The organism is Pseudomonas sp. GW821-FHT01E05 (assembly GCF_059422425.1).
This window is the reverse complement of sequence record NZ_JBWKWW010000017.1, coordinates 57,672-104,424: the sequence shown is the minus strand read 5'-3', so window position 1 is coordinate 104,424 and position 46,753 is coordinate 57,672. Positions and strand designations below refer to the sequence as shown.

The following is a 46,753-nucleotide window of genomic DNA, read 5'->3' as shown; positions in this document are numbered from 1 at the left end:
TAACGCGGGAAGCCAGATGCACCTCAGCGCTCTCAAGTTTTTCGCGAGCAATCGAGCGTCGACCGGCTGCTCCTACAAGGGTGTTGTGTACGGAAATAGAGCGATAAATACTTCGGAACAGCTATGACACGGGGTAATACCAGTATATCCCATGCTAAAAATGCAAATCTTTAATTTTAATTATCGCGTGATATAGTACGTATATATGTAGTACATACCACAGTACGAAATCGTAGGAGAACACATGGCTCGTGGCGGCGTTAATAAAGCGGTAGTGCAAACGGCACGCCTGGCGATCCTCGCCCGCGGCGAGCATCCAAGCATCGATGCGGTACGTATCGAGATGGGCAACACCGGATCCAAGACCACCATCCATCGCTATCTGAAGGAGCTGGACGACAGCGACGAACGCCTGAGCGCGCCGCACGAGCAGATTGACGATGAGCTGACGGGTTTGGTTGCGCGCCTGGCGCAGCGCCTTAAAGAACAGGCTCAAGAACCGATCGATCGCGCCGAGGCACGATTCGAGTCGCAAAGAAACGCGCTGGAAGCGCAACTGACTGAAGCCATCGACGCTCAGGCTCGGCTCAAGCAACAACTTGAGATTCAGCACCTGGCGCTCGCCGACGAGACCGCTACATTGCAGAGCACCCGCTCGATGCTGCAGACCGAGCAAACCCGCAACGCCGGATTGAATCAGGCACTGAGCGACTTCGAATTACGCTTGAAAGACAAGGATGAGCAGATACGCTCACTGGAAGAAAAGCACCTGCATGCCCGCGATGCCCTGGAACATTACCGCAATGCCATCAAGGAACAGCGCGAGCAAGAACAACGCCGCCACGAAGGACAACTGCAGCAGGTTCAAATGGAGCTGCGTCAGGCACAGCAGAGTGCACTGGTGCGTCAGGACGAGATCACCCAGCTGCACCGCGACAACGAACGCCTGTTGACCGAGAACCGCGGCACACTTCGGGAGCTGAGCCTGATCCAGGAGCAGCTCAAGCAGGTCAACAACCGCTACCAACAGTTACTGGAGCACTCAAACCACGTCGACAGTGATCGCACCCTCCTCCAGGAACGCTTGCGCGTCGCCTTGCTGGAAAGCCACTCACTCAAACAAACCGTCAACGAGCAGACTCAAACCAACAAGGAACTGGAGCTTTCACTGGCAAAAGCCGAAGCAAGCCTGCAAGCCCTGCACCTGGCGTCCGTGACGACCACAGAGCCAGATACGCAAGGTGCCTCAGAGCCCGCTAAAGACGATTAACCCGCCACCGGCGTGCGCATGGTGACGAACTCTTCAGCGGCCGTAGGATGCACGCCGATGGTTTCATCGAAATCGCGCTTGGTCGCGCCCGCCTTCAAGGCAATGGCCAGCCCCTGAACGATCTCACCGGCTTCCGGCCCGACCATATGGCAACCCAGAACCTTGTCGGTCTTGGCGTCTACCACCAGCTTCATCAGCGTGCGCTCCTGGCACTCAGTCAGCGTCAGCTTCATTGGCCGGAAACGGCTTTCGAAAATCTGCACGGTGTAGCCGTCTTCTCTGGCCTGCTCTTCAGTCAGGCCGACAGTGCCGATATTCGGCAAGCTGAACACCGCCGTCGGGATCATCCTGTAATCCACCAGGCGGTATTGCTCTGGCTTGAACAAGCGTCGCGCCACGGCCATGCCTTCCGCCAAGGCGACTGGCGTCAGTTGAACGCGACCAATCACATCTCCGATTGCCAGAATAGAGGGCTCGCTGGTTTGGTATTGCTCATCGACTTCGACGAAACCGCGCTTGTCGAGTTTCACCGAGGTGTTTTCCAGGCCTAGATTGTCCAGCATCGGACGGCGACCCGTGGCGTAGAACACACAATCAGCTTCCAGTTCGCGACCATCCTTGAGCGTCACTTTCAAACTGCCGTCGCCTTGCTTGTCGATACGTTCAATATCCGCGCTGAACTGCAGATCCATCCCGCGCTTGGTCAACTCTTCCTGCAAATGGGTGCGCACCGCACCATCGAAGCCACGCAAGAACAGATTGCCGCGATACAGCAGTGTGGTTTTTGCACCCAGACCATGGAAGATCCCGGCGAACTCGACCGCGATATAACCACCGCCCACCACCAGAATGCGCTTGGGCAACTCTTTCAGGAAGAAGGCCTGGTTGGAACTGATGGCGTGCTCGTGACCCGGGATATCCGGGATCTGCGGCCAGCCACCTGTAGCAATCAGAATGTGCTCTGCCGTGAAGCGCTGGCCATTGATTTCCACCTGATGCGGATCGATCAGCCTGGCGTGACCTTCATGAAGCGTTACACCGCTGTTGACCAGCAGATTTCGATAGATACCGTTCAATCGGTTGATTTCGCGGTCCTTGTTGGCAATCAGCGTCGGCCAATCGAATTCGGCCTCGCCCGGCGACCAACCAAAGCCCTTGGCCTGTTCAAAGTCTTCAGCGAAGTGGGCGCCATACACCAACAGCTTTTTCGGCACGCACCCCACATTGACGCAGGTACCGCCCAAATATCGGCTCTCGGCAATGGCCACTTTCGCACCAAAGCCGGCAGCGAAACGCGCAGCACGAACACCGCCGGAACCGGCACCAATCACATAAAGGTCAAAATCGTAGGCCATTTCAATCTCCTCGGCAGGCCACAAGCATAACCGCTGCGGCCTTTTTGGGCAGCGCTGCGAGCTACATGGGGCCGGAAAAAGAAAAAGCCACCCGAAGGTGGCTTTTTAGAACAGAACGGTGAAGCGCTATCAGTAAGCCTTGCCCGTTTTGTAGAAGTGTTCGAAGCAGAAGTTGGTTGCTTCAATGTAGCCTTCAGCACCACCGCAGTCGAAACGTGTGCCTTTGAACTTATAGGCAATCACACAACCGTCCTGCGCCTGCTTCATCAGGGCGTCGGTGATCTGGATCTCGCCACCTTTGCCCGGATCGGTTGCTTCGATCAACTTGAAGATGTCCGGGGTCAGGATGTAACGACCGATGATCGCCAGGTTGGACGGGGCATCTTCAGGTTTTGGCTTCTCGACCATGTTACGCACGCGATACAGGTCATCACCGATCAAATCGCCGGCGATCACGCCGTATTTGTGGGTTTCCTGCGGGTCGACTTCCTGGATTGCCACGATTGTGCAACGGTACTGTTTGTACAGTTTGACCATCTGGGTCAGCACACCATCGCCTTCCAGGTTGACGCACAAGTCGTCCGCCAGCACTACGGCAAAGGGTTCGTCGCCGATCAATGGACGGCCGGTCAGAATAGCGTGACCCAGGCCTTTCATTTCGGTTTGACGGGTGTAGGAGAACGAGCACTCGTCGAGCAGCTTGCGGATGCCGACCAGGTACTTCTCTTTGTCAGTACCTTTAATCTGGTTTTCCAGCTCGTAGCTGATGTCGAAGTGGTCTTCCAGGGCACGTTTGCCACGACCGGTAACAATGGAGATTTCTGTCAAGCCAGCGTCCAGTGCTTCTTCAACGCCGTACTGGATCAGTGGCTTGTTCACCACCGGCAGCATTTCTTTAGGCATGGCCTTGGTCGCTGGCAGGAAGCGAGTACCGTAACCGGCTGCTGGGAACAAGCATTTCTTGATCATATGAGTCCTTGAAAGGGCTGTACGTACGAATTTCGGCGCAGTCTAATCAGGCGGCGAGCACCTTACAATGCCCTGCGCGGGCTAACCGACGCCATCATAGAGAAATATCAGGAGCAATAGTTCCGCAGCATCTTACATATCGAGCCTGCCGTAAATCACCTTCTTGTCGTCAGACCCCGCTTTTAAAGGGGGGATGCGTACTTCTTCAGACGGTACTGTCCTGAGCGTCGACAAACCGCCAACTGCCCTTTCACCCCGCTTTTGACGCTATGATTGCGCGCTTTACCCAGCCAACGAGGCAGATCGATGTCGGCAGCAAAAAGCGTGAACGGTTACCTGATCAATCAGGCAAAAGATGGCCAATGGTGGGTAGACAGTGCCAGCGGCGAAAATGTTGCCGGGCCTTTCCCCACACAGGCGTTGGCCATTGAGGTTGCAGAGGTGCTGCAGGACCAGCCGGCGCCCCCTGCCCGGCGACGCAGCACCAAGCCCTAAAAGCCCGCGCTATTCAGGCCCTGCCTTTGCGCAGGGCTTGCGGGTGTTTGTCTGTACCCAAATGGCCTTTCGCTATAATCTTTCGCCAAGCCCGGCTGTACGCGCTCTGTTTCAACACTTTGATGACGATAAATAACATGAAGAAGGTTTTGGTAATCAGCGCGATACTGGCGGCTCTCAGTGGCTGTGCCAGCGCAGAAAAGACTTATCTGAACGACGGCCAACAAGGGCTGACCATTGACTGCTCCGGAGAGGTCAACTCATGGGCCGCCTGCTATGAAAAAGCAGATGCTTCATGTGCCGGTACCGGCTACAGCATCATTGGCACCGACGGTACACCTTCACCCAAGGAAAGCGACAAAACGCTGGGCGTCGACGTCGGCAACTTCAAGAGCCGCAGCGTGGTGGTGGTCTGCAAGTAAGCCTGCAACCAGCCCCGTCGTGATCACATATGAATTTCAGCAAATTTGATCCCGAGCCCGCGCACCGTCTCGATCAGATCATCCAGTCGCGCGAATGACTCGACTTCATCGCTGTCATCCACCAGGAAAAAGCTGCGCCCTGCACTTTTCTTGAAAAACACAATCCACTCGCCCGAATTGGCCGGATTTTGAATCACATGGGTCGCCGAGATATGCCCCTCGGCATGCCGCTCTCTTACCTGTTCACGCTTCATCACTGCCCCCCAAAAAAATAACAATGCCGCCCAAGCGCCAGCCTCGACGGCATCTGTATCGATTCACGACAGTTTATCGGATGCCTTGGCCAATAGGTGCTCGACCTTGCCATCAGCAGGCCACTCCCTGCCAACCATATTGCCGAAACCAAAAAGCCTGAAGTGCCACAAACACTACGTGTTCATGCCTCTTCAGGCTTTAAATGTAAAAGCTCGCAATCAGCCGGAAATACACTCCGAGGCCGCATTACGCACATCCCAGGGTCGCAGCGGCATGTTGGACATTCGCTCAAAAAGTTTGATGCTGCTGCCATTGGATCGGTCTTCAATCTCAAACACCGCGGCCGGTCCCGAGGAAAATTTTTGCGGGACGATAACCCTCACGCCGTCCTTGTGCGGCTCGATCTGCGAGGCACCACGGCTACTCGACAGTTTGTCGGTCACACACCTGGCATAGTCCTGCGGACTTTTTCCCGAGATTACAACCATGGTTGGCGGCGTCTGCCTGATGTCCGCTACCGTCGCGCAACCACTTATAGCCAAGGCCAGAACCCACACCGCCCGCTTCATACAAAACCTCCGATAAAGACGGTCCGACAGCGCAAATGCTGTTTTTCTCCGAGACGCAGGCTTGTATCTCTCATAAAATCCCAAATAACTGTTCCTGATTGTCCAACCCGCCCTCGTCAGTCCGATAATAAACCGTTTGGACTGATAAACTGGGCCACTGCTCATCTATCGTTTTGATTTTGTAGAAAAAGCCCTTCTGGAGGCGCCCATGAAATTTATCCACCAGCGCGAGCACCTCAATGAAGACGATATCGTCGTCATCGAATGCTCCCAGGTTTGCAACATCCGGCTGATGAACGACGCCAATTTTCGCAGCTTCAAAAATGGCGGTCGCCATACTTACCACGGCGGCGCGTTCGACAAGTTTCCGGCCAAGATCACTGCACCCAGCACCGGTTTCTGGAATATCACCATCGACACCGTCAGCAGCCGGGCAATCAGCGTAACCCGCAAACCGAACCTGACCCATTCGATCAAGATCATCCGCCGTTCCAGCTCGAAACTGCGCTGAAACCCGCCCCGCACTGCCCCTCGATCAACAGGAACAGGTACGACCGTGACCCAAACGATCAAGTACGTCATCAAATACAAACTCAATGGCGAGCGTCGTTTCGAATTCGCTCAGCTTGTGTCAGGCACAGTGGAAGAAGCCAAAGCCGCACTGGAGGCCATTCATGGCCAGACCGACGACATCATCAGCGAAGTCAACGTGAGCAAGGCGCTCTAAAGCCGCGCAAATGCACCGGAGCAACATGGACGTCACGCTCCCCCGCGCCTTGATTGGCCACTCCCGCGCTTCCCCCCCCGAAATTCGACCGCAAGCGCCGGAGTGTCAGCGCGATGATCGTTTTCTAGACTGGCAGACCTCAACCTCTGGTTCAGGAATCAGACCATGTCCCTTGCATACACCACCTCAACGAATCACCTCTCGACTGTTCGCCGTGAGGCACAGCGATGAGCGAGCACGATCTCTCCCGACGTCTTGCCGCTCTGGACTGGCCCGCGATCGAACAAAGTCTTGACCAGAACGGCAGCGCCACTATCACCGGACTTCTCGGTGCAACCGACTGCGACCGCCTGAGCGCCTTATATGACAATCAAGCGCTGTTCCGCTCTCATGTGCTGATGGCCCGACACGGTTTCGGTCGCGGCGAATACAAATATTTCAGGTACCCGCTGCCCGACATGGTTGCCCATTTGCGTGGCGCGTTGTATCCAGAGCTCGTTGAGTTGGCCAACCGCTGGAATGAGCAAATGAATCTGCCAACGCGCTATCCGATACAGCACGAGGACTTCCTCCAGCGCTGCCATGAAGCCGGACAGCAGCGGCCGACGCCTTTACTGCTGCAATATGGGCCAGAGGACTACAACTGTTTGCACCAGGATCTGTATGGCGAGCACGTCTTCCCATTGCAGGTGGCGATTTTGCTATCCGAACCAGGCGAAGACTTCACCGGCGGCGAGTTCGTCATCACGGAACAACGCCCGCGCATGCAGTCGCGTCCACAGGTCATAGGCCTGAAGAAAGGCGACGCAGTGATTTTTGCCGTACACCACCGACCGGTACACGGCGTTCGCGGCTACTACGAAGTCACGTTACGCCACGGTGTAAGTCGCCTGCACACGGGTAAGCGGCATACGCTTGGAGTCATATTTCACGATGCGCAGTGATGACATGAACTCGACAATCGTTGACCTGTTTGCTGACGCCGACGTTCAACAACCGGCCAAAACCGAACAGATAGGCGAACAATCTTTCGTCCTCAGGGGCTTTGCCCTGCCATGGGAAGATCGGTTGTTACCCGCACTGGAAAGGGTTCTGCTGGCTGCGCCGTTTCGCCAAATGGTCACGCCCGGCGGCTTTACCATGTCAGTGGGTTTGAGCAGTTGCGGCGCACTGGGCTGGACCACTGATCGAACCGGCTACCGCTACACCCCCGTCGATCCGCAAACGGGCCAGCCATGGCCCGATATGCCAGCCGTGTTCCTGGCGCTGGCTCAGGCGGCGGCACTGGAAGCAGGATTTCACGACTTCCAGCCGGACTCCTGCCTGATCAACCACTATGTGCCGGGAGCCAGGATGTCCTTGCACCAAGACAAGAACGAACGCTCCTACAGCGCACCGATCGTTTCGGTGTCCCTCGGGTTACCGGCCATATTCTTGTTTGGTGGTCATAAACGCAGTGATAAAAGCCAACGAGTGCCGCTGTTTCATGGAGACATCGTGGTTTGGGGCGGTGTCGATCGCTTGCGCTATCACGGCATCCTGCCACTCAAGGATGGCCTGCACTCGCTGCTCGGCGCCCAACGTATCAACTTCACCTTTCGTACCGCCGACTGATGAAACCTCCAGAGTGGAATTTGACCGCAAGGCCCGGAGTGCTCTCGCCCTCCTTGCTCGATAATCTGACCTGAACCTGTAAACGAGTAGGACAACATGACATCGGCCCCCGCAAAAACCACGACAGAGAACGACCCACGCTGGTCAGCGGTGCTGGCACGAGATCCGCGCGCGGACGGTCAGTTTGTCTACGCGGTAAAAACCACAGGAATCTATTGCCGGCCGAGCAGCCTGGCGCGCCTGCCCAAACCTGAAAACGTCGAATTCTTCGACACTGCCGAACAAGCGCAAGCCGCCGGCTATCGTCCGAGCAAACGCGCCGCGGCAGACCAGACGCATGTCGCGGCGCAACACTGCGCGCTGGTCGCAACAGCCTGTCGGCAGATTGAATCCGCCGAGACCCTGCCCAGCCTGAAAGAATTGGCGCAGATGGCGGGCATGAGCGCCTTTCACTTTCACCGGGTCTTCAAAGCCGTTACCGGTCTGACGCCCAAGGGCTATGCCACGGGTCACCGTTCGCGCAAAGTCCGTGAGCGGCTCGATCATGGCAACTCCGTAACGGACGCACTGTATGACGCCGGCTTCAATTCCAACAGTCGCTTCTACGAGTCAGCCGATAACCTGCTCGGCATGAAACCCAGCGACTACCGCGCCGGTGGACTGAACGCCGACATCCGTTTTGCCGTTGGTCAATGTTCATTGGGCGCAATATTGGTCGCACAAAGCAATCGCGGGGTCTGCGCGATTCTGTTGGGGGACGATCCCGATGCCCTCGTCCATGACCTGCAGGATAAATTCCCGCAGGCCAATCTGATTGGCGCCGACCATGACTTTGAGCAATTGATCGCCAAAGTCGTCGGTTTTATCGAGATGCCGGCCATTGGCCTGGATTTACCCCTGGATCTGCGCGGCACAGCGTTTCAAGAGCGCGTATGGATGGCGCTACGGGAGATTCCGGCGGGCAGCACCGCCAGCTACGCCGAAATCGCCCAGCGCATCGGCGCACCGAAATCATTCCGCGCCGTAGCTCAAGCCTGCGGCGCCAACAGTCTGGCGGTGGCGATCCCCTGCCACCGGGTGGTGCGCAGCGACGGCAACCTCTCGGGCTATCGCTGGGGCGTGGAGCGCAAACGCCAGCTGCTGGAGCGTGAGACTCAGGCTTAGAAAACCCCGATATGGACCGCCACGCTATCGGGGCCGGTACGAACCTGCGCCGGGTTTGCGGCTGTTGGTTGACTGGCTGTTTGACCGACCTAGACCCAATGCCGGTCAGTTAAGAAGTTTCTGGCCCCGCACATTCCCCCGTAGCAGCTGCCGAAGGCTGCGTTCGACTGCCCAGCAGCCGTAAAATCAAGCGCTGCGGTATTCCAGACAAACCGTGGCAGCAGGGTTTACGGCTGCTGCGCAGCCGGACGCAGGCTTCGCCAGCTGCTACGGACCGCGTAAAGGCTTAACTGACGGGCATTGGCTCTAGACCCATAAAGCCCTGTTTAACGATTCACATCCACCACAACCCGACCACGCAATTGACCGGCGAGTAACCGCGGCGCAGCCTCTATGGCTTCACTCAAGCCAATTTCATGACTGATCAGCGCCAGCAAAGCGAAGTCCAGATCCTTGGCCAGGCGATCCCAGGCAACGATACGATTGGCCTTGAGTTGGGTCACGCTATTGATCCCGGCCAATGTAACGCCACGTAAAATGAAGGGTGCCACAGACGCAGGAAAGTCCATACCTTGCGCCAGACCACAGGCCGCCACGGTTCCATTGGCTCGGGTGCTGGCGCAGGCATTGGCCAGGGTGTGACTGCCGACTGAGTCAATTACCGCCGCCCAGCGTTCTTTGGCCAACGGTTTGCCGGGTTCGGACAGACTGGCCCGGTCGATGATTTCGCTGGCCCCCAACTGGTGCAAATAGGCGTGCTCTGAGGTGCGACCTGTGGACGCCACCACTCGATAACCGAGCCTGGCCAACAAGGCGATGGCAAAACTGCCGACCCCGCCGTTAGCGCCAGTCACCAGCACCTCGCCCTGATCCGGTCTCACGCCATTACGCTCCAGCGCGAGGATACTGAGCATCGCCGTGTAACCCGCGGTGCCGATCGCCATGGCCTGGGCCGGAGTAAACGCCGCAGGCAACGGAATCAGCCAATCGCCGTCAAGTCGTGCCTTTTGCGCCAGACCGCCCCAATGACCTTCGCCTACGCCCCAGCCATTGAGCAGGACTTTGTCTCCGGCCTTGTAGTCTGGATGGCTGCTGACTTCGACAGTCCCGGCCAGATCAATCCCCGGCACCATGGGAAATTTACGCACTACCGGGCTGCTGCCAGTGATGGCCAGGCCGTCCTTGAAGTTCAAGGTGCTATACGCCACACGGACGGTGACATTTCCCTCCGGCAACTGGTCTTCGCTGATTTGAGTCAGATTGGCCCGATAACCACTTTCATCTTTCTCGATCAAAATACCATTGAACATAGCGCCTCCCGGTAGAGCGTTGGTGGGTAATGAACGTGTGAGCTGAGGTGGCGTTCATCGTCATGACAAGGACATTAGCCTTCTCGTCTCTCAAGTCAATCAGCCAAAGGTAGAACCCAGCTGAAAGTCGACTGGCCCTGCGCCAGTCACTCCTGATACAAACGTCCCGTAGCCGTCCTTATCTTTTTTGACGTCGGAGAAGAACCCAAAATGAGCCAATGGCCTGATACCCGCATTCTTGACCTGCTTGGCATCGAACTGCCGATCATTCAAGCGCCCATGGCCGGTGCGACCACTTCAGCCATGGTCATCGCCGCCAGCAATGCCGGAGGTCTGGGCTCCTTGCCTGCCGCCATGTTGAGCATCGAGCAGTTGCGCGAGGAGTTGAAGGTTTTCCGCCAACACAGTCAGCGCCCGCTGAACGTGAACTTTTTCTGTCATCAACCACCAGCCGCCGATGCGGGTCGCGACCGCGACTGGAAGAATCTGCTGGAGCCGTATTACCGCGAACTCGGCGCTGATTTCGAGGCACCCACACCTGTATCCAACCGCGCACCGTTCGATAACGCCGCCTGCGAAGTGGTCGAAGAATTTCGCCCGGAGGTCGTCAGCTTTCATTTCGGCCTGCCTGAAAAATCTCTGCTGGATCGCGTCAAAGCGAGCGGCGCGAAAATCCTTTCCTCGGCGACCACCGTCGATGAAGCCATCTGGCTGGAACAGCACGGTTGCGATGCGATCATCGCCATGGGCTATGAAGCCGGCGGACATCGTGGGATGTTTCTCAGCGATGACCTCAATAGCCAGGTCGGCACCATGGCCCTGGTGCCGCAAATCGTCGATGCCGTCAGCGTCCCGGTCATCGCAGCGGGCGGGATTGGCGACGCCCGAGGAATCGCCGCGGCTTTCCTCCTCGGCGCTTCAGCGGTTCAGTTGGGTACGGCCTATTTGTTCACGCCAGAAGCGAAAGTCACGGCGTCTCATCACAAGGCCCTACGCACCGCCAAAGAGAGCGAGACTGCATTGACCAATGTCTTCACGGGCCGTCCGGCTCGGGGGATTCTCAACCGGGTCATGCGCGAACTCGGCCCGATCAGCCCTGCGGCACCGGCCTTCCCTTTCGCTGGCGGTGCCTTGATGCCGCTGCGTGCCAAAGATGAGGCTGACTTCAGCACCCTCTGGTCCGGACAGGCAATACGACTGGGCGTCGAACTGTCGACCGCTGAGCTGACCACACGTTTAGCCGCACAGGCTCTGGCTAAATTGACCGCGCATTAACACGCACAGGGCCGCGATCCAGATCGCGGCCTTCTCCAGTTGATCCCCGCTAAAATATCCCTGCGCCAATGCCTCCAGTTCCGTTCGCTGCCGATTCGCTATATATTCAACTATATAGCGTTTAACCCCCCAAGCGCTGATCCGATGCAGGAGCGAGGCTTGCCCGCGAAGCAAACGCCGCGGTTTTTCAGGCATTGCGCGTTGTCGTTCTTCGCGGGCAAGCCTCGCTCCTACAGACAAACTGCCCACCACACTCAGCCCACGGAGCTGCTACATGACTATTCGTGTCTCACGTTACGCCCCCACCTGCCTGGCCTCACTGCTCGCGGTCTGCGCTTTCGGATCAGCTCAGGCCGATGAAGTCCAGGTGGCGGTAGCGGCCAACTTCACCGCACCGATTCAGGCAATCGCTGCCGACTTCGAAAAGGACACCGGCCACAAGCTGGTCGCCGCCTATGGCGCCACTGGCCAGTTCTATACCCAGATCAAGAATGGCGCGCCTTTCGAAGTGTTCCTGTCCGCCGATGACAGCACGCCACAGAAACTCGAAACCGAAGGCGACGCCGTCAAGGGTTCGCGCTTTACCTACGCGATCGGCACCCTTGCGCTGTGGTCGGCCAAGGACGGTTACATCGACGCCAAGGGCAAAGTGCTCAGCGATAACCAGTTTCAGCATCTGTCCATCGCCAACCCTGAAGCAGCGCCTTATGGCCTGGCCGCTACACAGGTTTTGGCCAAACTGGGCCTGACAGACAAGGTCAAAGGCAAGATCGTCGAAGGCCAGAACATCACCCAGGCCTATCAGTTCGTGTCCACCGGTAACGCCGAATTGGGCTTCGTCGCCTTGTCGCAGATCTATAAAGACGGCAAAGTCTCCAGCGGCTCGGCCTGGATCGTTCCGGCTGCCATGCACGACCCGATCAAACAAGACGCGGTGATCCTCAACAAAGGTAAAGACAACCCGGCCGCCAAGGCACTGGTTGACTACCTGAAAGGTCCGAAAGCCGCTGCCGTCATCAAATCCTACGGTTACCAACTCTAAATGCCGCTATCGAGTGCCGATTTTTCCGCCATTTGGCTGACCCTGAAACTGGCGTCCCTGGTTACGGTGATCCTGCTGATCATCGGCACTCCGATTGCGCTATGGCTCTCGCGCACCCGCTCTTGGCTGCGCGGCCCGATCGGCGCGATCGTCGCCCTGCCCTTGGTGCTGCCACCGACGGTGATCGGCTTTTACCTGCTGCTGGCCCTCGGCCCTCACGGGTTTATCGGTCAGTTCACCCAGTCACTTGGGCTGGGCACGTTGACCTTCAGCTTCAGCGGCCTGGTGATCGGCTCGGTAATCTATTCAATGCCCTTTGTCGTACAACCGTTGCAGAACGCATTTTCAGCCATCGGTACCCGCCCACTGGAAGTCGCCGCAACGTTGCGCGCCAATCCTTGGGACACCTTCTTCAGTGTCATCTTGCCGTTGGCCAGGCCCGGCGTTATCACTGCAGCGATTCTCGGCTTCGCCCATACCGTCGGCGAATTCGGCGTGGTGCTGATGATCGGCGGCAATATTCCCGAGAAGACCCGCGTGGTGTCGGTACAGATCTACGACCACGTCGAAGCCATGAATTATCTACAGGCCCATTGGTTGGCGGGTGCCATGCTGGTGTTCTCGTTCCTGATACTGCTCGCGCTCTACTCGAGCCGCAAAACCAAAACCGGCTGGAGCTGATTGATGACCGCGTTGATTCATGCTCGCCTGCAACTAAGCTACCCCGACTTCACGCTGGACCTGGACCTGCGCCTGCCGGGTCGCGGCGTCACCGCGCTGTACGGCCATTCCGGCTCGGGCAAGACCACGTGTTTGCGCTGTATCGCCGGCCTTGAAAAAGCCGATCAAGGCTTTATCCAGATCAACGATGAGGTCTGGCAAGACAGCAGCAAAAAACTCTTCCTTGCCCCCCATAGACGGGCACTGGGCTACGTCTTTCAAGAGGCCAGTCTGTTCCCCCATTTGTCGGTGCTGGCCAACCTCGAATTCGGACTGCGGCGTATCCCGCGTCAGCAGCGTCGAGTCGATATGGCCCATGCCACCGAACTGCTGGGGATCGGCCATTTACTCGATCGCCATCCACAGAACCTGTCGGGGGGTGAGCGTCAACGTGTCGGCATCGCTCGCGCCTTGTTGACCAGCCCCAGGCTATTGCTGATGGATGAGCCATTGGCGGCGCTGGACAACCAGCGCAAGAACGAAATCCTGCCCTACCTTGAACGCCTGCATGACGAGCTGGAAATCCCGGTGCTGTACGTCAGCCACTCGCAGGATGAAGTCGCGCGTCTGGCCGATCACATCGTCCTGCTCAGCGAGGGCAAAGCCCTGGCCAGCGGCCCCATCGGCGAAACCCTGGCTCGCCTCGACCTGCCGATGGCATTGGGAGACGATGCCGGCGTGGTGATCGAAGGCAAGGTCAGCGCCTACGACGCCCACTACCAGCTTCTGACCCTGCAACTGCCGGGCACTCTACTGAGCGTACGAGTCGCACATTCGCTCCTGGCAAATGGAAAGGCCCTACGCTTCAAGGTTCAGGCTCGCGACGTCAGCCTCAGCCTGCAGATCGCCGGACACAGCAGCATCCTCAATCGCTTGCCGGTCACGGTGATCAGCGAAATCCCCGCTGATAACGCTGCCCATGTACTGGTACGCCTTGATGCCGCGGGCACTGCGTTGCTGGCGCGGATCACGCGTTACTCTCGGGATCAGTTGAATCTGCGCCCCGGCCAGCAACTCTGGGCACAGATCAAAGCAGTGGCCGTACTGGCTTGAACATCGGGCAGACCGCGTGACGGGACCAATTGGCAGGAAGAACACCGAACGCCTGAAGATTGAGGGTTCATGACTCATCAGGTCTTTTTCGATGTTTCAGGCGCATGACCGCTTGGCGCAGGTTTTTGCACGATTCAAACTTGCTTCTATAGTTGTTCTGACACGAATCAGACCGGTGACGCCATGGAAGACTTTTTCGTTGTGCAGCGCTGCAACAAGATCATCAGCCAGGGCCGCAGAGCGGGAGAGTCTTCTCTGCTCGCTCCTGTAGCCGACTGGTACCGGATTGCCGATACCCGCACGGGTGGCTTTATCGGGGATGGCTTTGATCACGAAGAAGAAGCCGATCGTGAATGCCAGCGGCTTAACGCCAGAAGCAGGCACGTGTCATCTCGTTAGAGTCGGGCGATCCACATCCATTACCGGGTCTATACTGATTTCAGCTGAAGGATCAGCCTCATCGGCAGAAAGCTCGCTCCTCGCGGGCTTTTTTGCTTCGTCCCGTCAGATTCCTCTCTCAACGGAGGTATTGCAAATGTCCGAAAAAGAGTCCATCACCACATTGTTGACACTCCTCGACTCCCGTCAGGTCCGCCTGGCCGCAGCCTGCAAAGAAATCGCAGACTGGGTCGACCACCAAGGTGGCCATCCCACAGCACTCAGAATACGAGATCGTCTCAAAGAGATAGAGACCGAAACTCCACTCATTAGAAGTGCCCTGACATCTTTGAAACCTATCGACCCCCCTCTTCCCAGATTCAGGTAGCCAGGTATCTACCTGGTGCGCCCCTGACTTCATTCAGGTGCCGTTACCATGCCAATGGCAATATGAGGGAGGTTTGCATTCTCGGTGATGGGCCAAGCATGAGACAGAAGGAATCAACGTGACGCAGACAAAATTGACCGCTTGTGACAAACACGAAAGGCTTGAGTGAAACACTTCACCCAAGCCTTTCGTTTTAGGGGTTACAGGCAGGTTGCCAGCGCGGCAAGCCTGCGCTTGGCGACCCAAGTATCCGATGCCGCGTAATAGTTGGTGGTGGTACCTGATGCAGCGCTCTGCACGTCGACAAAGTACTGCGCTCCGGTCGTGTAGACCGTATAGCCGCCGGACTTGCCCGGCTGGAGAAATGCCCCGGCATCAACACCAAACACCGACTCATCCTGCCACGCAAACTGGACACACTGGGCCACGACTTTTTCCGGTTTATTCGACGAAAGCGTCTTGTATGGGCTTTTTGACCGAGCCTCGTTCATCGCGGGCGTCGTGCACCCTGCCAACAGAACCATCGCAAGAGCCCCTGACAAAATCCGCATAGCCTTCCCTCATTCTGAAAAGGCGACTGTATCACTGAGCCGACGCAGATTAGTGATACGCAGAAAACTTCGGTGTTCTTGAGTGACGTCAGACATTGGAACGCGCAAATGAAAAGCCCCGCACATGGCGAGGCGTGGCTACATCTCAACTACTTCTTCGACGGGTGAATCGCTTTGGGGAGGAACTTCGTCCTGCTCCTCCCTCGCGAAACCGTCGATTTTGTCTTGCCTGACGAGTCGTCGATTGCCGCACCTTCGAAATCAACCCTATAAGGAATCTGGCCGCAGCGTACGAGGTTATTTATCGGATACTCAGCCCCATCGTCTTCAATGTAAGAATCTCTCATCTACTGCCTCCCTTCTGACAGCTGATCAATACCAGCAAGCGCCCGTTGCCTGGGAAATACTGATCATCAACGCGTTGGAGCCTAGCCGGAAATTTGAAGCTTTGGAGCCGAAAAGAAAAAGCCCGACCAATGACCGCAATGTTGTTCAGTTAAGGAAGTTGTAGGAGCGAGCTCGCTCCTACAGTGGACCACATTCGCTTAACTGAACGGCATTAGGCACAATGACCGGGCATGGAATCCGGGACCTGGGCTCTTACCTCACTGGAGTGCGAGGGTGTAGCTGTAATGCACCTCTCCGGTATCCGGCTTCACTAGCCAGTAGTCATCGTTGTCTTTTTTGAGCCGATAACATTCGGTTGGGTCCTTGGGCATAATGCAACAGATCACTCCATCCTTGACTGTCCAGTGCTCTAGTTGCGCCTCAGAGCCGGCCATCTGGAAAGTCTCGGTACCGTCGGCATTAAAGCTCAATGATTTGCTCAATGAACGCATCAGGGCGCCAGTGGTCACTCTTCATCCAGCCTGCGCCGCCGATAGTGCCTGACACGGCACTGCTCCTCATGCTTGACGCTTAATGGCCGTAAGCGTGTAGCACATAGGTAGCTGCACTTGCTGATTTTCGTAGAGATCGTACATCTCCTCGCGATTGGAGTGCGGATACTCCTTCAAGTGTGTGATCTGAAGCCCGGCCTCTATTGAACCCGTGACGATGTCACCCATCTGATGGACAAACCAATAGAACGGAGAGATCTTCGCCTCGACTTTTCCCTCATAGACAATCGCGTTGTCTTCGACAATGGGCTCCACACGGAAATAGGAGCTGTGTACACGCAAGGGATCGGTCGACTCCGGATCGAACATCTCGAGGAAGGGATGGGTCTCATAAATCACCAAGGTGCCGCCCACTTTGAGGGTCTTCGCGACATGAGACAGGAAGTCCGCAATATCGGGCATCCAGTTCAATACACCAATCGTAATCAACGCAACATCGAAACGACCGTGGAGTGCGGGCGACAAGCAATGGATGTCGGCTTCTATGAACTCGGGATCATGGGGAGAGAGAGACGCCAGCTCCCGCGCCTGATCGAGAAAAGCACTGGATTGATCAACTCCAACCACGGAACGAGCGCCAAGGGCAAAAAGCGAAAGGCTCTCTCGACCATTATTACAGCCGAGCTGCACCACATCTTTGCCATCGACCCCCACACGCAGAAGCAAGGATGTGATGGTCTGGTCCAGGCATGAAAAATCCGCGCGGCTAACCGAACTTAAACGCGCCTGCCATTGATCGGTATTTTTATGATGTTTGGCAGAGTCATTCCACGCATCCCGGTTGCTGGCTATGGCACTTTTATTTTTTTGCATTTCCATTGCATTCTCCGATCCTGACTGGACATGGCGTTCACTGAGTATTGGCTGCGAGTGACGAGACTCGACTCCTGCGCCTGAAAAAACCGGCCTGAGTATACCCATCGGCCACAGGCCGTTGCACCGCGATGGCGCTCACAGGGGGGCATCGAATGTACAGTATTTGCAGGAAGAAAAAGAAGGGGATCAATGAGCCCTATGCACAGGTGCGCGAGCAGTTGGCCAGATGCGCAGCGATTTACCCGAAGGTCGGCAATCAGACTCATTGATCGTTGCCCAGCTCAATGTTGGGCGGTTTCCATTTAGATAAATGGAGGTTCATCGGCACGCTCACACCTCAACCTGTTTCCTTCAAGGCAGGAGCCGTGCAATTACTTTTTTAACAAAGCCCGCCCTGCGGGTCTAATAACTTTTTGTCCCGGCGTTATGGTCTCTGGAGATAAGCGCCCCTGGCTGATCTGAATCAGCGCAGTCGACCAAGCCATTGATTGGCTATAGCAATACCGAATCGCAAGGCCTCACCATAGGTACACCACTCGCCCATTTCCTCGCCGAGCTTGACCCAGTCTTTTCCAGCCTTGAGCCAAATAGTAATTCCGATAGGCGACATGCTTTTCGGATCACCCCAGATGAAGTCGATCTTTGCTTGTTCTCCGTTTGGATGGATGTAATCCACGGGATAAGGCCTTTCCACAACCAAATGCATGGAAATCTCCCTGATCCGGCCCCGTGCCGGGATAAATAGAAATAGACCACGCACTCAAGTCATGCCAGTTGCAGACCGCCTCGCCTTTACGCCCCCCCGGAAATGACAAAGCCCGGCGCGGGGCCGGACTTTGTCGACTCCAACAACAAATGCGCACTACCCCTTCGGTAGCGTTAGTTGATGACTACCATCACTGAATAAAGGCGGTTACTCCATAGAGCACACCGATGCACAAGCATATACCCGGCTCGGAATTAGCACGGTCTTACAGACTCATGCATTGTTCCGAGAGCAGGCTACCAATCAGCTGCTAGTGTTAAACGTACGCGCAAGGTCCCCAATACCAGACTTGCTTGTGCGTCCTCTCTCACGTCCACAGGCGGAACACCATGAGATACAACCTGTTCGAGAATCAGAGAAACGAGATCATCCTGCTCGCCCGTATCCTTCTGATGATCCTTTTCATCATGTCCGGCTGGGGCAAGCTGACAAACTTCGGCGGTACCGTTGCTTACATAGGCTCACTTGGCGCGCCCATGCCCATGGTCGCCGCGGGGGTTGCAGTCGTCATGGAGTTCTTTGTGGCGATAGCGGTCATCCTGGGCTTCTACACCCGCCCACTCGCCTTTCTCTTCGTCTTGTTCGTACTCGGCACCGCGCTGATTGGGCATCACTTCTGGACAATGGTTGACCCGGAACGCGGGGCCAACATGATCCAGTATTTCAAGAACATCAGCATCATGGGCGGCTTGCTGCTGCTGGGCATTACAGGTCCGGGCAAATACTCGATTGATGGCAGATAGCGGTGCGCGCGGCTCGGGAGCCCCCTCACCGGGATCTCTTGCGCTGCACGATCGTAGCCCCCTCACGATAGCCGGTGATCTGCTGGTGCTGGCAATTAAAAAGCCCCGGCATGGCCGAGGCTGGAGAAGTGATTCAAAGGTCGAGCTATCGGGTATCGGCCGACTTTTTCGACCTGACTTTGTAAGACGGCAAAATGGCCGCATAAGCCATGGCTTCTTCCCGGGTGCCGAAGGATCCGAGCCGGTCACCTTGCGTGCACACTTTCCAGGGGCCGTTGTTTACACTGATCAATTCATAACCGTTGATTTGCATCTTGCTAAGCATTGGAGCGCTCATAGTCACCTCCATTCAGGCAAAGATAATCCAGGGGTGCCGAGATCACCTTATACGCTGCTTACCCCTGATGACGATGCTCAAGCTCCATAAAATCAGATAATCGGCACGCCGGGTCCTGATGCATGGGCCGTCGAGTCGGCAAGGGAAGCCGCCTGACCCGCCCTCGCCCTTTTCACCGAACACCTCGGGAGAACGACAGGCCTACAGTCGGTCGGCCTCCTTGATCATATTGGCAGCGAGCTTAATGCCCTGGCTTTTTGCATCTTCGAAGCTTTTATAAATCGCTTTTTCATGAAGATTCTGAATATTGTCCTCAGAGTACTTCACGGTAATACGAAGGCCTTTGGGGATTGGATCACCTGGATCCCCCCATTCGAAATCAATCATCGCCTCTCTGCCGTTTGAGTGGACGTAATTAAAGGGGGACGGCCTGTCTACTGGTGCCATTTCGTTCTCCCGGATATCCAGTGATTGCCCAGTCTTAAGCATTAGTCCACAACCAACCATCACGCCACTCTGACGAGGATTCTTGTCGCCACAGCAAAACAGAACAAACCCGTTCGCCTCGGCATGACGGTCGTGAAACCAGGTCAGCGGACGCACCAACGGCGTCACCAGTTCATTATCATCGGTAAACCAGGCCTGAAATCGTATGTCTGGCCGCTGACCTCACCGTCGAAACCGAGAATCAGCATGTGCTCAGCGCCATAACAAATTTCAAATCCTTCCATCTGATTTGCGCAGATTGCAGCTGTAGAAAAGTTTTCAACCTCGGGGGTCATGATGCGAACTGACGTGATCTCGCGTAAACCTTGCGGATGCTCTAGAGGCTGCGCTCTCTCGATTGGCAGCTGGTCGGGGCGCTTGGCAAAAGAGAGGAAAAACCACATGGGCTCCGAGATTGGCGCACTCCCGACATCCACCTTCAACCCCGCCGGCAGGTAAGCAGGACGATACTCCCACGAGGCAAAGCCTGGCTTGCTTTCGACGCCCGAGGGCCTGAAACAGACTCCAAAGGGGGACGCAATGCCATCTCTAGACGTCAGGCGATCAAAGAGTCGGGTTGGGGCGCTTAGATGGCTTTGAGCTTCCAGGGCATTGTGAAGATACAAAAACTCAATGAATGTGTTTTGAAAGAAAAACCTGCGATTTGCAGTACCCTGGCCTGGATGTGTATTCGGGGAGCCCTCAACAAGTCCAAAATTTGTTAATGCGTCAGCTTCTTGCCCGTTGCCGTCTACGCAAATAAATAGGTGATCGACTTCCATTAAAAATCCCTTTTAGTGCTCATGATCGACTGATTCCAATTACGCGGTAACCATTCAGCAATATCATGTGCCGGATCATCGTCGCGGTACGGAGGCTCTGCGCCAGGAACAGCAACAGGTAGCGGCACTTCTGGCGCGTGATCACCAAGCTGCCCGCCCAGCGATCCCGGAAGCCGACCATGACAGCCACCCTGTTCACCTTGTATATCCACTACTGCACCGCCCAAGGTAGCGAAACCAGGCCGCTCAGCCAGTGGCGCACGCTCGAAGAGTGCATGGCCCAGATCGCGATGTACCACGCCGTGGTGCCCGGTAATTACTCCATGGAGTGCAAGTGATGCAAATCGTCCTGACTCAAACCTGAACTACGCGCCCTCGCCAGTACTGCCGTTGAAGAGACCAGGACCTTTCGGTGGCTACGGTCGCCTCACCGATTACCCACTACCTCGACTTACTGCTGTACCGGTGTGCAGAGTTCTACCAGCGTCCCGTCAGGGCATCGAACGTAGGATACGGTTTGCCCCCAGGGCTTGGTGCTTGGGGCAGAAATTTCAGTGGCGCCCGCGTTCAGCGCTCTGGCATGAGCGGCCGGAACGTCCTCGGTAACCAGGCCGACTTCGATTCCGAGCGGTTTGGGGGAAGAGTGTGCCGGGACATGGCCGGTGCTGAAGTTCATCGCGGCGAGTTCATCGGCAGCGAATGCCAGCGCCGTTTCTCCTGTTTCGAGTTCGCCATAGGTGGCGGACTCATGGAGGAACCGAACGTTAAGCCCGAAGGCGGACGAAAAGAACTGGAGTGAGGCAGCAACGTCGGGGACATAGATGATCATGTAGCCGAACTTCATGGACGAACATTCCTTGTCATGCCAATTGAGCGGCGAATCTAGCATATTGAAGCCAGGTGCTTCATCAGGCTTTCGTCCATCCCATTGCTTTCGACCCAATACCGCCTGTGACGACTTGTGGGAGCGGCCAGCGCCGCTGCTTCGAGCGTGCCCAAAAAATGAGGGGCGACTGCGCCTGGCGTTCGCGAGAATTCCTTTAAGCGTGCTGGAGCCGAACTGAATTGTCTGGAAACTCCAGATAGAGGGGCTTCTTCTTGTAGATAACCTCAAAGTCAAACCCATAGATGTTGCGGCCTATTTCATAATCAGGGCCCTTGCTCTCTATGTTGTGCGTTGCGATTGTCAGCGCCGTTCCGATACCGATAACCGCCCCAATGCCTGAACCGATGGTCGGGGTAACTGCGCCGATACGGCCGACTGTGTAGACCCAGCATTTGAAACCAGCCGACTTTATCAACTTCTCGGTGTACTCAACGGCCGACTGGTAGGCACTGAACGGAACCTTGCTGATCTTGAAGCTTTCTTTATTGCGAATTTTTTGCAAAATTTCTTCAGTCGAAATTTCGTGGTAGTTGCAAACGTTAGCATCCATAGTGACACCCTACCGAAAAATGTGGCTGGCATTCCAAACTATCGGCTGATTTATCAATGACTTTAGCGATTGGATCCTAAATCCTCAAATAGCCTGTTTCAGCGGGGGCAGTTGCGACGTCGGCCAGAAATCGAAGACGTGCACGCTTGAACAGGTTGGGCTGACTTGGGCAGCAACCGCTCTCGTAAATGTCGTAGCTCAATGGGTAGGTCTGACAGGCTGCCGCCAAAATCGGCAGGCAAAAAAAAGCTGCCTTAAATGGCAGCAAAAAAAAAGAGCACGCGTTGTGTTGCCTGATTATAGCGACCGGACTGTTACAAAATGATGACGAGCTTTTTGCTGGTGGAGAGCCCCGGAGTACGGTCCATGCCTCCCAAATTCAATGAAGTGTTGGGTTGATCGGTGGCATGCATTCGAGCGTTGCCAGGTTGAGCAGCGTGAAGTGGCCATCCAGCCAGCCGGCGGTATCTATGTGATAAACGTTTCCGAGCACTGCCACCTGGCGCAACGGGGTATGCCCGGCAACAACCGCGCGAACGCCTGCAACCACTGACCGGTCCTCATACTGAAGGCGATGGCGCGACCATTGGCAGATTGCGCTCAAGTGATCTGCCTCGCTATTGCCAAGCTCGATCGCATTAACCAGTTCTGACCAGCTACTGCACGGGCAATCAGCGTGAACCAGCCCCACCAGCCCGGCAGCAGTCTCGACCTCGATCAGTAGCGGCAAATCGCTGAAAATGCTTGCGTAACAGCCTTGCTCGACGCCGGAAAGGGCGTAAAACCATGCGCCACCATTGATGTAGTGAAGGGCGCACTGACTGCTGCCCTTACCGGCTTCGTACGATTCGATCGCCATCTGCTCATGATTGCCGCGAATGGCATGAAACCACGGTTTGCGCAGTAGCCAATCATCCACTTCGAGCGATTCAGGCCCGCGGTCGACCAGATCACCAACGCTGAACAGCCGGTCCACGGCAGGATCGAAGCCAGCGGCATCCACAGCGGCCTGTAACCGGGTGAAGTGACCGTGAATGTCGCCAACGGCAAAGTCGCGACCCGTGGTGTTGATTTCAAAACGCTTGATCTTGCTCATATCGCCACCCCTACTCCTCCAGTAGACCTTTTTCCAGCCAGATCATTTGCGACTGGAGCAACGATTGCAGGTAGTCAACTGCCGAGACTTCCCAACGCTTAATGTGGTTCGAGTGCGCCCCTCTGGCAAGCGTCCCGCTATATGATTGGCAACCAGCAAAAAACAGCGCATCGAAGCGCTGTCACCGGGCCAGGTGAACGTCCAATGATCGCCGCGCCTTCCAGGAGGATAACAGTGAGCCGCACCAGCCATGTCTGCCTTATGGCAACCTATAACGAGTGGATGAACGCCAAGATCTATGCGGCGGCCAGACGCCTGTCCGATGAAGAACTCTCAGCCGACAGGAAAGCATTCTTTGGTTCTATTCTCGGAACGCTGAACCACGTGACGGCCGCAGACACGATCTGGCTAAAGCGATTTGCCAGGCACCCAGCGAACTACTTGGCACTGGAACCGGTACGGCAGCTTCCTGACCCGAAAAACCTCGACCAGTTACTGTTCGCAAATATCCGGGAACTCTCAAAGCATCGAGCGTGGCTCGATCGAGTAATAATCCAATGGGCTCGCTCGATTACAGAGCCCGATTTAGATCACACCCTTCATTACTCAAGCATGAAAGGGGTTGCGGCAGACAAGGGCTTTTACAGCCTGGTCATGCATTTCTTCAATCATCAGACCCATCACCGAGGCCAGGTTACGACCCTGCTTTCACAAGCGGGTGTCGACGCAGGTGATACGGATCTGGTCGCCCTCATCCCATCTGAGCCCGATGCGTAACGACAAAGCCCGGCGCTGGACCGGTCTTTGTCGTGTCAACGCAAAGGGCGACCCGCAAACACAAACACCACTACAAACAGTCACGCAGTGACTTCTTCAGAGCGTTTGACTTGGCCCATGGCGGGCCTTGGTAGAGCGATACCCGACTCCCGTTCTTCGACTTCACGATATCGAGAATCTCATCGGCCGTTACAACGCTTGGCGCCGTGATCCGGTATCCATTCGTAATGTCGGACTGAGTGGTTTTAGGGACCTCGTGCTGCCAGGCAGGCAGCACGCACATGGCGTAGTCTTTCGGTGCCTTGGTCGTGAACTCACTGACATTTGGCTCGCCCGGCACCAAGGATGCGGGCAACGAACACCCGGCCAACATCACCATCGCCAGCGCCCCAATCAAAATCCGCATAGTGCTTCCTCGTTCTGAAAGTGGCGGACTGTATCACTGCTTCCGCGCACTTGAGAAAACCCGCTGCAGGAACGACAAAGCCCAGCGCGGGGCCGGGCTTGCTCATCACGTCGAACTTAGTGTTTCGGAGCTGCCTTGAGGCTATCCAATCGACCGCTCTCCAGCAAAGCCTTGTACTTCAATGCATCTGCTTCACTGTGATAGACGCCTACCAGAACATCTCCTTGATATACATCCCACATTCTGACTCCCTCTCTACTTGAGTCATGAGACATGTGATGCTCATCGCGTTCTTTGACAGTAATGACCATTTGCGCATCCCCCGGATTGAGGTGGGTAAGGTATTTTTTACTCCAGTAATCTCCAGGATTCCATACCGAAAATCTGTAACCGTCTGCCCAGCATCGTTTTGCCTTTCAGACCTTGATCCCCCAGTCCAAAGCCTGCGAGCCCAAGGACCTGCACCTCCTACTAAAATAGTTTTGGTACGACCAAAGAAGGTGCAGTGCCTTGCTGTCGAGGCTCGACCTTTCAATTGGCATGAATGCCGGCCAGAAACCTCATTAACAGGGGGAAATGGAATGAACAAAAAATCATCACCAAAAAACAAGTCCTTGGTTTTTATATCAATTTTTTCTATCTGCCTTTCGTTTATTGCAGGATGTGCACATAAACAGACTGAGGGGCTCGCTACAACTCCAACCGGGGGCTCCAGCTGCTACGCAAAAGCAATGCCCACTGTTGGAGAGGGGGGCCTGGCATGGGGTTCCAATCTGCAGCAGGTACGCACCTCTTCAATGGACAATTGCAGACGCTATGCAGGTCGATCAGGTGGAACTCCGAATACCTGCAAGGTAGTGCAAGCCCGCTGCAATAATTGATCTTCCGCTCTATTGGTTTCACTGCAGACGGCAGGTCCAATGAGTCACAGGCATGCGCTCACTGCAGCTAAGCTAAAAGATAGGCTGGAGGACTTGCCATGTGCGGAAGGCTTTCACAATATCGGGGCATCCACGACTTCGTTGCCGCGCTGAGTATGCCCAATGCGCTGGTCAACACTGTGGGCGACCAGCCAATCGAACGGTACAACGTCGCGCCCACTACCCAGGTTGTACTTCTGCATCTGGAAGGCGAAGCACTGCATGCCGACCTTGTTCGCTGGGGATGGCGCCCGCACTGGGCAATCGACAAGCCGCCACCGATTAATGCCAGGGTCGAAAAGGTCGCGCACGGCCATTTCTTCCGGGCGATCTGGCCACACCGTGCCATTACCCCAATCGACAACTGGTTCGAGTGGATCTATGAAGGTGGCTCGAAGAAACAGCCCTACCTCATCCGGCGCCGTGACCGCGCACCGATACTCTGTGCGGCCATCGGGCAGTATCCCGCCGGCGGCCGTGAACCGAGGGAGGACGATGGCTTCGTGATCATCACTGCAGAAAGCGTCGGAGGATTGGTCGATACCCAAGACCGGCGGCCGGTCGTTCTGACACCGGAGCTGGCCCGGGAATGGCTCAACCATTCAACACCAAAGGAACGTGCCGAACAGATACTCCTCAAGCAAGGCGAGCCACCTGATACCTTCGAATGGTTCAAGGTCGACATGGCTGTGGGCAATGTGAGAAACCAGGGGGCAAAACTGATCAAGCGGGTGTCTTGATTTCTCTGAGCGGTCAAAAGATGGCTTATCCAACTGCACTCGGCAGTTCAAGCAGGCGTCGCTACCGGGCTTGCGGCAGTCGGGCCATGCATGATTGGGCCTCTCTGGTTTCGCGAAATAGCCGATCGTCTCCATCAGCTTTTTTGTGCCTGCGATTCAGGCGCTATAGGTGTCCGGCGCTTCCATGGTAGCTTTTTATTTCCACACGAAAAGGCCCCGGAGGCCGGACATGACTGATAAATCTGCCGAGTACGCTCGGGACACGCTTAATGCGCTCATCGCTGGTGGATACGCCCAAGGGTTGATTCAGAATCGCCCCGGAGAGACCGGCCTTCGGCTTGATATGGAGATCCTTCGCAGCCTTGAAGCCCAGCTTCGCGAGTACTACTCGACCGGGCCTTATCAGCCGTCGCAGATGGCGACATCGCTCGACATTCGGATGTGAAGTAGTGAGATACAAAGACGTATGCGGAGGCAAAGGCTTCTGCATACGCTTTGGCCCCTCCCTATCTACAGCCGACATGGATCTGTTTCATGTGTCGGTAGCGACAAGACGCCTGTAACCAGTCGTAGTCTCTCAAATGGAGGCTCGCCGGTGCTGGCACCAATCCCGGCACATTCGACTAGTGGTACTTGAGCGTGAAATCCCACCTTCCTACGATATATTTACGCAGTTGCTTAAATGCTCCTGCAACTGCGTGGGTGGTGAGTGACCTGAACGCCTACCAAGCTCGCCACTCGCTTCATGCGCATCTTGAGCCTCAATGGCTCTACTTCCTCCCCATCAAAGAGCTTTGAGGCTCTTTTTTGTCCTGTACAAAACCCCGAAACGACAAAGCCCGGCACCAGACTGCAATGCTGTTCAGTTAAGGAATTTCTGGCTCCGCACATTCCCCGTAGCAGCTGCCGAAGGCTGCGTTCGGCTGCGTAGCGGTCGTAAAATCAGGCACTGTGGTGTTACAGGTTGACCGTGGTTGCATGATTTGCGACTGCTGCGCAGCCGAACGCAGGCTTCGCCAGCTGCTACGGATCGCGTCGTCGCCTTAACTGAGCAGCATTGCAGCACCAGACTGAGTTTTTTTTGTAACCGTACAGGACGACCTGCATACAGAGGCGCCGCTACAAACAGTCACGCAGTGACTTGTTCAGAGCGCCTGACTTGGCCCATGGCGGGCCTTGGTAGAGCGATACCCGACTCCCGTTCTTCCACTTCACGATATCAAGAATCTCATCGGCCGTTACAACGCTTGGCGCGGTGATCCGGTATCCATTCGTAATCCCGGATTGAGTGGTTTTAGGGACCTCATGCTGCCAGGCAGGCAGAACGCACATGGCATAGTCTTTTGGTACCTTGGTCGTGACCTCACTGACACTTGGCTCACCCGGCACCAAGGATGCGGGCAACGAGCACCCGGTCAGCACCATTCCTGCCAACACCCCGATCAAAACCCTCATGGTTATTCCTCGTCCTGAATATGGGAACAGTGGTAATCGTCTTTATCCGGATCGGACCACGATCGTCGATGCGAGCACGTCGCCAAGTCGTTTCCGTGAGCCGAAGAAAATGAATATCCAGTCAAAAATATTCAGGAACGGCGTCGTGATGTTGCGCATGCAAGATGGATAGAGACTGCAATCGACTACCCAGACTGGCCAGGTTTTTGGGCGTCTGGTACCCGCTTTGGGTATTGCTGACTTCCATGCTTCGTCACTCCGTTGATACATAGATATGGAGTTATCGGCACGGCCTTGGCAATATTTAATGTCGTGATCGTCTGTATAGCGACAGAAGTCTGAACATCTCTGGATATCAGGTGTGTCCAGCCATGCAACAGGCCGCCCCCTTGCGCCTGTACAAATCGCCAGTAACCCGAAAACAAAGGCACCAAAGGTTGGGTTTACTGAGTGGCCGACGGCGAAGGTCGAGCAGGCGGCTTGAAGCCGCCTGCTGCGGATGGCGTGGAATCCGCACGCGGAGGTCTGCCGGAATTGAAAAAGCACTATTTGATATGCGCGATCTTCGAGCCAAGGCCGCTACCGACAGAGAAGCGTCAACCGGGAGCATCAGGGCGCGCGCGACCAGCTCGTGCATACCACGATTGGCATGACCGAGCAGTACATCAGGATGCGCAAAGGGATGAAGGTCCCTCCAACAAACCGGGCAATGGCTAAAGCTACTTCGCGGCATATTTCGTGCCGTGCGGATCGTCAAGCTTTGCCTGCAACAGCCCCCACTCGCGCTGAATGATCGAGTAAGGGATAAAGACACTGATCCTCTCAGCGCTCTTTACGTCCAGCTGCACGCTCACATTGTTCAACGTGGTGGAGTAGAAACCGACATTGATGCCGACAACACTGCCGTCACTGGCGATAACTGGCCCGCCTGACATCCCCTGGATCAGCGGGGCATCATGGATGGCATAGAGATCACCGCTGTGTTCAGCGGTATTGGAGAAAGGCGTTTGATACACCTTGCCTTTCCCGGTGGCGGTCGCCAGGTACGGGCTTGCCCCCACGGCAGTTATGGACTCGCCCACACGCGGTGCGCGCCATGATGGGTAGCGGCCGTTGGCCTTGTGCTGAATGAAGACGAGGTCGCAGCCTGTGCTGCAGCTGTATTTCACGTTGGAGATGAACGGGGTGTGGCGAGTGGTGACGGCGTAGTCCTCGTTCCATTGCACGGCAGAAGCCATGTATAGATACGGAAAAGGAAAGCCTGAAAAGACTAAAAAGTATGAATTGTTAGTAGGCCCCGAAAAGTCGGGTTCTACCATACCGTTGCATCCTGCAGTTACAACTCCTATTAAAAAGCAGGCAATGATCTTGATCATTATGTATCACCAACTTACAGGGAGAATGTGACTGTTTTTTGTTGTCAATTTTTTGTCTTTTGTCGAACCCTAGTTCTCCTTACTGCTTGTCCTAGTTAAGCGCTTTGTAATTTATGGCTGAGTTTTAATGGCGCGTATGAATGAATCGTGCTAAGGCCAATCGCTTTACGATCCATCCAGATGAACAAATATTTGGCGCCTGAAAAATGGCAGAAACTTGAAGTAAAAATAGTAGCCTCTATGGGCTCCCTGATAAATAACGACGGACATCGACTTCGCCATACTTGCACGCTAAAGCACTGATTATTCTGGGCTTTTCGGTTCCATTGTTTGGGGGTTTGAACTCTGTAAATCGACAGACTTCATAACTATCATGAACGCATCCCACGACCATCTTGGAAGTGATCCAAAACCATTATGGAAGTTCTCCATTACTACTACCGAAGTGCTCAACCACTATTACGGAAGTGTTCCATAACCAGCCGCCCCCTCCTCCGGGGTCCTGCCGACCAAACATCATCAATCAAATCGGTGTTCTTGTTTCTGTGTTTCCCGGAATTCCGTGAAGAACCAAAAAAGCCCGCACTTGGCGGGCATCGATAAGCGTTCAGCTATCAGCAGTCTATCGACTCGATGAATTCGGGCAAGGCCATGGGCTTGCCTCGTTCATGGGGTGTTTTCGTAGAGCGTTTTATTCAGCGTCGCTCGAACGACATTCGAAGTCTCACAGCAGGTTATCTGCCAGTACCAGCCCATCATCGGTGATCGATGATTCTGGTGAAGAGCCAGTCAGCGACATCAGGGGCTGGCGCGAAGCTAATCGGGTAGCCGTCGCCCTCATTGAAGAGGCCAAGGCCGGTCGATTAGTCTCATATCCGTTCACCGTTTTTCGATTTCAGACAGGACTAGTACTAAGAAAGACCGCCCTCAATTTGATTTTTGAACGCGCCCAAGGCCGAGACGATTTGCTGACTGATCTCCGAGCTCGCAGCGATGTCCGACTCATCCATTCCTTTCGCCAGCAGATTTACTGTTATCGAGGCAGGCTCGACAATAATCGCGGACATTGTTTCCAGTACCAACCTAAGCGCCGCCTGGGCGTGACTCGCTCGAGGTGATGCGTTGAAAAGTGCTACCGGCTTACCGGGAAAGTCCTGGCTGGCTACGAGCCAATCCAGTGCATTTTTGAACGACCCCGGTATTCCGCGAGCGTACTCAGGGCACGAAATGAGAATGCCGTCTGCCCTGGCAATAATCCCGCGCAGCTCTGCGACGATCTGCGGAGGATCGTCCGCCAGATCCGGATCGAAGTGAGGTAATTGACCCACCTCCAGGTAGTGCTTGATCGACATCCCTTCAGGGCTAAGCATCTCAGCAGCACGCAGTAGCGCGGAGTTTGAAGAGGCTGCACGGAGGCTTCCAGAGACCGCAAGCAATTGCACCATGTATAACGTTCCATGACTTAGTGGGCTGGTGAATTGTCGCATACACGAGCCAAAGCCATCTTAAGCGTGACAGCATTGCCGATCGGTAGGCGCGTTCGATTGCCTCCAGTCGGGTTGCCTGGCTGTCATGGCATTTCTCGGGGCTAAAGTTAGTGGTGGATTGTCGGCATCAGTGATGCTTCATCTTTCGAGGACAGAACCATGCGCACGACTGAAGATGCGATAATTGCGGCAGCAAGACAGCGCGCTGCAAGCCGGGGAGAAAACGAGGTCATGGCTGCGGCCTCAGCACTCGAACTCGTGGCAGCTCTGAAAAAGTCTTTAACGGGAGACAAGTACCAGGAGGCGCTCGAAAAACTGTATCTCGAGTACACAGCCCCCTGATCTACCCGTACCGCACTCATCTGCGGCACACCTATTGGTCTACCGACAGCATCACATCAATCAGCTTCTGCTCGCCCAATCGGAACAGGGCAAGCGATTGCATGTCCTCGGTCTTCGGGCCAACGCCGTACACCTCGATACGCCCCCTCTCTGAACGCAATGCCAGCACGCCGACCGAACACGGCTCAAGCTCACCCGACTCAAGGTCGTCAGCAATCTTGCGCAGCGTGCTGACGGCATCTGGCCAGCGTTTCGACGATATCCATGCTCACCGGCAGTACGTGGCGGATGCGCAGTACGTTGCCCATGAATGACTCCGCACCACCATTCGTCGCTTATGAAAACGTGGCGCGGTATACGCGACCATGCCTGGCTTAAGGATTGCTAAGTACGCCCGTAGCGGCCCCGGAACGACGTAATTCTGACGCGGCGGCAATCAAAATTAACCTTTAAGGACCCCAGCGATACGCTTGGTCAGTCACCGGAGATGTAACGTGTCAACCCTCAATGAAATCGCAGCGAACCACGCGAGAATGGCTAAGGCAAAGGAAGAAGAGTCGACCGGGCTGAGTGAGCGAAACCTTCAAATAGTAGGTAGCTTCGAAATCCCATCCATTGATGCGCAACAGCACATTCCACTGCACCTCATCGCCGGAGTGCAGGACAACCACCTCGGACAAGCAACTGGTTACTTGCTCTGACTGCGCTTGATCTCAGTATCGATTGGGTTAGTCGCCGGCTTGTCGCATGCCATGCAGTGCTCATAGTTCAGCGTGCGGCAGAGCCAGGCTTTCATCCGATGCCAGTACGTGCCACCGAGACAGAAGCAGGGTTTAAAGGACGAATGGTCGAGAGCGTCTAGCACGGGGAATAGCCAGCCTTTACACGCAGCTCTGGCAAAGCCGGACAGGGGGCGTTCGTCGGGGTGGGGTGAACTTCATCCTCATCGACGGTCACATGAAGTCCATGTAAGCGAACCCCAGCAGAGGAACAGCCTTATGCAAATGGCCTCAGTTGTCAGTGCGGTGATTTCCAGTCTCGCACCAAGTGTATTCGCCCAGAGCGGCCAGCAAGACCCCGGTGCGAGCATCTCCGCCGTGGACTACCACTACGGGATGGAAATCGATGTGCAGAAGGTGCTGCAACGCACCGACACGTCCCAGAAGACAGGCGTAGTACCGGTGACCCTGGTCTACGAGGACAGCGAGGGCGAGGTGCACAAGATCCGTTTCCTCGAATGGGGCGGGAGTGCAGCGAGCAACACCAGCATTACCTGATCAGCCCTGTCGATAGGGGTACAGGCCACGCGCCTCCTCGGTGCAGGCAAGTACCCCCGACTCGCTCCTGTCGCAGGAACTCGTCCACCGCCGCGCACAGCCCGAGTTGGTCCAGCCAATGCCCGGACAGGGCCTGAGGCTTGCGCCCCGATCTTTGCCGTATCACGACGCAGAATCACGATTAGCCAAAAACTGTCGCGTCAGCTCGAAGATACCGCGCGCCAAGAAGCGCTCAAGCCCATCAAAGAACACCCCCTTACTTGTCGCATCCGGTCACGGAGGGCGGCGCCTACTGGAGATTCACTATGAAAAAGATCGTTGAGGTCAAGGATGGCTTGGCGCAAGCGCTGGCCGATGCTCACCTGCAGATGGTTGAGCAAGATTGCCAGGGCTTCGACTACAAGATCGGCGAGTTTCGCCGGTTGAAGGTTTGCATCGTGGCGTAGCAGGAAGGGCTCGGTGTGATGGATACACTGGATATCGACGGTGAACTGAATTTCACAGCGTTCTGCGAAGCCTGACCCACCCTCACCTATTGCGCTGAATGCTGTCAGTTCATGCGTTTTTGATCAGGTCGTCAATCAGACGCCTGGCCTCCTTGATTGCGAACACCTTGGCATCTTCGTAATTTGACCAGAGATTGTCATAAGTCACTGGCGCAAGAGCAGTTTGGCCCTGTAACACTTGTAGCTTCGTTGTGATTCCGTTTTGGCGTCGATAGAAATCAATCACGAACTGATGGTCGCGATAATCAGTGGTGAACATCGGCAATAACTCTGACATACCACCTCCTTGATCCGGCCTTATGCCGGGCCATCAACCAATAGCCCACAAACTCACATCACGCCTGCCTGAAAGCCTGATGCCTGGTCGATGGCACGATTACTCATCTTCATCTAATCGGAACCTGCTCAAGACAGGGGATCCCGGCAGCTTGCTGGTCTCCACCTCAACATGCCTCCCGCCACAGTGCTCGCAATTGAAGACCTGGCCGTCGATATCCTCGTCAAAGCAAAGCTCTACGGACGTATCTTGTTTGCATTTCTGGCAGATGAGCTTTCTCGTCATGGCTGTAACCCCTGAGAATTTGACCGCCATGAGCTTAGCCAACTTTTCCTATGACCACCGAGACACATCCTCATGCCCACAGAAAAAAAACTCACTCTGAAGCAGCAGCGCGCCGAACACCTCAACCAGGCGATCCGGATCATTGCCGACCACGGCCGCCGCTTCTTCTACAGTCAGGCCAGCAATCGCTACGCCAGCATGTACGTCGATCAGCTCGGCAACGTCTGGCTCATCGACGACTACAGCGGCAAGCGCATCTTCTCGCATGAAACGGTGCGGGGCGGTCGGTGGCGCGGATTCACCCACGGCGGGACGCTGCGCCGGCTGGTCGAGGAGTTCCGCGATTACATCCGTACCGACGAGCCGCTGAGCCCGTTCTAGCTGGGCCCCGAGAGGTCGTTCGATGACAGCAACATCTGGGGTTACGACACTGAGGGAATGCGTGCCGTACGTGAGCAGGCCGGCGCCCTTCCCGTCTTCAGCCAGCTCGAGCAGGTGGCGGCATGACGGTTGTGAATGCCTATGATCTGCGCTCAACTACAGGACGAAGATGGATGCGCAGCATATCCGGGCGGATCATTTGTGGGTTCAGCAAGGTAAGACAGGCGCTAAGCGGGGCATACAACCGTCATGATGACGGAGCACTAAATCAGGAAGCGAAAAGGCATGAAAGTCACCCCTACGAAATGACCAGCGGCACCGAATTGCGGAGCAGATATGTTTTTTTGCGGAGCAAACAAGAAGGGCCTGCATGAGGTATCTCATGCAAGCCCTTGATATGTATGGTGCCCGAAGCCGGAATCGAACCGGCACGCCCTTACGAGCGGGGGATTTTAAGTCCCATGCGTCTACCAGTTTCGCCATTCGGGCGGTAGCGCGGTGAAGCGGCCGAGAACAGGTTAATAACGATTACGCAGTCCTGGCGCTTGTGCAGCAAGGGAGGAAATATATACATCCCTTCCCCTTGAAGCAAGGTCGCTGACGTCAAATGCAAGACAAAATCCTGCTTTGAAGCTCAAATAAAAAAGATCCGTAAATCATTGATCTACGGAGCCTATTTATAGTGGAGGTCGAGGTCAGAATCGAACCAGCGTAGGTGGATTTGCAATCCATCTACGAAAAAACAAGCTATTTCAATAGGTTAGCATGAGCATCGTTCCGCAACCAACTGATTTTCAAGGGTTTGTTCGCGTAAAAGATCGCAGACTCATCTCGGGTGATGCGTTCTGCAATGAAGTCGTACGATTCCTGAATATTGGAGGGCTGCCCATAAAATCCTCTGTAGACATCGAAGAGTTTCGCGATTTTATCGACACAATCTACGTCAGCGCGTACGACTTGAACGTCCATGACTTCCACTCCCTGTTACCTGGATTAATAAAGTCGAAGGATTGTATCTGCCCTATCCACGGCTGTAGCAAGCCCGGATTCATACCCGCAAGCGACTGGCCAGCGAGGGTCGAATCCGCTCGCGACACGACAGAACGAGCGCTGGCAGCTTGATCTATACCAACGCGGCAAGGCATTACGCTGGAGCCTACAGGCATTCAACCTGCCGACGCCCGGCAGATCGATGGACTCCACCTCACAGCAGATCCCGCTCTTGTGCTACACGCGGTGACAGCATCGTGGTCTGTTAGTCCGTGGAAGTCCTCGATCTGCATTGCGCCCCGCTCCCCCCCAACCAGGAGCGCGGCGCTGGCAAGGTCGTCATCGTCACTTGTCGTCCGTCTTTGCTGACGATTGTGGCCGACTCTCAGTGCTCTCTTCGGCGTTGGGAGCTTCTGGAAAACTCCCTGGCGTGAACACGTGGGTCTGCAAGTCGCTGGCATCGACTTCGGCGACACCATGAACCGAACGGGCCAGACCTATGGCCTGCTCACACTGCCTATGGGTGTTGACACGGCCGCTCAACGCCACCGTGCCCGCATGGGTTTTGACATTGACATGCAGACCAAGGGCCGGCTCGGAAAGCGCCAGGGCCGATTTCACCTTGGCGGTAATCCATGCGTCGTGAACGGCCATTTCCAGACCATGAGAGTAATGCTGGAAGGAGTGAATTTTCATGACAGGACCCTCTCTTGCGTAATCGAACGTACTTTGCGTCCCATTTACTGTGCTGCCCTGTGCTTGTCAGACGAGCGCTATGGAAACCTGATTCGTTCTGGAGTGCTCGCCACACAAACAAGGACACAGACTAATTATAGTGCGGCCGCTACGCTGTGCCCGTGAATGTCCGCCTTGGTCGCTCTGTACCAGGCGCAATACCTGCAAAGCGCCCGTCGCTGCCGATCCCGGCCGACAGAAAACGCCCAGCCATTGGCGAACACTCGATCGATCCATCCCTTGAGAAGCGCCGGCATCGACCACCAGTAGACGGGATAGACCAGCACAAGGGCATCGGCGCGATCGATCCTCTCCTGCTCGGCGACCACATCGGCGGGGGGCGGCGCCTCCTTGTGATGGACAGCCAGATCAGCCGCGGTGAACCGCGGATCGAACGCTTGCGCCGAGAGGTCCGCGATTTCAAAGGAGTTGCCGGGATCGGCCAGGGTTAAGCCATCAGCGACTTGCGCAGCGAGGCTACGGGTAAGGGACCGGGGATCGTGATGAGCAACAACGATGAGTGCGTGCTCCTCCAGGGCAACGAGATACCCGGCGTGATCGCGGCGCCGGCCAGTTCACCGGAGCTCGAAAAGATCAAGCGCGAGTACGAAGCGGTCTTCATGAACAAGTGTCGGATTGCCCTCTCCCCCTTCACCAGAGAAGGTGCTATCGCGCCCGCGGGTCTTCGGGCGATGCTCGGTGCGGCCGAGGCCCTGTCCCATGCCGCCGCAAACGGAGAAATCACACCCGCGCAGGCGCAGGACGAACTCTTCGAGACGATCATCGCAATGGTCGATAGAAGCGCGCGCGGCACCCATGGCGTCGCAGAGGCCAGCAGGCTGGGCGACCAGGCTCTGTACGGCCCCCCCTTGAAATGCCTGAGCGATACGACCTCACCGACCCATCTCGGGAAATGATCAAGGATCCAATCACTCAGGATCGGAGAACGGGTCACCGACGAGACAACGACCGATTGCGGAACACTTCACTTTCCGGCAGGCAATAAAAAACCCCGTAGATCATTGATCTACGGGGTTTTCAAGAGTGGAGGCCGAGGTCGGAATCGAACCGGCGTAGGCGGATTTGCAATCCGCTGCATAACCATTTTGCTACTCGGCCTCAAACGCTCGATGCCATACAACGACATCAACCGTATACAAACTGGAGCGGATACGGAAGCCAAGCTAACGACCCAAACCTTCATCCTGCAAGCCGCTTGTAGCCAAGCGCCTGAGCGATGGGCGGCATTATGGAGAAGAAGACAGGACTTGGCAACCCCCTGAATTCTAAAAGATTTAACTCTCCTCTCAATTCATCGATTCGCTGTCCGATGCAGGCAAAAACAATGGCCTCACCCTCCTCCATAAAGCGCCGTGACTATTGCGACAGCACCTGCTGGAATGAGGTATCGATAACCGGGATTGGCTTTCTTCGCCCAGAGGTCGGCATAGTCAGCTGCATCGAGCGCATGTGATCCAGCACCATCCTGGCAACCGCTCGGTGTTGTGCTTGTCGCAACCTGCCGAGGAGTCTTTTTAAAGCGCCGAGTTTGGCGACACCCCTGGCACGTGCCTTACAAGAGAGATTTGTCGCTTGAATCCGGCGGCTTGCGGTTCAGGTGAAAGCGGCAGACCTCGCCCCCGCGCACCATGCATTCGAGGTGTTCCACCTCGCCGCCGCCCAGCGCGCCGATGAGCGCCAGATCAAGCTGGCAGACTTCAGGGTGGGCTTTGGCCAAATGATGGAACACACAGTTGTGGGCGACTATTTCCTTCTCGCCAGAGGAACGGAAAAACACCTGCGATTCATATCCAACCTGATTCATGTGGCTGACGATCCGCTCTTCGTCTACGACCGCTTGCTCCATTCCCGCGGCCATTTTCTGACCGAGGCTGCGCATCAATCTGACCAGATTGTCGTGGCCAATGATTTCGGCGACCTCGCCAATCAACAGATCGGCCAGCATCTGGTATTGCCGTGGAAACAACTCCCGGCCGGAGCTCGAGAGCAGAAACAACTGCTGAGGGCGTCGGCCAGTAGGTCGGGTTTCGCCACGCAGGATCAGACCGTCCCGCTCCAGCGCGGTCAGGTGTTGTCGAATGGCGGTACGCGTCACCTGGAGGTGGCTCGCCAGATCATCAATACTCATACCCGCCGGCTGATACAGCAGTGCTGACAAAAGATCCTGCTGTGTACGACCCATCCCCTGCAGCATTGTGCAACCTCACCGCTTTTGCCAAAAAAAAAAAGGGCGCTTGCGCGCCCCGTCCAACGTCAGAATTTGTCCGGAAACTGTTTGACCAGTGCTGCACCCAAAGTGTCTGCAAGGACCTGCATATGTTGCCGCATCGCCGCCCAGGTTCGGGCTTCAGCGGCATAGTCCTTTTTGCCCAACTGATCAATTTGCGCGATGTGATGCCCGCCGTGAGTGCTGAGCATGGCGACCAATGTCCCCTCCGGCAAGTTGGGGTTGGCCGAGGCCAGGAAATGCGCCAGGGCTTTGGCGTTACTGGTCAGTTCTTCAACGGCGGCATTTTTCCCCTTGGTGTCCTTGGCTACAGAGGCATCGCTGTAATGTTTCACCGCCCCCCAATGCCCGGCGAGCAGCTTCAACAGCTGATCGGCTGCAGGCTGGCCGTACAAGGGTGCAAGGCTATTGGCTATCGAGGTGGCGTTGGTCACCACTTGAGCCACCGCTGTATCCGCCTGCGCGCGATTGCCTTGCTGGCTGGCGACAACGTAGTTTCTGATCCAGAAAATGTGCTCCACCCACAGATCCCGCAGTGCCAGTCGAGTCGTGAGCGCCGCTTCTGGCGCCCCCGCGACAGGCGCCGGGCTTTGAGCGGCGTAACTCCAGACCGGTTGAGCGCAAAGTGCAAAAAGCAAGAAACCCAGAGCTTTGATGTTCATGGCGGGAGACTCGAATTGATGGTTTGTTCAATAACGGTAGTTTCGACATATATATATGTCAATATTGAAAAATGACCTTCCGTCGAGACATTGCCCTGCGTGACAGGATCAAACTCACCAGCCATGCAGTGCAGTCGAACGCAAATGAGCAGATTGACGCTATGGCAGGGTTTCGCTGGCAGCCCAGCGCATGAAGGCTTCAGCGACCTGTGACGGGCGCATTGCGCTGGATTGGGCGAGCACTACGCGCTGCGGCTTGACGGCTTCGCGCAGCGGACAACAGACAATCGGTTTACCGTCGTAACTCTGATCACCTGCCGGACGGGTGCAAGACAATGCCACGCCATAACCATGGGCAACCAGGCCGCGCTGCATCTCGAAGGTCTGGGTGTATTGCTGCGCCATTGGATGCAGATCGTGCGACCAGAATAGCGAGAGGAAGTACTCTCGCGTCTGCGCAATGTCTTCGAGAATCAGACATTCGCGCGCCAGATCAAAGAGCGATACGTCCTCCTGCGCTGCCAACGGGTGATCGGCTGGCAGCAAGGCATAGGGTGAGAGTTGAGCGAGCACTTGCCGCTCGGTCAGCGGATCGAGCCCCAACTCATAGGTCAATGCCAGCTCCGCCTTGCCTGCGTTCAAGGTGCGATGCACACCCGCCAGATCGGTTTCGAACAGCGTGATCAACACTTCTGGGTGCTGCGCACGAAAGCCGGCCAGTAATCGAGGTGCGAAATAAGGTCCCAGGTCCTGAAAGCAGACCAGCGTCAGCTGTCCACGTAGCGTTTGCCGGTCACTATGTTCCTCGGTCATCGCCGCCGCCAGATTGAGAATGTCCCGCGCGCCCCCCAAGAGGCGCTGCCCTGCCGGCGTCAGCTCCAGCCCGCGACTGACCTGGCGCCGAAACAGGCGCTCACCCAGCACCTCTTCCAGCTGAGAAATGGCCAGGGACACCGAGGGTTGCGATACATGTCGCGCCCTTGCCCCGGCACTGATGCTTCCATGCTCGGCGGCGGCAACGAAGTACTCCAGCTGGCGGAACGAAAAACCTATCATCTTTTCCTATACTCAAGAATAAGAAATATATAGTTTTCCTATTCAGGCTTAAAAGCAATACTCCTCGCACACCGCTAACACCAGAGGAGCAAGTCTGATGATGTCCGATGTCGAGGTATTTCAGCGAGATGGCGCTGTCGTCCTGCGCGGTGTCTTCACCGACTGGATCGAACGCCTGCGTGAAGGATTCGAACAGAACCTCGCGCAACCCAGCCAGTTTGCGATAGAGAACGTGGGCAGCGGCGAAAACGGTCGCTTTTTCGAAGACTACTGCAACTGGCAACGTATCCCGGCCTTTACCGACTTTGTCATGAACTCACCGGCAGCGGGGATCGCGGGCCACATCATGCAGTCACACCAGGTGCAGGTCTTCCACGATCACATCCTGGTCAAAGAGCCCGGCACCTCCAAACCAACGCCCTGGCATCAGGATCTGCCGTACTACTGCGTGGATGGATTGCAGACTGCCAGCTATTGGATTCCGCTTGATCCGGTGACCAGACTCAACACCCTGAGCGTGGTACTCGGCTCACATCTGTGGCCTAAACCGGTACGACCGAAAAGCTGGGCCAGCAATACGAACTTCTATGGCGAGACCCATTCGACAACCGGGGAAAGTGTCTTTATGGACATGCCGGATGTGGATAACGGCGACTTCAGAATCCTCTCGCCGGAATTGCAACCGGGCGATGCCGTGGTGTTTGACTTTCGCACTGTGCATGGTGCCGCGGGCAACCAGGGAACCGGGCGCAGAAGAGCGTTCTCGACCCGCTTCATCGGCGACGATGTGCGTTACATCGCGCGCCCCGGGCGCACATCTCCGCCCTTCCCGGGGATCAACCTGAAAACCGGCGACCGTATGCGCGAAGACTGGTTTCCGGTTGTCTGGCGCAAAGACGACTGAGACGACTGCACACGCCTGCCCCCTACCTTCATCGCTCGCCTCCCCGGGAATCAGGGAGAAGGAGTTGCACACCATAGATACACGGTTCCGAGATTGAGAGCTTTTGCTCAGCAAAATAAAAATAAAATTCCCAATCGGAGACACACCCATGCAACGTTCACTACTCAAAATCAGCGCTCTTGCATTGCTCCTCGGCACTGCCGGCCTGGCTCAGGCCGGTAGCAGTTGCCTGGCGGACGTCAAAGCCTCAGGCGTGCTGCGATCCGGTAACGGCCTGATGGGCACGAAACCTTTTATTTGGCAAAACGAAGATGGCAGCTACGGCGGCTTCGAAGCCGAGCTGTTCAAGGAGATCGGTAAACGTATCGGCGTCCCCAAGACCGAGTATGTCGTTACCGAATGGTCGACCCTGATTCCCGGCATGAAATCCAGGCGCTGGGACATTATTCTCTCCGCCATGTCGGCGACCCAGGAACGGGTAAAGAACGCCGGGATCCTCTTCAGCAATCCTTACTTCCTGAGCTACAACTACGTCATCGTGAAGACCGACTCACCGATCAAAACGATGGACGACCTCAAAGGCAAGAAGCTCGCCAGCGTGATGGGGACCGACGATTCGCTCAACGCACACCGGCTGGCTGACGCCGGCGTGGTGGGCGAAGTCATGGACTTCAACGGTTTCGGCGAGCCCTTCCAGGCCCTGCAGAACAATCAGGCCGATGCCGTCCTGCTCGATCAGGGCACCCTGATTGGCCAGAAGGAAACCATGAAGAACCTGCGCGTCGTCGGCGAGCCAATCCTTTATCAACCGAAACCGGAATGGGCTGCTGCCGAAGCCAAGGCGCCGTACATCTACGGTACGCAAGCGATCGCCGTGCGTGACGAATGTGGGGATTTACGCGAAGCCATCAACGGCGCACTCGACTCGATGATCGCCGATGGTACTCACCAGACCATCCTCGAAAAATACGGCGTATGGGACTCCATGCAAACCAGGCTGATCAAGCACTGACCCTTAAGCAAACAGAGGGATACCCGCCATGTACGACTTCTTGTTTGTCCTCATCCCCCAGTACTTCCCATTCCTGCTCAAGGGCGCGGTAGTGACACTGGAACTGTCAGTGTTGAGCATGACCCTGGGCATACTGATCGGCATTGCCGTCGCTCTCGGTCGACTGGCACGCCGGCCTTGGCTGGACTGGCCACTACGCAGCTATGTGGAACTCTGGCGAGGCGTGCCGCTGGTCGTACAGTTGCTGGTGATCTACTTCACCCTGCCGCAAATCGGTCTGACACTTTCCGGCTTCTGGGCCGGGGTGCTGGGCCTTAGCCTCAACCTCGGCGCCTACCTGTCCGAGGTCTTTCGTGCCGCCATCCTCTCGCTGGACAAGGGCCAGCGGGAGGCGGGTCTATCGATTGGCATGTCGCGCACCAGGATTTATCTGCGAGTGATCCTGCCTCAGGCACTGAAAATTGCGATCCCGACAGTGGGCGGCTATTTCATCTCACTGCTCAAGGACTCCTCGCTGGTTTCCTTCATTGCCGTCAATGAGCTACTGCGTCACGGCAGCATCGTTATCGCCAATACCTTCCTCAGCATGCAGGTCTATCTGATGGTAGCGATCATCTATTTCGTCCTGAGCTTCATTGCTGCACGCGGGGTGCACTGGATCGAGCAACGCCTGACACCGGCCCACCTGCGCGCAGGCACCCGTACCGATACGAGTCCAATATCCTCCAGGCTGACAGAGGCCAAATCATGAATGCCGATCCCATCCTGCAGATCAGCGGCCTGCATAAGGCCTACGGAAACACCAAAATCCTGCGCGGCGTTGACCTCACCGTAAAGCGTGGCGAAGTCATCTTTCTTATCGGCCCTAGCGGCGGCGGCAAGTCGACGCTGCTGCGCTGCATCAACTTTCTTGAAACGCCCTGCGCCGGTGAGATCACCTTTACCGGGGAGCGGCTGTGCCATCAGGACAACCAGACCTACCAACAGGTGGACGAATCCCGATTGCGCATGGCGCGCAGCAAAATGCCAATGGTGTTCCAGCAGTTCAACCTGTTCAGCAATCGTACTGTTCTGGAGAACGTCATCGAAGGACCGGTGCATGTGCTACGCCGCCCCAAACACGAGGCAATCGCCGAAGCCCGGGCCATTCTCGACAAGGTCGGCCTGTCGGCACGCCTCGACTACTACCCTGACCAACTCTCCGGCGGGCAGCGTCAGCGAGTCGCTATCGCGCGAGCCCTGGCCATGAAACCGGAACTGATCCTGTTCGACGAGCCTACCTCGGCCCTTGACCCGGAGCTGGTGTCCGGGGTGCTCGACACCATCCGCCAACTCGCCCAGGAAGGCATGACGATGATCATCGTCACCCATGAAATGAACTTTGCACGCAAACTGGCCGACCGCATCTGCTTTGTCGCTGACGGTGGCATTCTTGAATCCGGTTGCCCGGAGCAGCTACTCGCCTCTCCCAACAACAGCCGCATCGCCAGTTTTATCCAGTCGATGCAGCACTGACCAGCGCCTCCTCATGTCAGGCTCTTCACTGAATCCGGCATGGGGAACCCCCTCCCCCATAGGTGACATCAGATCACCCGTTCGTTGAAAAAGCATCCTTTGTAAACCCCTTCAGCGCTGGCGCTTAATCCGCCGCACCGTGAGGTATGCGGGTTAACGCGCTCAATAAAATAATAAGGGGTTGTCATGCAAGAAAATGCGGGCCTATTACTGATACTACTGGCAGCGATCGTGATGATCATTGTGCTGGTGGTCAAATTCAGAGTTCATTCCTTCCTGGCCTTGATGCTGGCCAGTTTTGTCGTCGGCGCCGGGGCCGGTATGCCCTTGCCGAGCATTGCCGAATCCTTTGAAAAAGGCATGGGCGGCACTCTGGGCTTTCTCGCAGCGATCATCGGCCTGGGCAGTATTCTCGGCAAAATGCTCGAAGAGTCAGGTGGCGCCGAGCGCATCGCTCAGGCATTGCTCAATGCCCTGGGCGAACAGCGCGCCGCATGGGCGATGATGCTGGTTGGCTTCGTCGTAGGCATCCCGGTGTTCTTCGAGGTGGGGTTTGTCTTGCTGATCCCGCTGATTTACGTCGTCGCCAAGGAAACCCGCCTCAATATCCTGTATGTCGGAATACCGCTGGCCATTTCGCTGATGACCGTGCACTGCATGCTGCCGCCCCATCCTGCCGCCATGGCGATTACCAAGATGCTCGGCGCCGATGTCGGCACCGTCATCCTCTACGGTTTGATCGTCGGCTTGCCGACCGCCATCATCGCCGGCCCTGTCTGGGTCAACCTGGTCTGCTCGCGCACTGCGCCCGCTAGCCAACAGGCTTTCCTGGATGAGCGCTGCGTCCTGAGTCCGCACCGAGAGCTGCCAGGCCTGGGACTGACCCTGTTTACCATCCTGTTGCCGCTGCTGTTGATGGTCGGCAAGACGTTGGCTGTCATGAGCCTGCCTCAAGGCACCAGCCTGTACAGCCTGATGACCTTCCTCGGCAACCCCCTGACCGCCCTGGCGATCGCAGTGATCTTTGCCTACTGGGCGCTGGGACTGCGCCGTGGCTTGCAGATGGCGCAACTGCAGGTCTTGACCCAGAGCTGCTTCACCCCGCTGGCGAACATTTTGCTGATCATCGGCGCCGGTGGCGCGTTCAATGGCGTGCTGATTGACAGCGGCGTCGGCAAAGTCCTCGCCAGCACCCTGGGGCACTGGGACATCAATCCGATCCTCCTGGCCTGGCTCGTCGCCGGCCTGATGCACCTGGCCGTGGGCTCGGCAACCGTGGCAATGGTCAGTGCTGCTGGCATGATTCTGCCAATCCTGGACGCCATGCCAGGGCAAAACCGCGAACTCATGGTGATCGCCATCGGTGCCGGCGCTATCGGCTGGACCACCGTGACTGACTCGGCTTTCTGGGTGGTCAAGGAATACCTGGGCGTCTCCCTGAGTGATGCGCTGAAAAAATTTACCGCCGGTACCGTGCTCGCCTCAGTCATCGCCTTGGGGATGACACTACTGTTGTCGCATTGGGTGTGAGCCCGTCCGTCTGCAATTAAAAGTCTGGAGTAACAAGATGACCCTGGATAAATCCATCGAATCATGGTGCGAAAGCCATCCCTTGATCACCGAACTGGTGAACCTGAAGGAAACCACCTGGTTCAACCCTGCCCTCGCCCCTGCCGCACAGGCGTTGAGCGACGTGGCCTTGACCGCCGCCGATATCGCTGATGCCAGCGCCCGGCTTGAGCGTTTTGCACCATTTATCATGTCGGTTTTTCCTCAGACCAGCGCCAGTCACGGCATCATCGAGTCCGAGATTTTGCCCCTGACTAAATTGCAGGCGGCTTTGGCTAGCCAATACCCGCAGGCATCGCAGGGCGCCTTGTGGCTCAAGGCCGACAACCTGCTGCCGATTTCCGGCTCGATCAAGGCCCGCGGCGGGATTTACGAAGTACTCAAGCATGCCGAAGACCTGGCTCTCGCCTCGGGCCTGATTCAACCCGGCGACAGCTACGCGAAACTGGACAGCGAAGAAGCCCGCAAATTTTTCGCTCAGTACAGTATTGCCGTCGGCTCCACCGGCAATCTTGGGCTGTCCATCGGCATCATGAGTGCCCGTCTGGGCTTTCAGGCCACCGTGCACATGTCCGCCGACGCGCGGCAATGGAAGAAAGACAAGTTGCGCTCTTGCGGGGTCACCGTGATGGAGTACGAGTCCGATTACAGCGTGGCCGTCGAGCAAGGCCGTAAACAATCGGAGTCCGATCCGCACTGCCATTTTGTCGACGATGAAAACTCGGTCAACCTGTTCCTCGGCTATGCCGTGGCCGCTGAGCGCTTGCAGCGACAGCTGACGGCGGCGGGCATCACCGTTGATCAAGAACATCCCCTGTTCGTTTACCTGCCGTGCGGCGTAGGCGGTGGCCCTGGCGGCGTTGCCTTTGGCCTCAAGCACATTTATGGCGACGCAGTGCATTGCATCTTCGCCGAGCCGACTCACTCGCCTTGCATGCTGCTGGGGGTCTATACCGGTCTGCATGATGCGGTCTCTGTCTATGACTTCGGCATCGACAACAGCACCGCGGCCGATGGCTTGGCGGTGGGTCGACCGTCCGGTTTCGTCGGTCGTTCGATGCAACGCTTGCTCGACGGTTACTACACGATCAGCGATGAGGAAATGTACCGCCTGCTGGCCCTGATGGAATCGACCGAAGGCATTAAACTGGAACCCTCCGCGCTGGCAGGCGTTCCTGGCCTGATCAGGGTTGTACAGGAGCAACAGGGTTATCGAGAGCGCCTGAACCTGACCGAGTCGCGCCTGGCCAACGCCACCCATCTGGTGTGGGGCACTGGAGGCAGCATGGTGCCCGACGAAGAAATGGACGCCTACCTGACTAAAGGACGGGTGCTTCTGGCACTGCAATAAACCTTGATCGTCGGTCCGTGCCCGTGCTCAATGCAGGGGCACGGATCCATCGATTTTCGCCAGCGGAGTACCTATTGATGCTGAACCTTCCCCCCCGACCTGGGGCCCAAATCAATAGCACGCAGTTTGCCAACCTGCATACTTTTCTGGTGGCGGCTCGACACCTGAGCTTCTCCCTGGCCGCACAAGAGCTGTGCCTGACGCCGAGTGCCGTGAGCCATCGCATTGGCAAACTCGAACGCGCCCTGTCACTGCGCCTGTTCGAGCGCCTGACACGGCAAGTCCGGCTGACCGTCGAAGGCGAACGCGTGTTCATGATTCTGCAAGGCGTCATGGACGAGTTGACGGAGGCGCTGCAACCATCTCCTGACTCGGAAATATCCGGCTCAGTCGCGCTCTACTCCCGCCCCTCGGCCGCTCAATGCTGGCTGGTGCCACGCCTGGCCGATTTTCACGAACGCTACCCTCAAATCTCATTGGATATCCGCGTCGGAAACGACAACATCGACTTCCGCACCCAAAATATCGACCTGGCCCTGCTGTATGCCAACGGTGAATTCCCTGGCCTGGTCAGCCATAAACTGATGAGCGAAACCATCGCCCCCGTTTGCACTCCTCAATACGCTCATCGACATGGTTTGCTGGAGAACCCCGAAAACCTGCGCACCTGCACCCTTCTGCACGACGCTCTGGCCTGGGAAAACGCCGTTTACGATGCAGAGTGGCAGCTGTGGGCCGGGCATCAAGGCATGCAAGCGTGGCTACCGAAAAAAAGCCTGACCTTTGATCGTTCCGACTTATGCGTTACCGCGGCAATCAATAATGTCGGTATAGCAATCGGTCGCCAGCGCCTGGTGCAACGACGAATAGATCAAGGTGAATTGATCCTGCCCTTTGGCGGTTTTACCCAGCCCGGGCGTTACGACTATTTCCTGGTCCACCCTCAGCGCACCCCCATGCCAAAGCGCGTCCAGGTATTGATTGACTGGCTGCACGAATGTACGTAACCACCGACGAAAAAATTTCGCCGGCGCCATACCTGCTTATCAGTCTTATTCCGAATTGCTTTTCCAAAACCAGTTCCAGAACCCTGGCAAACGGACAGGTTCGGAACTATCGCTGACCGTGCGGGCCATGACGGCACGCTGCAACGCCGATCGGTCATCGTAAAAAGGCTTGGCTGCGGTTGCCACGCCCGTCTCGCGCGCGCTGTCGAGCAGGATCTGCAGGTATTCCTGCATATGCCGGGACGTGTAGCGATTGAGGTCGTGAAAGGTCACCACCACCGGAATGGCGCCATCGACCGTCGGCAACTCTCCAGCGGCGATCCGCTCGCGCACCTCGGACATTTGCCTGAGCAGGTTGGAGCGTCTGCGCAGACTGAAATTGTAGCCCCAGATTTTGCCGTCATTGGCGCTCAGATCGGTCAGCAAAACATGCATGCCATGGCGCTGATACGCGGCGAAGGTACGTTTATCGTAATTCCAGAATGGCGGGCGCACGAAAATCGGAGCCGCGCCTGTGATTGCAGCAATGTCCGCGCTGCCATCGGTGAGCGACTGCT

The 46,753-nt window shown here is 56.3% G+C and carries 57 protein-coding genes, 2 tRNA genes and 3 pseudogenes (1 of these 62 running past the window's edge); 33 read left to right on the top strand and 29 right to left on the bottom strand.

Annotated elements, in window-relative coordinates; all coding sequences use genetic code 11:
• Window positions 1–244: 244 nt before the first annotated feature.
• Window positions 245–1,270 carry a DNA-binding protein gene (locus tag AC07W5_RS27700; protein WP_495024690.1) on the top strand — a complete coding sequence of 342 codons (1,026 nt, stop codon included), beginning with the start codon at window positions 245–247 and terminating at the stop codon, window positions 1,268–1,270.
• On the opposite strand, the gene gorA is transcribed toward AC07W5_RS27700, so the two are convergent.
• Window positions 1,267–2,625: a glutathione-disulfide reductase gene (gene gorA, locus AC07W5_RS27695; RefSeq protein ID WP_495024689.1), complete on the bottom strand. Its 1,359-nt coding sequence runs from the start codon at window positions 2,623–2,625 to the stop codon at window positions 1,267–1,269. The two genes, AC07W5_RS27700 and gorA, sit on opposite strands and share 4 nt — an antisense overlap.
• Window positions 2,626–2,754: 129 nt before the next feature.
• The gene (gene galU, locus AC07W5_RS27690; RefSeq protein ID WP_494991298.1) at window positions 2,755–3,594 is read right to left on the bottom strand and encodes a UTP--glucose-1-phosphate uridylyltransferase GalU; all 840 of its coding nucleotides are present in this window, start codon (window positions 3,592–3,594) and stop codon (window positions 2,755–2,757) included.
• A 306-nt stretch (window positions 3,595–3,900) separates the two neighbouring features.
• Between galU and AC07W5_RS27685 the strand changes: the two genes are divergently transcribed.
• Together AC07W5_RS27685 and AC07W5_RS27680 are read left to right on the top strand one after the other, a co-directional pair.
• Entirely contained in the window at window positions 3,901–4,089 is a 189-nt protein-coding gene (locus AC07W5_RS27685) for a hypothetical protein (protein WP_494991297.1), read from the top strand.
• A gap of 137 nt (window positions 4,090–4,226) precedes the next feature.
• Window positions 4,227–4,511 (top strand): hypothetical protein, encoded by a 285-nt coding sequence (locus AC07W5_RS27680; RefSeq protein WP_494991296.1) that lies wholly within the window; start codon window positions 4,227–4,229, stop codon window positions 4,509–4,511.
• A 23-nt stretch (window positions 4,512–4,534) separates the two neighbouring features.
• On the opposite strand, the gene AC07W5_RS27675 is transcribed toward AC07W5_RS27680, so the two are convergent.
• Window positions 4,535–4,765 carry a hypothetical protein gene (locus AC07W5_RS27675; RefSeq protein WP_494991295.1) on the bottom strand — a complete coding sequence of 77 codons (231 nt, stop codon included), beginning with the start codon at window positions 4,763–4,765 and terminating at the stop codon, window positions 4,535–4,537.
• A 219-nt stretch (window positions 4,766–4,984) separates the two neighbouring features.
• A complete protein-coding gene (locus AC07W5_RS27670; RefSeq protein WP_495013506.1) occupies window positions 4,985–5,335 on the bottom strand; it encodes a hypothetical protein in 351 nt (116 codons plus the stop codon).
• Window positions 5,336–5,543: 208 nt separating this feature from the next.
• On the opposite strand from AC07W5_RS27670, the gene AC07W5_RS27665 reads away from it, so the two are divergent.
• The 5 genes from AC07W5_RS27665 to ada all read left to right on the top strand — a co-directional run bounded on the left by AC07W5_RS27665 (window position 5,544) and on the right by ada (window position 8,840).
• The gene (locus AC07W5_RS27665) at window positions 5,544–5,846 is read left to right on the top strand and encodes a DUF1883 domain-containing protein (protein ID WP_494991293.1); all 303 of its coding nucleotides are present in this window, start codon (window positions 5,544–5,546) and stop codon (window positions 5,844–5,846) included.
• A gap of 45 nt (window positions 5,847–5,891) precedes the next feature.
• Complete coding sequence (locus AC07W5_RS27660; protein ID WP_494991292.1) at window positions 5,892–6,062, top strand: hypothetical protein; 171 nt, start codon at window positions 5,892–5,894, stop codon at window positions 6,060–6,062.
• Window positions 6,063–6,289: 227 nt separating this feature from the next.
• Window positions 6,290–7,006, top strand: coding sequence for a 2OG-Fe(II) oxygenase (locus AC07W5_RS27655; RefSeq protein ID WP_495024688.1), 717 nt, complete (start codon window positions 6,290–6,292; stop codon window positions 7,004–7,006).
• Complete coding sequence (gene alkB, locus AC07W5_RS27650) at window positions 6,996–7,676, top strand: DNA oxidative demethylase AlkB (protein WP_495024687.1); 681 nt, start codon at window positions 6,996–6,998, stop codon at window positions 7,674–7,676. Before AC07W5_RS27655 ends, alkB begins: the two co-directional genes overlap by 11 nt.
• Before the next feature lie 96 nt (window positions 7,677–7,772).
• On the top strand, window positions 7,773–8,840 hold the full coding sequence (ada, locus tag AC07W5_RS27645) for a bifunctional DNA-binding transcriptional regulator/O6-methylguanine-DNA methyltransferase Ada (protein WP_495024686.1): 1,068 nt from the start codon (window positions 7,773–7,775) through the stop codon (window positions 8,838–8,840).
• Between the two features lie 326 nt (window positions 8,841–9,166).
• Here the strand turns inward: ada and acuI are convergent, their stop codons facing one another.
• Window positions 9,167–10,150 carry an acrylyl-CoA reductase (NADPH) gene (gene acuI / locus AC07W5_RS27640; RefSeq protein ID WP_494991288.1) on the bottom strand — a complete coding sequence of 328 codons (984 nt, stop codon included), beginning with the start codon at window positions 10,148–10,150 and terminating at the stop codon, window positions 9,167–9,169.
• Window positions 10,151–10,360: 210 nt separating this feature from the next.
• Here acuI and AC07W5_RS27635 point away from each other — a divergent pair, with 210 nt between their 5' ends.
• The 6 genes from AC07W5_RS27635 to AC07W5_RS27610 all read left to right on the top strand — a co-directional run bounded on the left by AC07W5_RS27635 (window position 10,361) and on the right by AC07W5_RS27610 (window position 15,006).
• The gene (locus tag AC07W5_RS27635) at window positions 10,361–11,425 is read left to right on the top strand and encodes an NAD(P)H-dependent flavin oxidoreductase (RefSeq protein WP_494991287.1); all 1,065 of its coding nucleotides are present in this window, start codon (window positions 10,361–10,363) and stop codon (window positions 11,423–11,425) included.
• Window positions 11,426–11,699: 274 nt separating this feature from the next.
• A complete protein-coding gene (gene modA / locus AC07W5_RS27630; protein WP_495024685.1) occupies window positions 11,700–12,467 on the top strand; it encodes a molybdate ABC transporter substrate-binding protein in 768 nt (255 codons plus the stop codon).
• Window positions 12,468–13,148 carry a molybdate ABC transporter permease subunit gene (gene modB / locus AC07W5_RS27625; RefSeq protein ID WP_494991285.1) on the top strand — a complete coding sequence of 227 codons (681 nt, stop codon included), beginning with the start codon at window positions 12,468–12,470 and terminating at the stop codon, window positions 13,146–13,148.
• 12 nt (window positions 13,149–13,160) lie between these two features.
• Complete coding sequence (modC, locus tag AC07W5_RS27620; protein ID WP_495024692.1) at window positions 13,161–14,240, top strand: molybdenum ABC transporter ATP-binding protein; 1,080 nt, start codon at window positions 13,161–13,163, stop codon at window positions 14,238–14,240.
• 183 nt (window positions 14,241–14,423) lie between these two features.
• Window positions 14,424–14,639 (top strand): hypothetical protein, encoded by a 216-nt coding sequence (locus AC07W5_RS27615; RefSeq protein ID WP_495024684.1) that lies wholly within the window; start codon window positions 14,424–14,426, stop codon window positions 14,637–14,639.
• 136 nt (window positions 14,640–14,775) lie between these two features.
• Window positions 14,776–15,006, top strand: coding sequence for a hypothetical protein (locus AC07W5_RS27610; protein ID WP_494991283.1), 231 nt, complete (start codon window positions 14,776–14,778; stop codon window positions 15,004–15,006).
• 200 nt (window positions 15,007–15,206) lie between these two features.
• Here AC07W5_RS27610 and AC07W5_RS27605 read toward each other — a convergent pair whose 3' ends face one another.
• The 4 genes from AC07W5_RS27605 to AC07W5_RS27590 form a co-directional block, all read right to left on the bottom strand.
• Window positions 15,207–15,557, bottom strand: coding sequence for a hypothetical protein (locus AC07W5_RS27605; protein ID WP_494991282.1), 351 nt, complete (start codon window positions 15,555–15,557; stop codon window positions 15,207–15,209).
• A 605-nt stretch (window positions 15,558–16,162) separates the two neighbouring features.
• Window positions 16,163–16,414, bottom strand: coding sequence for a hypothetical protein (locus AC07W5_RS27600; RefSeq protein WP_494991281.1), 252 nt, complete (start codon window positions 16,412–16,414; stop codon window positions 16,163–16,165).
• Window positions 16,415–16,462: 48 nt separating this feature from the next.
• Window positions 16,463–17,275, bottom strand: coding sequence for a class I SAM-dependent methyltransferase (locus tag AC07W5_RS27595; protein ID WP_495012759.1), 813 nt, complete (start codon window positions 17,273–17,275; stop codon window positions 16,463–16,465).
• A gap of 460 nt (window positions 17,276–17,735) precedes the next feature.
• Window positions 17,736–17,978: a hypothetical protein gene (locus AC07W5_RS27590; RefSeq protein WP_494991279.1), complete on the bottom strand. Its 243-nt coding sequence runs from the start codon at window positions 17,976–17,978 to the stop codon at window positions 17,736–17,738.
• A gap of 389 nt (window positions 17,979–18,367) precedes the next feature.
• Between AC07W5_RS27590 and AC07W5_RS27585 the strand changes: the two genes are divergently transcribed.
• Complete coding sequence (locus AC07W5_RS27585) at window positions 18,368–18,781, top strand: DoxX family protein (protein ID WP_495012758.1); 414 nt, start codon at window positions 18,368–18,370, stop codon at window positions 18,779–18,781.
• A gap of 145 nt (window positions 18,782–18,926) precedes the next feature.
• Here the strand turns inward: AC07W5_RS27585 and AC07W5_RS27580 are convergent, their stop codons facing one another.
• The 3 genes from AC07W5_RS27580 to AC07W5_RS27570 all read right to left on the bottom strand — a co-directional run bounded on the left by AC07W5_RS27580 (window position 18,927) and on the right by AC07W5_RS27570 (window position 20,386).
• On the bottom strand, window positions 18,927–19,118 hold the full coding sequence (locus AC07W5_RS27580; RefSeq protein ID WP_495024683.1) for a DUF2188 domain-containing protein: 192 nt from the start codon (window positions 19,116–19,118) through the stop codon (window positions 18,927–18,929).
• Window positions 19,119–19,319: 201 nt separating this feature from the next.
• Window positions 19,320–19,721: a hypothetical protein gene (locus AC07W5_RS27575; protein ID WP_495012757.1), complete on the bottom strand. Its 402-nt coding sequence runs from the start codon at window positions 19,719–19,721 to the stop codon at window positions 19,320–19,322.
• An 8-nt stretch (window positions 19,722–19,729) separates the two neighbouring features.
• A complete protein-coding gene (locus AC07W5_RS27570) occupies window positions 19,730–20,386 on the bottom strand; it encodes a VOC family protein (protein WP_495024682.1) in 657 nt (218 codons plus the stop codon).
• 179 nt (window positions 20,387–20,565) lie between these two features.
• On the opposite strand from AC07W5_RS27570, the gene AC07W5_RS27565 reads away from it, so the two are divergent.
• Entirely contained in the window at window positions 20,566–20,724 is a 159-nt protein-coding gene (locus AC07W5_RS27565) for a hypothetical protein (RefSeq protein ID WP_495024681.1), read from the top strand.
• Between the two features lie 113 nt (window positions 20,725–20,837).
• On the opposite strand, the gene AC07W5_RS27560 is transcribed toward AC07W5_RS27565, so the two are convergent.
• The 3 genes from AC07W5_RS27560 to AC07W5_RS27550 all read right to left on the bottom strand — a co-directional run bounded on the left by AC07W5_RS27560 (window position 20,838) and on the right by AC07W5_RS27550 (window position 22,918).
• Window positions 20,838–21,230 (bottom strand): VOC family protein, encoded by a 393-nt coding sequence (locus AC07W5_RS27560; protein ID WP_494991274.1) that lies wholly within the window; start codon window positions 21,228–21,230, stop codon window positions 20,838–20,840.
• A 196-nt stretch (window positions 21,231–21,426) separates the two neighbouring features.
• Window positions 21,427–21,822 carry a hypothetical protein gene (locus tag AC07W5_RS27555; protein WP_495024680.1) on the bottom strand — a complete coding sequence of 132 codons (396 nt, stop codon included), beginning with the start codon at window positions 21,820–21,822 and terminating at the stop codon, window positions 21,427–21,429.
• 379 nt (window positions 21,823–22,201) lie between these two features.
• Window positions 22,202–22,918 (bottom strand): metallophosphoesterase, encoded by a 717-nt coding sequence (locus AC07W5_RS27550; protein WP_494991272.1) that lies wholly within the window; start codon window positions 22,916–22,918, stop codon window positions 22,202–22,204.
• A 234-nt stretch (window positions 22,919–23,152) separates the two neighbouring features.
• Between AC07W5_RS27550 and AC07W5_RS27545 the strand changes: the two genes are divergently transcribed.
• A complete protein-coding gene (locus AC07W5_RS27545) occupies window positions 23,153–23,695 on the top strand; it encodes a DinB family protein (protein ID WP_495012754.1) in 543 nt (180 codons plus the stop codon).
• A gap of 70 nt (window positions 23,696–23,765) precedes the next feature.
• Here AC07W5_RS27545 and AC07W5_RS27540 read toward each other — a convergent pair whose 3' ends face one another.
• Complete coding sequence (locus AC07W5_RS27540; protein WP_494991270.1) at window positions 23,766–24,101, bottom strand: hypothetical protein; 336 nt, start codon at window positions 24,099–24,101, stop codon at window positions 23,766–23,768.
• Between the two features lie 979 nt (window positions 24,102–25,080).
• Between AC07W5_RS27540 and AC07W5_RS27535 the strand changes: the two genes are divergently transcribed.
• The gene (locus AC07W5_RS27535) at window positions 25,081–25,761 is read left to right on the top strand and encodes an SOS response-associated peptidase family protein (RefSeq protein ID WP_495024679.1); all 681 of its coding nucleotides are present in this window, start codon (window positions 25,081–25,083) and stop codon (window positions 25,759–25,761) included.
• A gap of 229 nt (window positions 25,762–25,990) precedes the next feature.
• A complete protein-coding gene (locus tag AC07W5_RS27530) occupies window positions 25,991–26,206 on the top strand; it encodes a hypothetical protein (protein ID WP_494991267.1) in 216 nt (71 codons plus the stop codon).
• Window positions 26,207–26,880: 674 nt separating this feature from the next.
• Here the strand turns inward: AC07W5_RS27530 and AC07W5_RS27525 are convergent.
• Window positions 26,881–27,216, bottom strand: coding sequence for a hypothetical protein (locus tag AC07W5_RS27525; RefSeq protein ID WP_494991266.1), 336 nt, complete (start codon window positions 27,214–27,216; stop codon window positions 26,881–26,883).
• Here AC07W5_RS27525 and AC07W5_RS27520 point away from each other — a divergent pair.
• The gene (locus AC07W5_RS27520) at window positions 27,119–27,388 is read left to right on the top strand and encodes a hypothetical protein (RefSeq protein ID WP_495024693.1); all 270 of its coding nucleotides are present in this window, start codon (window positions 27,119–27,121) and stop codon (window positions 27,386–27,388) included. The genes AC07W5_RS27525 and AC07W5_RS27520 overlap by 98 nt on opposite strands.
• Before the next feature lie 547 nt (window positions 27,389–27,935).
• Here AC07W5_RS27520 and AC07W5_RS27515 read toward each other — a convergent pair.
• Window positions 27,936–28,535, bottom strand: a complete 600-nt coding sequence (locus AC07W5_RS27515) for a trypsin-like peptidase domain-containing protein (RefSeq protein WP_494991716.1) — start codon at window positions 28,533–28,535, stop codon at window positions 27,936–27,938.
• Between the two features lie 968 nt (window positions 28,536–29,503).
• Window positions 29,504–30,037 carry an NADPH-dependent FMN reductase gene (locus AC07W5_RS27510; RefSeq protein ID WP_495012749.1) on the bottom strand — a complete coding sequence of 178 codons (534 nt, stop codon included), beginning with the start codon at window positions 30,035–30,037 and terminating at the stop codon, window positions 29,504–29,506.
• Window positions 30,038–30,238: 201 nt separating this feature from the next.
• On the opposite strand from AC07W5_RS27510, the gene AC07W5_RS27505 reads away from it, so the two are divergent.
• The 4 genes from AC07W5_RS27505 to AC07W5_RS27490 all read left to right on the top strand — a co-directional run bounded on the left by AC07W5_RS27505 (window position 30,239) and on the right by AC07W5_RS27490 (window position 32,144).
• Window positions 30,239–30,421 carry a hypothetical protein gene (locus AC07W5_RS27505; RefSeq protein ID WP_494991264.1) on the top strand — a complete coding sequence of 61 codons (183 nt, stop codon included), beginning with the start codon at window positions 30,239–30,241 and terminating at the stop codon, window positions 30,419–30,421.
• Window positions 30,422–30,915: 494 nt separating this feature from the next.
• On the top strand, window positions 30,916–31,122 hold the full coding sequence (locus AC07W5_RS27500) for a hypothetical protein (protein WP_494991262.1): 207 nt from the start codon (window positions 30,916–30,918) through the stop codon (window positions 31,120–31,122).
• A gap of 297 nt (window positions 31,123–31,419) precedes the next feature.
• Window positions 31,420–31,698 carry a DUF2790 domain-containing protein gene (locus tag AC07W5_RS27495; protein WP_495024678.1) on the top strand — a complete coding sequence of 93 codons (279 nt, stop codon included), beginning with the start codon at window positions 31,420–31,422 and terminating at the stop codon, window positions 31,696–31,698.
• Window positions 31,699–32,003: 305 nt separating this feature from the next.
• Window positions 32,004–32,144 carry a hypothetical protein gene (locus AC07W5_RS27490; protein WP_495024677.1) on the top strand — a complete coding sequence of 47 codons (141 nt, stop codon included), beginning with the start codon at window positions 32,004–32,006 and terminating at the stop codon, window positions 32,142–32,144.
• Between the two features lie 109 nt (window positions 32,145–32,253).
• On the opposite strand, the gene AC07W5_RS27485 is transcribed toward AC07W5_RS27490, so the two are convergent.
• Window positions 32,254–32,481: a hypothetical protein gene (locus AC07W5_RS27485; protein ID WP_494991259.1), complete on the bottom strand. Its 228-nt coding sequence runs from the start codon at window positions 32,479–32,481 to the stop codon at window positions 32,254–32,256.
• Between the two features lie 357 nt (window positions 32,482–32,838).
• Between AC07W5_RS27485 and AC07W5_RS27480 the strand changes: the two genes are divergently transcribed.
• On the top strand, window positions 32,839–33,147 hold the full coding sequence (locus AC07W5_RS27480) for a YoqU family phage-derived protein (RefSeq protein ID WP_495024676.1): 309 nt from the start codon (window positions 32,839–32,841) through the stop codon (window positions 33,145–33,147).
• A gap of 402 nt (window positions 33,148–33,549) precedes the next feature.
• Here AC07W5_RS27480 and AC07W5_RS27475 read toward each other — a convergent pair.
• From AC07W5_RS27475 to AC07W5_RS27460, 4 genes and pseudogenes are all read right to left on the bottom strand, one after another.
• Window positions 33,550–33,636, bottom strand: a tRNA-Leu gene (locus AC07W5_RS27475).
• Between the two features lie 318 nt (window positions 33,637–33,954).
• Window positions 33,955–34,116, bottom strand: a pseudogene (locus tag AC07W5_RS27470) (GNAT family N-acetyltransferase); the annotation flags it as partial.
• A 366-nt stretch (window positions 34,117–34,482) separates the two neighbouring features.
• Entirely contained in the window at window positions 34,483–34,833 is a 351-nt protein-coding gene (locus AC07W5_RS27465) for a BON domain-containing protein (RefSeq protein ID WP_494991236.1), read from the bottom strand.
• Between the two features lie 221 nt (window positions 34,834–35,054).
• Window positions 35,055–35,408: pseudogene (locus tag AC07W5_RS27460) on the bottom strand (NAD(P)H-dependent oxidoreductase); the annotation flags it as partial.
• Between AC07W5_RS27460 and AC07W5_RS27455 the strand changes: the two are divergent.
• A pseudogene (locus AC07W5_RS27455) lies at window positions 35,388–35,789 on the top strand (hypothetical protein); the annotation flags it as partial. The pseudogenes AC07W5_RS27460 and AC07W5_RS27455 sit on opposite strands and share 21 nt — an antisense overlap.
• A 128-nt stretch (window positions 35,790–35,917) precedes the next feature.
• On the opposite strand, the gene AC07W5_RS27450 reads toward AC07W5_RS27455, so the two are convergent.
• The 4 genes from AC07W5_RS27450 to AC07W5_RS27435 all read right to left on the bottom strand — a co-directional run bounded on the left by AC07W5_RS27450 (window position 35,918) and on the right by AC07W5_RS27435 (window position 38,838).
• Window positions 35,918–35,991, bottom strand: a tRNA-Cys gene (locus AC07W5_RS27450).
• Between the two features lie 454 nt (window positions 35,992–36,445).
• Window positions 36,446–37,087: a helix-turn-helix transcriptional regulator gene (locus AC07W5_RS27445; protein ID WP_495024675.1), complete on the bottom strand. Its 642-nt coding sequence runs from the start codon at window positions 37,085–37,087 to the stop codon at window positions 36,446–36,448.
• Window positions 37,088–37,146: 59 nt separating this feature from the next.
• Entirely contained in the window at window positions 37,147–37,782 is a 636-nt protein-coding gene (locus tag AC07W5_RS27440; RefSeq protein ID WP_495012658.1) for a hypothetical protein, read from the bottom strand.
• Between the two features lie 159 nt (window positions 37,783–37,941).
• A complete protein-coding gene (locus tag AC07W5_RS27435) occupies window positions 37,942–38,838 on the bottom strand; it encodes a LysR substrate-binding domain-containing protein (RefSeq protein ID WP_495024674.1) in 897 nt (298 codons plus the stop codon).
• 97 nt (window positions 38,839–38,935) lie between these two features.
• On the opposite strand from AC07W5_RS27435, the gene AC07W5_RS27430 reads away from it, so the two are divergent.
• The 7 genes from AC07W5_RS27430 (at window position 38,936) to dsdC (ending at window position 46,196) form a co-directional block, all read left to right on the top strand.
• Entirely contained in the window at window positions 38,936–39,742 is an 807-nt protein-coding gene (locus AC07W5_RS27430; protein WP_495012657.1) for a phytanoyl-CoA dioxygenase family protein, read from the top strand.
• 148 nt (window positions 39,743–39,890) lie between these two features.
• Window positions 39,891–40,754 (top strand): substrate-binding periplasmic protein, encoded by an 864-nt coding sequence (locus AC07W5_RS27425; protein WP_495012656.1) that lies wholly within the window; start codon window positions 39,891–39,893, stop codon window positions 40,752–40,754.
• A gap of 28 nt (window positions 40,755–40,782) precedes the next feature.
• On the top strand, window positions 40,783–41,505 hold the full coding sequence (locus AC07W5_RS27420; RefSeq protein WP_495024673.1) for an amino acid ABC transporter permease: 723 nt from the start codon (window positions 40,783–40,785) through the stop codon (window positions 41,503–41,505).
• An 11-nt stretch (window positions 41,506–41,516) separates the two neighbouring features.
• Window positions 41,517–42,269: an amino acid ABC transporter ATP-binding protein gene (locus tag AC07W5_RS27415; protein ID WP_494991715.1), complete on the top strand. Its 753-nt coding sequence runs from the start codon at window positions 41,517–41,519 to the stop codon at window positions 42,267–42,269.
• Between the two features lie 186 nt (window positions 42,270–42,455).
• Entirely contained in the window at window positions 42,456–43,799 is a 1,344-nt protein-coding gene (locus AC07W5_RS27410; protein ID WP_494991229.1) for a GntT/GntP/DsdX family permease, read from the top strand.
• Window positions 43,800–43,836: 37 nt separating this feature from the next.
• Window positions 43,837–45,189 carry a D-serine ammonia-lyase gene (gene dsdA, locus AC07W5_RS27405; RefSeq protein WP_495024672.1) on the top strand — a complete coding sequence of 451 codons (1,353 nt, stop codon included), beginning with the start codon at window positions 43,837–43,839 and terminating at the stop codon, window positions 45,187–45,189.
• 77 nt (window positions 45,190–45,266) lie between these two features.
• A complete protein-coding gene (gene dsdC, locus AC07W5_RS27400) occupies window positions 45,267–46,196 on the top strand; it encodes a DNA-binding transcriptional regulator DsdC (RefSeq protein ID WP_494991227.1) in 930 nt (309 codons plus the stop codon).
• A 45-nt stretch (window positions 46,197–46,241) separates the two neighbouring features.
• Here dsdC and AC07W5_RS27395 read toward each other — a convergent pair whose 3' ends face one another.
• Window positions 46,242–46,753, bottom strand: the 3' portion of a protein-coding gene (locus AC07W5_RS27395; protein ID WP_495024671.1) for a polysaccharide deacetylase family protein. The gene runs 388 nt beyond the window's last position; 512 of the gene's 900 nt are visible here — the last part of the coding sequence; the start codon falls outside the window, past its right edge — the gene reads right to left on this strand; its stop codon occupies window positions 46,242–46,244.

What these genes read in the sequence shown, in the direction of transcription:
- AC07W5_RS27700 (WP_495024690.1), top strand. Translation starts at nt 245, where the DNA reads ATGGCTCGTGGCGGCGTTAATAAAGCGGTAGTGCAAACGGCACGCCTG.
- gorA (WP_495024689.1), bottom strand. Translation starts at nt 2,625, where the DNA reads ATGGCCTACGATTTTGACCTTTATGTGATTGGTGCCGGTTCCGGCGGT.
- galU (WP_494991298.1), bottom strand. Translation starts at nt 3,594, where the DNA reads ATGATCAAGAAATGCTTGTTCCCAGCAGCCGGTTACGGTACTCGCTTC.
- AC07W5_RS27685 (WP_494991297.1), top strand. Translation starts at nt 3,901, where the DNA reads ATGTCGGCAGCAAAAAGCGTGAACGGTTACCTGATCAATCAGGCAAAA.
- AC07W5_RS27680 (WP_494991296.1), top strand. Translation starts at nt 4,227, where the DNA reads ATGAAGAAGGTTTTGGTAATCAGCGCGATACTGGCGGCTCTCAGTGGC.
- AC07W5_RS27675 (WP_494991295.1), bottom strand. Translation starts at nt 4,765, where the DNA reads ATGAAGCGTGAACAGGTAAGAGAGCGGCATGCCGAGGGGCATATCTCG.
- AC07W5_RS27670 (WP_495013506.1), bottom strand. Translation starts at nt 5,335, where the DNA reads ATGAAGCGGGCGGTGTGGGTTCTGGCCTTGGCTATAAGTGGTTGCGCG.
- AC07W5_RS27665 (WP_494991293.1), top strand. Translation starts at nt 5,544, where the DNA reads ATGAAATTTATCCACCAGCGCGAGCACCTCAATGAAGACGATATCGTC.
- AC07W5_RS27655 (WP_495024688.1), top strand. Translation starts at nt 6,290, where the DNA reads ATGAGCGAGCACGATCTCTCCCGACGTCTTGCCGCTCTGGACTGGCCC.
- alkB (WP_495024687.1), top strand. Translation starts at nt 6,996, where the DNA reads ATGCGCAGTGATGACATGAACTCGACAATCGTTGACCTGTTTGCTGAC.
- ada (WP_495024686.1), top strand. Translation starts at nt 7,773, where the DNA reads ATGACATCGGCCCCCGCAAAAACCACGACAGAGAACGACCCACGCTGG.
- acuI (WP_494991288.1), bottom strand. Translation starts at nt 10,150, where the DNA reads ATGTTCAATGGTATTTTGATCGAGAAAGATGAAAGTGGTTATCGGGCC.
- AC07W5_RS27635 (WP_494991287.1), top strand. Translation starts at nt 10,361, where the DNA reads ATGAGCCAATGGCCTGATACCCGCATTCTTGACCTGCTTGGCATCGAA.
- modA (WP_495024685.1), top strand. Translation starts at nt 11,700, where the DNA reads ATGACTATTCGTGTCTCACGTTACGCCCCCACCTGCCTGGCCTCACTG.
- modB (WP_494991285.1), top strand. Translation starts at nt 12,468, where the DNA reads ATGCCGCTATCGAGTGCCGATTTTTCCGCCATTTGGCTGACCCTGAAA.
- AC07W5_RS27615 (WP_495024684.1), top strand. Translation starts at nt 14,424, where the DNA reads ATGGAAGACTTTTTCGTTGTGCAGCGCTGCAACAAGATCATCAGCCAG.
- AC07W5_RS27610 (WP_494991283.1), top strand. Translation starts at nt 14,776, where the DNA reads ATGTCCGAAAAAGAGTCCATCACCACATTGTTGACACTCCTCGACTCC.
- AC07W5_RS27605 (WP_494991282.1), bottom strand. Translation starts at nt 15,557, where the DNA reads ATGCGGATTTTGTCAGGGGCTCTTGCGATGGTTCTGTTGGCAGGGTGC.
- AC07W5_RS27595 (WP_495012759.1), bottom strand. Translation starts at nt 17,275, where the DNA reads ATGGAAATGCAAAAAAATAAAAGTGCCATAGCCAGCAACCGGGATGCG.
- AC07W5_RS27590 (WP_494991279.1), bottom strand. Translation starts at nt 17,978, where the DNA reads ATGCATTTGGTTGTGGAAAGGCCTTATCCCGTGGATTACATCCATCCA.
- AC07W5_RS27585 (WP_495012758.1), top strand. Translation starts at nt 18,368, where the DNA reads ATGAGATACAACCTGTTCGAGAATCAGAGAAACGAGATCATCCTGCTC.
- AC07W5_RS27580 (WP_495024683.1), bottom strand. Translation starts at nt 19,118, where the DNA reads ATGAGCGCTCCAATGCTTAGCAAGATGCAAATCAACGGTTATGAATTG.
- AC07W5_RS27570 (WP_495024682.1), bottom strand. Translation starts at nt 20,386, where the DNA reads ATGGAAGTCGATCACCTATTTATTTGCGTAGACGGCAACGGGCAAGAA.
- AC07W5_RS27565 (WP_495024681.1), top strand. Translation starts at nt 20,566, where the DNA reads ATGACAGCCACCCTGTTCACCTTGTATATCCACTACTGCACCGCCCAA.
- AC07W5_RS27560 (WP_494991274.1), bottom strand. Translation starts at nt 21,230, where the DNA reads ATGAAGTTCGGCTACATGATCATCTATGTCCCCGACGTTGCTGCCTCA.
- AC07W5_RS27555 (WP_495024680.1), bottom strand. Translation starts at nt 21,822, where the DNA reads ATGGATGCTAACGTTTGCAACTACCACGAAATTTCGACTGAAGAAATT.
- AC07W5_RS27550 (WP_494991272.1), bottom strand. Translation starts at nt 22,918, where the DNA reads ATGAGCAAGATCAAGCGTTTTGAAATCAACACCACGGGTCGCGACTTT.
- AC07W5_RS27540 (WP_494991270.1), bottom strand. Translation starts at nt 24,101, where the DNA reads ATGCGGATTTTGATTGGGGCGCTGGCGATGGTGATGTTGGCCGGGTGT.
- AC07W5_RS27535 (WP_495024679.1), top strand. Translation starts at nt 25,081, where the DNA reads ATGTGCGGAAGGCTTTCACAATATCGGGGCATCCACGACTTCGTTGCC.
- AC07W5_RS27530 (WP_494991267.1), top strand. Translation starts at nt 25,991, where the DNA reads ATGACTGATAAATCTGCCGAGTACGCTCGGGACACGCTTAATGCGCTC.
- AC07W5_RS27525 (WP_494991266.1), bottom strand. Translation starts at nt 27,216, where the DNA reads ATGAGGGTTTTGATCGGGGTGTTGGCAGGAATGGTGCTGACCGGGTGC.
- AC07W5_RS27515 (WP_494991716.1), bottom strand. Translation starts at nt 28,535, where the DNA reads ATGGTAGAACCCGACTTTTCGGGGCCTACTAACAATTCATACTTTTTA.
- AC07W5_RS27510 (WP_495012749.1), bottom strand. Translation starts at nt 30,037, where the DNA reads ATGGTGCAATTGCTTGCGGTCTCTGGAAGCCTCCGTGCAGCCTCTTCA.
- AC07W5_RS27505 (WP_494991264.1), top strand. Translation starts at nt 30,239, where the DNA reads ATGCGCACGACTGAAGATGCGATAATTGCGGCAGCAAGACAGCGCGCT.
- AC07W5_RS27495 (WP_495024678.1), top strand. Translation starts at nt 31,420, where the DNA reads ATGCAAATGGCCTCAGTTGTCAGTGCGGTGATTTCCAGTCTCGCACCA.
- AC07W5_RS27490 (WP_495024677.1), top strand. Translation starts at nt 32,004, where the DNA reads ATGAAAAAGATCGTTGAGGTCAAGGATGGCTTGGCGCAAGCGCTGGCC.
- AC07W5_RS27485 (WP_494991259.1), bottom strand. Translation starts at nt 32,481, where the DNA reads ATGTCAGAGTTATTGCCGATGTTCACCACTGATTATCGCGACCATCAG.
- AC07W5_RS27480 (WP_495024676.1), top strand. Translation starts at nt 32,839, where the DNA reads ATGCCCACAGAAAAAAAACTCACTCTGAAGCAGCAGCGCGCCGAACAC.
- AC07W5_RS27465 (WP_494991236.1), bottom strand. Translation starts at nt 34,833, where the DNA reads ATGAAAATTCACTCCTTCCAGCATTACTCTCATGGTCTGGAAATGGCC.
- AC07W5_RS27445 (WP_495024675.1), bottom strand. Translation starts at nt 37,087, where the DNA reads ATGCTGCAGGGGATGGGTCGTACACAGCAGGATCTTTTGTCAGCACTG.
- AC07W5_RS27440 (WP_495012658.1), bottom strand. Translation starts at nt 37,782, where the DNA reads ATGAACATCAAAGCTCTGGGTTTCTTGCTTTTTGCACTTTGCGCTCAA.
- AC07W5_RS27435 (WP_495024674.1), bottom strand. Translation starts at nt 38,838, where the DNA reads ATGATAGGTTTTTCGTTCCGCCAGCTGGAGTACTTCGTTGCCGCCGCC.
- AC07W5_RS27430 (WP_495012657.1), top strand. Translation starts at nt 38,936, where the DNA reads ATGATGTCCGATGTCGAGGTATTTCAGCGAGATGGCGCTGTCGTCCTG.
- AC07W5_RS27425 (WP_495012656.1), top strand. Translation starts at nt 39,891, where the DNA reads ATGCAACGTTCACTACTCAAAATCAGCGCTCTTGCATTGCTCCTCGGC.
- AC07W5_RS27420 (WP_495024673.1), top strand. Translation starts at nt 40,783, where the DNA reads ATGTACGACTTCTTGTTTGTCCTCATCCCCCAGTACTTCCCATTCCTG.
- AC07W5_RS27410 (WP_494991229.1), top strand. Translation starts at nt 42,456, where the DNA reads ATGCAAGAAAATGCGGGCCTATTACTGATACTACTGGCAGCGATCGTG.
- dsdA (WP_495024672.1), top strand. Translation starts at nt 43,837, where the DNA reads ATGACCCTGGATAAATCCATCGAATCATGGTGCGAAAGCCATCCCTTG.
- dsdC (WP_494991227.1), top strand. Translation starts at nt 45,267, where the DNA reads ATGCTGAACCTTCCCCCCCGACCTGGGGCCCAAATCAATAGCACGCAG.